48 protein-coding genes and 1 pseudogene (2 of these 49 running past the window's edge) are annotated in these 57,498 nt (G+C 59.7%); 23 read left to right on the top strand and 26 right to left on the bottom strand.

All coding sequences use genetic code 11. From position 1 onward, the window contains the following. Window positions 1–60, top strand: partial view of a sugar nucleotide-binding protein gene (locus NPS56_RS09535; RefSeq protein WP_046815894.1) — the final stretch only. Its footprint begins 825 nt before the window's first position; the window shows 60 of its 885 coding nt (coding positions 826–885); the start codon falls outside the window, past its left edge; it ends in the stop codon at window positions 58–60. Further along, the gene (locus NPS56_RS09540) at window positions 53–982 is read left to right on the top strand and encodes an NAD-dependent epimerase/dehydratase family protein (RefSeq protein WP_274074403.1); all 930 of its coding nucleotides are present in this window, start codon (window positions 53–55) and stop codon (window positions 980–982) included. Before NPS56_RS09535 ends, NPS56_RS09540 begins: the two co-directional genes overlap by 8 nt. A 90-nt stretch (window positions 983–1,072) precedes the next feature. Here NPS56_RS09540 and NPS56_RS09545 read toward each other — a convergent pair whose 3' ends face one another. The 5 genes from NPS56_RS09545 to NPS56_RS09565 form a co-directional block, all read right to left on the bottom strand. Then, window positions 1,073–1,771, bottom strand: coding sequence for an OmpW/AlkL family protein (locus NPS56_RS09545; RefSeq protein ID WP_274074404.1), 699 nt, complete (start codon window positions 1,769–1,771; stop codon window positions 1,073–1,075). A gap of 222 nt (window positions 1,772–1,993) precedes the next feature. Beyond that, the gene (locus NPS56_RS09550; RefSeq protein ID WP_274074405.1) at window positions 1,994–2,512 is read right to left on the bottom strand and encodes a DUF3299 domain-containing protein; all 519 of its coding nucleotides are present in this window, start codon (window positions 2,510–2,512) and stop codon (window positions 1,994–1,996) included. 10 nt (window positions 2,513–2,522) lie between these two features. Beyond that, window positions 2,523–3,788, bottom strand: a complete 1,266-nt coding sequence (locus tag NPS56_RS09555) for an ABC transporter permease (protein ID WP_274074406.1) — start codon at window positions 3,786–3,788, stop codon at window positions 2,523–2,525. Between the two features lies 1 nt (window position 3,789). Next, window positions 3,790–4,500: an ABC transporter ATP-binding protein gene (locus NPS56_RS09560; RefSeq protein ID WP_274074407.1), complete on the bottom strand. Its 711-nt coding sequence runs from the start codon at window positions 4,498–4,500 to the stop codon at window positions 3,790–3,792. Between the two features lie 135 nt (window positions 4,501–4,635). Then, window positions 4,636–5,196, bottom strand: coding sequence for a DUF2796 domain-containing protein (locus NPS56_RS09565; protein ID WP_274074408.1), 561 nt, complete (start codon window positions 5,194–5,196; stop codon window positions 4,636–4,638). 135 nt (window positions 5,197–5,331) lie between these two features. Here NPS56_RS09565 and NPS56_RS09570 point away from each other — a divergent pair, with 135 nt between their 5' ends. Beyond that, a complete protein-coding gene (locus NPS56_RS09570) occupies window positions 5,332–5,676 on the top strand; it encodes a hypothetical protein (protein ID WP_274074409.1) in 345 nt (114 codons plus the stop codon). Between the two features lie 95 nt (window positions 5,677–5,771). On the opposite strand, the gene trxA is transcribed toward NPS56_RS09570, so the two are convergent. From trxA to NPS56_RS09585, 3 genes are all read right to left on the bottom strand, one after another. Further along, entirely contained in the window at window positions 5,772–6,644 is an 873-nt protein-coding gene (gene trxA, locus NPS56_RS09575) for a thioredoxin (RefSeq protein WP_008065763.1), read from the bottom strand. Between the two features lie 132 nt (window positions 6,645–6,776). After that, window positions 6,777–7,433 (bottom strand): class I SAM-dependent methyltransferase, encoded by a 657-nt coding sequence (locus tag NPS56_RS09580; RefSeq protein WP_274074410.1) that lies wholly within the window; start codon window positions 7,431–7,433, stop codon window positions 6,777–6,779. Continuing rightward, on the bottom strand, window positions 7,430–7,894 hold the full coding sequence (locus NPS56_RS09585) for a YbaY family lipoprotein (RefSeq protein ID WP_274074411.1): 465 nt from the start codon (window positions 7,892–7,894) through the stop codon (window positions 7,430–7,432). Before NPS56_RS09585 ends, NPS56_RS09580 begins: the two co-directional genes overlap by 4 nt. Before the next feature lie 118 nt (window positions 7,895–8,012). On the opposite strand from NPS56_RS09585, the gene nrdR reads away from it, so the two are divergent. The 12 genes from nrdR to NPS56_RS09645 all read left to right on the top strand — a co-directional run bounded on the left by nrdR (window position 8,013) and on the right by NPS56_RS09645 (window position 16,767). Continuing rightward, a complete protein-coding gene (gene nrdR / locus NPS56_RS09590) occupies window positions 8,013–8,477 on the top strand; it encodes a transcriptional regulator NrdR (protein WP_003228656.1) in 465 nt (154 codons plus the stop codon). Further along, window positions 8,474–9,607, top strand: a complete 1,134-nt coding sequence (gene ribD / locus NPS56_RS09595) for a bifunctional diaminohydroxyphosphoribosylaminopyrimidine deaminase/5-amino-6-(5-phosphoribosylamino)uracil reductase RibD (RefSeq protein WP_274074412.1) — start codon at window positions 8,474–8,476, stop codon at window positions 9,605–9,607. Before nrdR ends, ribD begins: the two co-directional genes overlap by 4 nt. Window positions 9,608–9,654: 47 nt before the next feature. Beyond that, window positions 9,655–10,317, top strand: a complete 663-nt coding sequence (locus NPS56_RS09600) for a riboflavin synthase (RefSeq protein WP_007906836.1) — start codon at window positions 9,655–9,657, stop codon at window positions 10,315–10,317. A gap of 32 nt (window positions 10,318–10,349) precedes the next feature. Beyond that, window positions 10,350–11,441 carry a bifunctional 3,4-dihydroxy-2-butanone-4-phosphate synthase/GTP cyclohydrolase II gene (gene ribBA / locus NPS56_RS09605; RefSeq protein ID WP_274074413.1) on the top strand — a complete coding sequence of 364 codons (1,092 nt, stop codon included), beginning with the start codon at window positions 10,350–10,352 and terminating at the stop codon, window positions 11,439–11,441. Between the two features lie 91 nt (window positions 11,442–11,532). Next, a complete protein-coding gene (gene ribH / locus NPS56_RS09610) occupies window positions 11,533–12,009 on the top strand; it encodes a 6,7-dimethyl-8-ribityllumazine synthase (protein ID WP_003228649.1) in 477 nt (158 codons plus the stop codon). Next, complete coding sequence (gene nusB / locus NPS56_RS09615) at window positions 12,006–12,506, top strand: transcription antitermination factor NusB (RefSeq protein WP_008053839.1); 501 nt, start codon at window positions 12,006–12,008, stop codon at window positions 12,504–12,506. The genes ribH and nusB overlap by 4 nt, the downstream gene beginning before the upstream one ends. Before the next feature lie 18 nt (window positions 12,507–12,524). Next, on the top strand, window positions 12,525–13,490 hold the full coding sequence (thiL, locus tag NPS56_RS09620; protein WP_274074414.1) for a thiamine-phosphate kinase: 966 nt from the start codon (window positions 12,525–12,527) through the stop codon (window positions 13,488–13,490). Further along, the gene (locus NPS56_RS09625) at window positions 13,487–13,990 is read left to right on the top strand and encodes a phosphatidylglycerophosphatase A family protein (protein WP_046815881.1); all 504 of its coding nucleotides are present in this window, start codon (window positions 13,487–13,489) and stop codon (window positions 13,988–13,990) included. The genes thiL and NPS56_RS09625 overlap by 4 nt, the downstream gene beginning before the upstream one ends. Before the next feature lie 24 nt (window positions 13,991–14,014). Beyond that, window positions 14,015–14,752, top strand: coding sequence for a substrate-binding periplasmic protein (locus tag NPS56_RS09630; RefSeq protein WP_274074415.1), 738 nt, complete (start codon window positions 14,015–14,017; stop codon window positions 14,750–14,752). Between the two features lie 181 nt (window positions 14,753–14,933). Further along, on the top strand, window positions 14,934–15,551 hold the full coding sequence (gene ribA / locus NPS56_RS09635; protein ID WP_180204442.1) for a GTP cyclohydrolase II: 618 nt from the start codon (window positions 14,934–14,936) through the stop codon (window positions 15,549–15,551). After that, entirely contained in the window at window positions 15,548–15,967 is a 420-nt protein-coding gene (locus NPS56_RS09640) for an MFS transporter (protein ID WP_274074416.1), read from the top strand. The genes ribA and NPS56_RS09640 overlap by 4 nt, the downstream gene beginning before the upstream one ends. Further along, entirely contained in the window at window positions 15,967–16,767 is an 801-nt protein-coding gene (locus tag NPS56_RS09645) for a cobalamin-binding protein (protein ID WP_274074417.1), read from the top strand. The genes NPS56_RS09640 and NPS56_RS09645 overlap by 1 nt, the downstream gene beginning before the upstream one ends. Before the next feature lie 138 nt (window positions 16,768–16,905). Here the strand turns inward: NPS56_RS09645 and NPS56_RS09650 are convergent, their stop codons facing one another. From NPS56_RS09650 to NPS56_RS09665, 4 genes are all read right to left on the bottom strand, one after another. Next, entirely contained in the window at window positions 16,906–18,789 is a 1,884-nt protein-coding gene (locus tag NPS56_RS09650) for a TonB-dependent receptor domain-containing protein (protein ID WP_274074418.1), read from the bottom strand. Between the two features lie 138 nt (window positions 18,790–18,927). Then, on the bottom strand, window positions 18,928–20,826 hold the full coding sequence (gene dxs / locus NPS56_RS09655) for a 1-deoxy-D-xylulose-5-phosphate synthase (protein WP_274074419.1): 1,899 nt from the start codon (window positions 20,824–20,826) through the stop codon (window positions 18,928–18,930). Window positions 20,827–20,917: 91 nt separating this feature from the next. Beyond that, a complete protein-coding gene (ispA, locus tag NPS56_RS09660) occupies window positions 20,918–21,805 on the bottom strand; it encodes a (2E,6E)-farnesyl diphosphate synthase (protein WP_274074420.1) in 888 nt (295 codons plus the stop codon). Next, complete coding sequence (locus NPS56_RS09665) at window positions 21,802–22,044, bottom strand: exodeoxyribonuclease VII small subunit (protein ID WP_007894317.1); 243 nt, start codon at window positions 22,042–22,044, stop codon at window positions 21,802–21,804. The genes ispA and NPS56_RS09665 overlap by 4 nt, the downstream gene beginning before the upstream one ends. 457 nt (window positions 22,045–22,501) lie before the next feature. Here NPS56_RS09665 and NPS56_RS09670 point away from each other — a divergent pair, with 457 nt between their 5' ends. From NPS56_RS09670 to NPS56_RS09695, 6 genes are read left to right on the top strand one after another with little or no spacing between them, the layout of a single operon-like run. Next, window positions 22,502–23,290: a YfaP family protein gene (locus NPS56_RS09670; RefSeq protein WP_274074421.1), complete on the top strand. Its 789-nt coding sequence runs from the start codon at window positions 22,502–22,504 to the stop codon at window positions 23,288–23,290. Window positions 23,291–23,325: 35 nt separating this feature from the next. After that, complete coding sequence (locus tag NPS56_RS09675) at window positions 23,326–25,038, top strand: DUF2138 domain-containing protein (RefSeq protein WP_274074422.1); 1,713 nt, start codon at window positions 23,326–23,328, stop codon at window positions 25,036–25,038. Then, window positions 25,008–25,673 carry a DUF1175 domain-containing protein gene (locus NPS56_RS09680; protein ID WP_274074423.1) on the top strand — a complete coding sequence of 222 codons (666 nt, stop codon included), beginning with the start codon at window positions 25,008–25,010 and terminating at the stop codon, window positions 25,671–25,673. Before NPS56_RS09675 ends, NPS56_RS09680 begins: the two co-directional genes overlap by 31 nt. After that, window positions 25,670–30,226: an alpha-2-macroglobulin family protein gene (locus NPS56_RS09685; protein ID WP_274074424.1), complete on the top strand. Its 4,557-nt coding sequence runs from the start codon at window positions 25,670–25,672 to the stop codon at window positions 30,224–30,226. Before NPS56_RS09680 ends, NPS56_RS09685 begins: the two co-directional genes overlap by 4 nt. A 1-nt stretch (window position 30,227) precedes the next feature. Then, complete coding sequence (locus NPS56_RS09690) at window positions 30,228–31,847, top strand: DUF2300 domain-containing protein (RefSeq protein ID WP_274074425.1); 1,620 nt, start codon at window positions 30,228–30,230, stop codon at window positions 31,845–31,847. A gap of 3 nt (window positions 31,848–31,850) precedes the next feature. Beyond that, a complete protein-coding gene (locus NPS56_RS09695) occupies window positions 31,851–32,663 on the top strand; it encodes a YfaP family protein (RefSeq protein ID WP_274074426.1) in 813 nt (270 codons plus the stop codon). A 55-nt stretch (window positions 32,664–32,718) separates the two neighbouring features. Here the strand turns inward: NPS56_RS09695 and NPS56_RS09700 are convergent, their stop codons facing one another. Continuing rightward, the gene (locus tag NPS56_RS09700) at window positions 32,719–34,191 is read right to left on the bottom strand and encodes a DUF1254 domain-containing protein (protein WP_274074599.1); all 1,473 of its coding nucleotides are present in this window, start codon (window positions 34,189–34,191) and stop codon (window positions 32,719–32,721) included. 545 nt (window positions 34,192–34,736) lie between these two features. Beyond that, window positions 34,737–35,624, bottom strand: a complete 888-nt coding sequence (locus NPS56_RS09705; RefSeq protein WP_274074427.1) for a hypothetical protein — start codon at window positions 35,622–35,624, stop codon at window positions 34,737–34,739. Window positions 35,625–36,047: 423 nt separating this feature from the next. On the opposite strand from NPS56_RS09705, the gene hhe reads away from it, so the two are divergent. Next, the gene (hhe, locus tag NPS56_RS09710) at window positions 36,048–41,849 is read left to right on the top strand and encodes a DUF4011 domain-containing anti-phage protein Hhe (protein ID WP_274074428.1); all 5,802 of its coding nucleotides are present in this window, start codon (window positions 36,048–36,050) and stop codon (window positions 41,847–41,849) included. 242 nt (window positions 41,850–42,091) lie between these two features. On the opposite strand, the gene NPS56_RS09715 is transcribed toward hhe, so the two are convergent. The 5 genes from NPS56_RS09715 to NPS56_RS09735 form a co-directional block, all read right to left on the bottom strand. Then, window positions 42,092–42,364, bottom strand: a complete 273-nt coding sequence (locus tag NPS56_RS09715) for a hypothetical protein (RefSeq protein ID WP_274074429.1) — start codon at window positions 42,362–42,364, stop codon at window positions 42,092–42,094. After that, entirely contained in the window at window positions 42,361–43,341 is a 981-nt protein-coding gene (locus NPS56_RS09720; RefSeq protein ID WP_274074430.1) for an integrase domain-containing protein, read from the bottom strand. Before NPS56_RS09720 ends, NPS56_RS09715 begins: the two co-directional genes overlap by 4 nt. Beyond that, window positions 43,319–43,678 (bottom strand): hypothetical protein, encoded by a 360-nt coding sequence (locus NPS56_RS09725; protein ID WP_274074431.1) that lies wholly within the window; start codon window positions 43,676–43,678, stop codon window positions 43,319–43,321. The genes NPS56_RS09720 and NPS56_RS09725 overlap by 23 nt, the downstream gene beginning before the upstream one ends. Further along, entirely contained in the window at window positions 43,662–45,062 is a 1,401-nt protein-coding gene (locus tag NPS56_RS09730; RefSeq protein ID WP_274074432.1) for a YfjI family protein, read from the bottom strand. Before NPS56_RS09730 ends, NPS56_RS09725 begins: the two co-directional genes overlap by 17 nt. 1,210 nt (window positions 45,063–46,272) lie before the next feature. Continuing rightward, complete coding sequence (locus NPS56_RS09735) at window positions 46,273–50,898, bottom strand: hypothetical protein (RefSeq protein ID WP_274074433.1); 4,626 nt, start codon at window positions 50,896–50,898, stop codon at window positions 46,273–46,275. 154 nt (window positions 50,899–51,052) lie between these two features. Here NPS56_RS09735 and NPS56_RS09740 point away from each other — a divergent pair. Beyond that, window positions 51,053–51,265: pseudogene (locus NPS56_RS09740) on the top strand (addiction module antidote protein); the annotation flags it as partial. Here NPS56_RS09740 and NPS56_RS09745 read toward each other — a convergent pair. The 7 genes from NPS56_RS09745 to eutC all read right to left on the bottom strand — a co-directional run. Then, the gene (locus NPS56_RS09745) at window positions 51,246–52,451 is read right to left on the bottom strand and encodes a tyrosine-type recombinase/integrase (protein WP_274074434.1); all 1,206 of its coding nucleotides are present in this window, start codon (window positions 52,449–52,451) and stop codon (window positions 51,246–51,248) included. The pseudogene NPS56_RS09740 and the gene NPS56_RS09745 sit on opposite strands and share 20 nt — an antisense overlap. Window positions 52,452–52,845: 394 nt before the next feature. Beyond that, entirely contained in the window at window positions 52,846–53,592 is a 747-nt protein-coding gene (locus NPS56_RS09750; protein ID WP_274074435.1) for a S24 family peptidase, read from the bottom strand. A 229-nt stretch (window positions 53,593–53,821) separates the two neighbouring features. Next, complete coding sequence (gene ppa / locus NPS56_RS09755) at window positions 53,822–54,349, bottom strand: inorganic diphosphatase (RefSeq protein ID WP_003205933.1); 528 nt, start codon at window positions 54,347–54,349, stop codon at window positions 53,822–53,824. Window positions 54,350–54,462: 113 nt separating this feature from the next. Next, on the bottom strand, window positions 54,463–55,275 hold the full coding sequence (locus NPS56_RS09760; protein WP_274074436.1) for a zinc-dependent peptidase: 813 nt from the start codon (window positions 55,273–55,275) through the stop codon (window positions 54,463–54,465). A gap of 4 nt (window positions 55,276–55,279) precedes the next feature. Continuing rightward, window positions 55,280–55,936 carry a DedA family protein gene (locus NPS56_RS09765; RefSeq protein WP_274074437.1) on the bottom strand — a complete coding sequence of 219 codons (657 nt, stop codon included), beginning with the start codon at window positions 55,934–55,936 and terminating at the stop codon, window positions 55,280–55,282. Between the two features lie 212 nt (window positions 55,937–56,148). Then, window positions 56,149–56,610: a GNAT family N-acetyltransferase gene (locus NPS56_RS09770; protein ID WP_077186306.1), complete on the bottom strand. Its 462-nt coding sequence runs from the start codon at window positions 56,608–56,610 to the stop codon at window positions 56,149–56,151. Between the two features lie 116 nt (window positions 56,611–56,726). After that, window positions 56,727–57,498 carry the 3' portion of an ethanolamine ammonia-lyase subunit EutC gene (gene eutC, locus NPS56_RS09775; RefSeq protein ID WP_274074600.1) on the bottom strand. Its footprint extends 53 nt past the window's final position, so 772 of the gene's 825 nt are visible here — the last part of the coding sequence; its start codon lies off the right edge, out of view — the gene reads right to left on this strand; its stop codon occupies window positions 56,727–56,729.

Below are 57,498 nucleotides of genomic sequence, written 5' to 3' on the forward strand. Positions count from 1 at the left end.
CCGCGCGCCTGGCGTGCGGCCCTTCCGAGCCTTCTGGACAGGTTCTATCGTCATGGCTGATCGCCCCGTTCTCATTACCGGGGGTGCCGGATTCATCGGCTCCCATCTCACCGATGCCTTGCTCGCCAAGGGCTATTCGGTACGGATTCTGGATGACCTATCCACCGGTAAACGCAGCAACCTGCCTCTGGACAATCCCAAGGTCGAGCTGATCGTCGGCGACGTTGCCGATGCCGCCCTGGTCGCCCGTGCGATGACTGGTTGCAGCGCCGTGGCGCACCTGGCGGCCGTGGCGTCGGTACAGGCGTCAGTAGACAATCCCGTGAAGACCCACCAGAGCAACTTCATCGGCTCGCTGAATGTCTGCGAAGCCATGCGCCAGGCGGGCGTCAAGCGCGTGCTGTTCGCCTCCAGCGCCGCGGTGTATGGCAACAATGGCGAGGGCGAGTCAATCGATGAAGACACGCCCAAGGCGCCGTTGACACCCTACGCGGTGGACAAGCTGGCGAGCGAGCAATACTTCGATTTCTACCGGCGCGAGCATGGGCTGGAGCCGGTGGTTTTCCGCTTCTTCAACATCTTCGGCCCGCGCCAGGATCCGTCCTCGCCGTACTCCGGGGTCATCAGCATTTTCAGCGAGCGCGCACAGAAAGGCCTGCCGATCACGGTGTTTGGCGACGGCGAGCAGACGCGGGACTTTCTCTACGTCGAGGATCTGGTCGATCTGCTGGTGCAGGCCATCGAGAAACCCCAGGTGGAAGAGGGCGCGGTCAACGTCGGCTGGAACCAGGCGACCAGTCTCAAGCAGATGCTGGCGGCCCTTGAGGTCGTGGTTGGCAAGCTGCCACCGGTGAGCTACGGCCCGGCGCGCTCAGGTGACATTCGTCATTCGCGGGCCAACAACCAGCGTCTGCTGGAGCGCTTCCGGGCGCCCGAGCCGACGCCGTTGAGCGTCGGGCTGGCGCGGTTGCTGGGACAATAGAAAAAGGCGCCTGTAGAGGCGCCTTTTTTTGTTACTGATCGTTCCCGTCCATAGGACAAGGGAGCGACCAATCCACCACCACGTGAATACTTAGAACTTGTAACCCAGACCGACCATGTAGATGAACGGATCGACATCCACGTTCACCCGTGCCCGGGTGCCCGGTGCCACGGCGTCGTTTTCCACGGTCGCGCGGGTATCGATGTCAATGTAACGCACCTGGGCGTTGATCATCACGTTGTCGGTCAGCATGTAGTCGGCACCGACCTGGAACGCCATGCCCCAGGAGTTTTCTGCCTTGAAGTTGCTGAAGCCGTTGGCCTGGGCTTCGCTGCCGACATGCTCGTCGTAGATCCAGGTGTAATTGATACCGGCGCCGAGGTACGGCTGGAAGTCGGATTTGGCATCCAGCGGGTAGTACACGATGCTGAGGGTCGGTGGCAGGTGTTTCAGCGTACCGAGTTTGCCGTTGGCCGCACCCAGGGCGGTGCCCTTGAGCTTGACGTCGTGCTCGAACGGCGTGGCCGCGAGCAGTTCGATACCCCAGTTATTGGTGATCATGTAGGCAACGTTCAGACCCAGTTGCGTGTCGCTGCTCATGGTCGCCTTGCCACCCAGGTCGGCGCCGCTCAGCGGACCCTGATCGACCTTGACCGAGGAACTGTCGGCCTCCGGGTTGACGGTAATCGCACCGGCACGAAGGATGATGTCACCGGCTTCGTGGGCGTGGGCGAACGGGGCTGCAAGCGCCAGCGCTACCAGCGAGGCACCGAGCAAGGACTTGTTCATGGGGGGCTCCAGAGGACGTTAAAAATCTTCGATGTCCAATGGTAAGGCGGCTAACGATTCGGTCTTTTGATGCAGCTCAATGAAATCGTGATGGGTTTGGTTTTTGTGGTGTTCATGATGGCCTCATCGCCAGCAGGCTGGCTCCCACAGGGAGTCGCCGATCCTTGTGGGAGCCAGCCTGCTGGCGATGACTATCGACCAGACAACACACGACTACCGGGTTCACTCCGGCAATTCATACAGGTAGATCTTGTCCGCCTCCATCTGGTACCCGGCATCCGCCAGCTCACTGGTGGACGGCTTGACCTGCATCGGCCCCTCGATCCAGTAAGGCTGATACAGCTCGTCGAGCTTCACGCCGACTTCACTTTTGACGTGCACGATCTGGTTCGAAGGCGGTGGCGGTACGTGAATGCAGGCGCCGAAATACGGCACCAGCAGAAAGTCCGTGGTACGACCGTCTTCACTCACTTCCAGCGGCACGATGTAGCCCGGCAAACGAATGTTCTGACCGTCGAGGGCCTTGACCACCGGGGCGTTGGGCATGTCCTGTTTCGCTGCCGGCGCCGATTCGGCGGACAGTGCATCGCTGAGCTTCGACAGGTCGTGCAGCGGCGTCATGTTCGGCACTTCCGGTGCCGCATCCGGCGGGATCATTTCCGACCAGGTCAGCTCTTTCGGCTCGGCCGCCCACAACGGCAGGGCGACCAGCATCAACAGCGCAAAGACAGCGCGGGGCATTTCAACGTCCTCATAAACGGATCGACAGGCCATCGGCCAGGGATTGGCGATAGGCGCGCCAGGCTGGCACGCTGCCCATCAGCAACGCAGCGATCAGGATGCCACCGAGTAGCGTCCATTCATATTCGCTCGGCCACGCCAGCGGCAGAAACAGGCCGTAATTGGCTTGCACGTAACCCTGGGCTGCTGCGATACAGACGTAGAGCAATGCCACGCCGGCCACCACACCGGCCAGCGCCAGGGCAAACGCCTCCAGTACCAGCAGCGTCGCGACGTGCCAGGGCCGCGCGCCCACCGATCGCAGGATCGCCATCTCCCGCCGACGTTCGTTGAGACTGGTGAGAATCGCCGTGAGCATGCCGATCAAGCCGGTCAGCACGACGAACAGCGACACCACGAACAGGGCCTTTTCCGCTGTGCTCATCAAGCTCCACAACTCTTGCAACGCAACGCCCGGCAGGATCGCCAGCATCGGTTCGCCACGGAATTCGTTGATCTCGCGCTGCAGGGCGAAGGTCGAGATCTTGCTGTTGAGGCCGAGCATGAACGCGGTGATCGCCTGGGGTGTCAGGTCCATGTTGCGTGCCTGATCGGCGCTGACCCGCCCGTTGCCCCGGGCCGGCACGCCGTTGTGCCAATCGACGTGAATGGCTTCCATGCCACCGAGGCTGATGTGCAGCGTGCGGTCCACCGGGGTGCCGGTGCGCTTGAGAATGCCGACCACGGTAAATGGCTTGTCGTCATGCTTGACCAGGCTGATCACGGCCACGCCGTGGGCCAGCACCAGCTTGTCGCCGAGTTTGTAGTGCAGCGCGTCCGCGACTTCAGCACCGAGCACCACTTCGAACGGGTCGCTGGCGAAAGCACGACCATCGGCCAGTTCCAGGTGTTGCTGGCGGCCGTACTGGTAGTGTTCGAAGTACGCCCCGGTGGTGCCCATCACGCGATAGCCGCGATGGGAATCGCCAAGGGACATCGGAATGGCCCACTTCACTTTCGGGTTGCTGGCGAAGTGTTCGAAGCTGTCCCAGCGGATGTTGTTGGTGGCGTTGCCGATGCGGAATACCGAGTACAGCAGCAGGTTGACCGAGCCGGAGCGCGCGCCGACGATCAGGTCGGTGCCGCTGATGGTGCTGGCGAAACTGGCCTTGGCCTCGGTGCGCACCCGTTCCACGGCCAGCAGCAGGCACACCGACAGGGCGATGGCGAACGCGGTGAGGATCGCGGTGAAACGGCGGTTAGCCAGGCTGGCCATGGCTAGACGGAACAGATACATCTCAGACCTCGGACGGGGTGGCGGCGCGATTGAGTTCGGCCAGCGACAGGTTGCGATCGAACAGCGGCGCCAGGCTCTGGTCATGGCTGACGAACAACAGGCTCGAGCCGGCCTCGCGGCATTCGGCGAACAGCAGGCGAATGAAGTTCTCCCGGGCGTCGTAGTCGAGGGCCGAGGTCGGCTCGTCGGCGATCACCAGTTCCGGCTGACCGATCAGCGCGCGCGCGGCGGCCACGCGTTGTTGCTGGCCGATGGACAGGGAGTCGGCGCGGCGCGCGAGGATGTTGTCATCCTTCAAACCCAGATGGGCGAGCAGGGTGGCGGCGGCCTGGTCGATGCTGCCGTGGCGCTGCTTCGCCCGCTCGGCGCGCAGTTTCGAGAAGTGGCAGGGCAGTTCGACGTTCTCGCGCACCGACAGAAACGGCAGCAGATTGAACTGCTGGAAGATGTAGCCAGTGTGATCGACACGAAAGTGATCGCGGGCGCCGGCCGACAGTTCCGTTAGCTCCTGGCCAAGCAGGCGGATGCTGCCACGATCGGGCTTCTGCACGCCGCCGAGCAGGCCCAGCAGGGTGGTCTTGCCGCTACCGCTGGGGCCCTTGAGGAACAGGGTTTCCCCAGGCGAAAGGCGAAACGCCGGGATATCCAGCAGCGGCGGGTGACCGGGCCAGCTGAAGCCCAGGTCGGACAATTCGATGAGTGCTTGGGTCATGGCGCTGATTTCATGGGTGTTGATTATCCTGTGGGAGCGGGCTTGCTCGCGAAGGGGGAGTGTCAGTCGACATCTATGTTGCATGACACACTGCCTTCGCGAGCAAGCCCGCTCCCACATTGGTTGTGCGGTGGATCAGAACTTGAGGGAGGCAGCCTTGGCCGTCACTTCAACCCCTTGCTGCCCGCTCGGGCCGATCAGTTGTACCTGAATTTTCCGGGTCGCCGGGAAGCTGTTGAAGATATTCGCCAGATCCAGGGTCTTCAGCGCGCCCGGCGTGGCGCAGGTGAATTGGTAGCGGGCGTGGATTTCACTGTGGTCATGGTGGTGTTCATCGTCGGCCTCTGGCGTGTCGCCAAACAACGGGCTTTCCAGCTCCTGGTTTTCCACCACGCAACCGGCGGCTTTCGGCAGGCTGAACAGCGCCAGCGGTTGCTCAAGGCGAGCGCGGGTCGCAGCGACCTTGGCTTTGTCGGCATCGGTTGCGGCGACGTGCTCAAAGCCCACCAGGTTCATCGCCGGACTGTCCAGCTCCAGCTCCAGGGTCAGGCCATCCAGTGCCGCGTTCAGGCGCCCGACACCGTGCTCATGGGCGCCAAGGCTGCCGTGCTCATGGTCGTGATCATGTTCGTCAGCGGCGTGAACGCCAGCCAGCGGCAACAAGGCAAACGGCAGAGCGAGAAGCAGGTGACGCATGGCGAGTCTCCGAAAGACAAGATGAAAGAGATGTTATGTAATCTTATAACATGACGCGCAGAGTGTGACTGCCTGCTTGGCGTTGCACAAGCCCCGTGGGAGCATGGGTGCGAAGAAATGTTCGGGAGCTGACTCATGTTGCGAATTCGCGGAAGCATCGGCGACTGGCCGGTGGATTTGACGCTGGAGATGGATGACGCCGACTGGGCAAGGCTGGGTGCGCAGTTGAAAGTGGAAAAAACCGAGGTCAGTGCTGCGCCAGTGGCGAAACCGCTGAATCAGGACGATGCGCTGTGGCAGGTCGCCAAAGATCTGCTGCGCAAGGCCGGGCAATTGAGCGGGCCGCAATTACTCGATCAACTGGAAGGGCTGACCGGCAGTGCGGCGGCGGGCAAGCGCCTGTTGGTGCGCTTGCGGCATAGCCCGGACGTGAAGGTGCAAAGTGGCGCGGATACGCCGATTTTCCACTGGATCGAATAAACCGCAAAAGATCGCAGCCTGCGGCAGCTCCTACAAGGGCAACGCATATCCCCTGTAGGAACTGTCGAGCGAAGCGAGGCTGCGATCTTTTGATCTTAATAAAGCGCAGCAAACAACTTGCGACGGTACGTCGTTACCAGCGGATGATCGTTACCCAGCAGTTCGAACACCTGCAGCAAGGTCTTGTGCGGCAGACCCTCGCTGTAGCTGCGATTGCGAATGAACAGCTTGAGCAGTCCATCCAGCGCCGCGTCGTATTGCTGGCGGGCCAGTTGTTGAACGGCCAGCTGATAGACCGCTTCATCGTCCTGCGGGTTTTTCGCCAGGCGAGCCTTCAAGTCGGCGGCATCCGGCAAGTCCTTGGCCTGGCCGAGGAACTTGATCTGCGCCTTGGCGCCGGCCAGGGCGGCCTTGTGCTCATCGCTCTTGACCGCGTCGAGCACGGCTTGCGCTTCGCCCAGCTCACCGCGCTCGGTGAGGCAGCGGGCGTAGAGAATCAGCGCCTTGGCGTTGGTGTTGTCTTCGCCCAGCAGCACTTTGAGCAGGGCCTCTGCATCGGCGAAACGGCTGTCGTCGAACAAGGCCTGGGCCTGTTCGAACGGATCGGCGGCGGCCGGTGGCGGCATTTGCACATGGGGCTCGAGCAGCGCGCGCACGGCCGACTCCGGCTGGGCACCGGCAAAACCATCGACCGGCTGGCCATCCTTGAACAGCACCACGGTCGGCAGGCTGCGAATACCGAAACGGGCGACGATGTCCTGTTCGAGGTCACAGTTGACCTTGGCCAGCAGCAGTTCGCCCTGATAGCTCTCGGCGATGGTCTGCAGCATCGGCATCAGCACCTTGCAGGGCGCACACCATTCGGCCCAGAAATCCACCAGCACCGGTTTGTGGAAGGAGTTCTCGATCACCGACTGGTCGAAATCGGCAGTCGTGGCGTCGAAGATGTACGGCGTTTGCTGACTCATGGGCAATCTCGTAAAAGCGTGAATAGGTGAACTATAAGGCGTGGCGCAAAAGATCGCAGCCTTCGGCAGCTCCTACAGGTTAAACCGCATCCCCGCGTAGGAGCTGCCGAAGGCTGCGATCTTTTAGCGGCTTCAGCCGCGCCGCGCGTGGTAAAGGCTCACATGCCGAAACTCTTCCGGCTCGGCCAGGTCCGGCAAGGTCATCGCTTCAAGCATTTCAATGCGTTGATACAACGGATGACGAAAGTCCCGCACGCGCGAATCCGCCACCAGAGCCTCCTTGCCACGACTCAGGAACTCATCGAGCAGTGGCAGGTTCGCCCGGTCGTACAGCACATCCGCGACCAGAATCAGATCGAAACGATCAGCCTCGGCGAAAAAATCCGTCGAGTAAACGAGCTGTACGTCATTGAGCTCGGCATTCGCCCGACAGGCGGCAATCGCCAGCGGATCCAGGTCGCAAGCCACTACTTCCAGCGCCCCGGCCTTCACCGCGGCGATCCCGGCCACGCCGGAGCCTGCGCCGAAATCCAGCACGCGCTTGCCCTTGACCCACTCAGGGAAGTCGGCGAGGTAACGCGCCACCGCCAGGCCACTGGCCCAGCAGAAGCTCCAGTACGGCGGTTCGTGCAGAATCCGCCGGGTTTCTTCCGGGCTGAACGCGCGATCCATGTTGTCGCCATCGATCAGCCACAACTTCAGGTCGGTCCCCGGTAATTCACAGGCAACCAGTCGCGCATCACCCAGCAGTTCCCCCAAGGCCTGTTGCAGGTCGTGCGGTGCACTCATGGGGCTTTGACGAATTGCAGCTGGCCCAGGGCCTGGGTGGTCGGCTGGCTAATCCGCTGTGACGGCAGATGCAGGATCAACTGGCCGGACTGGCTGGCGCGGCCACGCAGTTCTACACGGGCACCGGCCGGGAACGAATCCGGGTTGAAGCGCAGGTGAAACGGCAGCACCTGGTTGTTGCCGATCAGGCTCGAACTGGCGAGCAATTGCTGTGGACGGTCTTTGTCGTCGATCACCAGCAGCGCCAGTTCCACTTCAGCACCTGTCGGCACACCTTGCAGCGTACCGCTCAGTTCGCGCTGATAGGCCGGCAGCGGGCCGAGGTTCGCCGATTCCCGGGCTTTCTTCTGCGCCTGTTCCGGTGCAGGGCCTGGCGTTGGCGGCTGCGGCTGGGGTGCATCGCTGCTGCAGGCGACCAACAGGCTGAAAAAACTGAGCAAAACGAGTGGTCTCAGGGACATTTGCGGCTCCGGCAACACGTAATCCATATATAGCCAATCTGTATACCGCAAACCCTATGGCTTGTCTTGCCACCCGGATGCGCTACCATGGCCCTCCCTTTTTTTGTTGCCTGCCACCATGCACTGTCCCTTCTGCGGTGCCAACGACACCAAGGTCATCGACTCGCGTCTGGTCGCCGAGGGCGAACAGGTGCGCCGCCGGCGTGAATGCCTGGCCTGCGGCGAACGTTTCACGACGTTCGAAACCGCTGAACTGGTGTTGCCGCGCCTGATCAAAACCGACGGCAGTCGCCAGCCGTTCGACGAAGAAAAACTCCGCGCCGGCATGCAGCGGGCGCTGGAAAAGCGCCCGGTGAGTGTCGAGCGCCTCGAGTCGTCGCTGGTGCACATCAAACACAAACTGCGCGCCACCGGCGAGCGCGAGGTCAAGTCCCTCGTGGTCGGTGAGCTGGTGATGGCCGAGCTGCAAAAGCTCGACGAAGTCGCCTACATCCGCTTCGCTTCGGTGTATCGCCGCTTCCAGGACCTCAATGAGTTCCGCGAAGAGATCGATCGCCTGGCCCGGGAACCGGTGAAAGAATGACCACGTCAGCAGAGCTTGCCGTCCTCGACGCCCATTACATGGCCCGTGCTTTGGAACTGGCGCGCAAAGGTCATTACACGACCCACCCCAACCCGCGAGTCGGCTGCGTGATCGTGCGCGGCGGGCAGATCGTCGGCGAAGGCTGGCACGAGCGCGCCGGGGAACCCCACGCCGAAGTCCACGCCCTGCGCGCCGCCGGTGAGCTGGCCCGGGGCGCGACCGCTTACGTGACCCTCGAACCCTGCAGTCACCACGGGCGCACGCCACCGTGCGCCGATGCGTTGGTTAACGCCGGTGTGGCGCGGGTCGTGGCGGCGATGCAGGACCCGAACCCGGAAGTGGCCGGTCGTGGTCTGCAGCGCCTGGAGCAGGCCGGCATCGCCACCGAAAGCGGCGTGCTGGAAGGCGAGGCGCGCAAGCTCAATCAAGGCTTCCTTAAGCGCATGGAGCATGGCTTGCCGTTCGTGCGGGTCAAGCTGGCCATGAGCCTGGACGGTCGCACGGCGATGGAAAGCGGCGAAAGCCAATGGATCACCGGCCCTGCGGCGCGTTCGGCGGTGCAACGCCTGCGTGCCCAGGCCAGCGTGGTGCTGACCGGAGCCGACACCGTGCTGGCGGACAACGCCCGCCTGACCGTGCGTGCAGATGAGTTAGGCCTGGACGCCGGGCAAACCGCGTTGGCCATGAGCCGTCCGCCGCTGCGTGTGTTGGTCGATGGCCGCCTGCGGGTGCCGCTGGATGCGCCATTCTTCAAGGCAGGTCCCGCGCTGGTCGCTACCTGCGTGGCAGTGGAAGAACAATACGCCAACGGCCCGGAGTGCCTGATCGTGCCGGGTTACGATGGGCAGGTCGATCTTCGTCAGTTGCTGGTCGAACTCGCCAACCGTCAGGTCAATGAAGTGTTGGTCGAGGCCGGACCACGGCTGGCGGGTGCCTTTGCCCAACTCGGTCTAGTGGACGAGTTCCAGATTTTCATCGCCGGCAAGTTCCTGGGTTCTTCGGCGCGGCCGTTGCTGGATTGGCCGCTCGCGCAAATGAAGGATGCGCCCGAGCTCAAAATCACCGAAATTCGCGCGGTTGGCGATGACTGGCGGGTCACTGCCATTCCTTTGCCAGTCGCCAGCGTATAATTCCCGGCCATCGTTATAGCGCTGGCCCTGTTCTCGAGGAGGACTCCATGTTTACCGGCATTATCGAATCCATCGGCAGTATTCGTGCATTGACCCCTAAAGGTGGAGATGTGCGGGTCCACGTCGAAACCGGCAAGCTCGACCTGAGCGACGTCAAGCTGGGCGACAGCATCGCGGTCAACGGCGTGTGCCTGACGGCGGTTGAACTGCCGGGCAACGGCTTCGCGGCTGACGTCAGCCGTGAAACCCTCGACTGCACCGCCATGAACGACCTGAAAAGCGGCAGCCCGGTCAATCTGGAAAAAGCCCTGACCCCGACCACTCGCCTCGGCGGGCACCTGGTCAGCGGTCACGTCGACGGCGTGGGCGAAGTGGTTGCCCGTACCGAGAACGCGCGGGCCGTGGAATTCCGCATCCGCGCGCCGAAGGACCTGGCCAAGTACATCGCCCATAAAGGCTCGATCACCGTCGACGGCACCAGCCTGACCGTGAACGCGGTCGATGGCGCCGAGTTCCTGCTGACCATCATTCCGCACACCCTGAGCGAAACCATCATGGCGTCGTACCAGCCAGGTCGCCGGGTGAACCTGGAAGTGGATTTGCTGGCGCGTTATCTGGAGCGCCTGCTGTTGGGCGACAAGGCCGCAGAGCCAACCTCCAGTAACATTACCGAAAGCTTTCTGGCCGCCAACGGCTACCTCAAATCCTGAAGCTCAAAATTTCGAAAGAAGGGGGGTGCCTTGTGGCGCTCAATAGCATCGAAGAACTGGTTGAAGACATCCGCCAAGGCAAGATGGTCATCCTCATGGATGACGAAGACCGCGAGAACGAAGGCGACCTGATCATGGCCGCCGAGTGCTGCCAGGCCGAGCACATCAACTTCATGGCCAAGCACGCCCGTGGCCTGATCTGCATGCCGATGAGCCGCGAGCGCTGCGAGCTGCTCAAGCTGCCGCTGATGGCGCCGCGCAACGGCTCCGGCTTCGGCACCAAGTTCACCGTCTCGATCGAAGCGGCCACCGGCGTCACCACCGGCATCTCCGCCGCCGACCGTGCGCGCACCGTGCAAGCGGCTGCCGCCCGTGATGCCAAGGCTGAAGACATCGTCAGCCCAGGCCACATCTTCCCGCTGATGGCCCAGGCCGGCGGCACCCTGGCCCGCGCCGGCCACACCGAAGCGGCGTGCGACCTGGCGCGCATGGCCGGTTTCGAGCCGAGCGGGGTGATCTGCGAAGTGATGAACGACGACGGCACCATGTCCCGTCGCGCCGAGCTGGAAGCCTTTGCCGCCGAGCACAACATCAAGATCGGCACCATCGCCGACCTGATTCACTACCGGATGATCCACGAACGTACCGTTCAGCGGATTGCCGAGCAGCCTCTGGACAGCGAACTGGGCCAATTCAACCTGGTGACCTATCGTGATTCCGTGGAAGGCGACGTGCACATGGCCCTGACCCTGGGCAACGTGTGCGCCGAAGAACCTACCCTGGTGCGCGTGCACAACATGGACCCGCTGCGCGACCTGCTGATGGTCAAGCAACCGGGCCGCTGGAGCCTGCGCGCCGCCATGTCCGCCGTTGCCGAGGCCGGCAGTGGCGTGGTGCTGTTGCTCGGCCACCCGCTCGATGGCGACGTGTTGCTGGCGCATATCCGCGAAACTGCCGACCACGCGGCGGTGAAAAAACCGACCACCTACAGCACCGTGGGTGCCGGTTCGCAGATCCTGCGCGACCTGGGCGTTCGTAAAATGCGCCTGATGTCGGCGCCGATGAAATTTAATGCGATATCCGGTTTCGATCTGGAAGTTGTAGAATACGTGCCCTCCGAATAATGACCGGTCGTATCCGGCCCTGTATTCGCGGTTCAAATATCACTGAGGGATGCGTACGAGACGCGTCCCGGCTCTTTAAGAGATCTAACGAATGACCCTGAAGACCATCGAAGGTACCTTCATCGCCCCTAAAGGCCGCTATGCTCTGGTAGTGGGCCGTTTCAACAGCTTCGTCGTTGAAAGCCTGGTCAGCGGTGCTGTTGATGCCCTGGTTCGCCATGGCGTAAGCGAAAGCGACATCACCATCATCCGCGCTCCTGGCGCCTTCGAAATCCCGCTGGTTGCGCAGAAAGTCGCTCAGAAGGGCGAGTTCGCGGCAATCATCGCACTGGGCGCGGTCATTCGTGGCGGTACTCCGCACTTCGAATACGTGGCTGGCGAGTGCACCAAGGGCCTGGCCCAGGTGTCCATGGAGTTCGGCGTTCCGGTCGCTTTCGGCGTGCTGACCGTTGATTCCATCGAGCAAGCCATTGAACGTTCCGGCACCAAGGCCGGTAACAAAGGTGCCGAAGCTGCCCTGTCCGCTCTGGAAATGGTCAGCCTGCTGGCGCAGTTGGAGGCCAAGTGATTAGCGACGAAAGCGATCGTTTCAACCCGCGCGATCCAAAACCTGCGGATGCTGGCAAGCCATCGAAAAGCGTCAAGCGTCGCGAAGCCCGTCAGCTCGCGACCCAGGCGCTGTACCAATGGCACATGGCCAAGCAGTCGCTGAACGAGATCGAAGCGCAGTTCCGGGTCGATAACGATTTCACCGATGTCGATGGTGCCTACTTCCGCGAGATCCTCCACGGGGTGCCGCAGTTCAAGACCGAAATCGACACGGCGCTCACGCCTTGCCTGGACTTGACCATCGAAGAGCTGGACCCGGTTGAACTGGCGGTTCTGCGCCTGTCCACCTGGGAGCTGCTCAAGCGTGTCGACGTGCCGTACCGCGTTGTGATCAACGAGGGTATCGAACTGGCCAAGGTCTTCGGTTCCACCGATGGGCACAAGTTCGTCAACGGTGTGCTCGACAAGCTGGCCCCACGTCTGCGGGAAGCTGAAGTGAAGGCGTTCAAGCGCTGATTGGCGCTTGATTCAGCAATGGGTGAGTTTGAGCTGATCCGCAATTTCTTCGCCGCCGCGCCTTGTGCGCAGGGCGGCGAAGGCGTTGCCCTGGGGATTGGCGACGACTGCGCCTTGCTGGCTGTGCCTCCCGGGGAGCAGTTGGCGATTTCTACCGATACGCTGGTGGCCGGTGTGCATTTCGCCGACCCCTGCGATCCGTTTCTGCTCGGTCAGCGCTCGCTGGCCGTAGCGGTCAGCGACCTGGCCGCCATGGGCGCCACCCCCATTGCCTTTACCCTTGCCCTGACCTTGCCGACGGTGACCGCCGATTGGCTGCAGGCCTACGCCCGTGGTTTGAACCTCATGGCGCAGAGCTGCGGCGTGGCGCTGGTGGGCGGCGACACCACCCGCGGGCCGTTGAGCCTGACCATGACCGTGTTCGGTCGGGTGCCGGGTGGCCTGGCCTTGACCCGCAGCGGTGCGCGGCCTGGCGACTTGCTGTGTGTCGGCGGCGAGCTGGGCAATGCCGCTGGCGCCTTGCCGCTGGTGCTCGGCGAGCGCGACGCTGAAGCCGCCATCGCCGCGCCGTTGCTGGCGCATTACTGGTCGCCGCAACCGCAGCTTGGCCTGGGGCAGGCGTTGCGCGGCAAGGCCACTTCAGCCATGGATATCTCCGACGGTTTGCTCGCCGATTGCGGACACATTGCCCTGGCTTCGAAAGTCGGGGTGCTGCTCGAACGGGATCGCTTGCCGCTGTCCAAAGCACTGGTGGCCTTCCTCGGCCAGCCGGGCGCGCAGGACGCAGCCCTGAGTGGTGGCGACGATTACGTATTGGTCTTCACCATACCGTCCGTCGAGTTGCCGCCACTGGTGGCCGACGGCTGGCCGATCCATGTGATCGGGCGGATCGTGGCGGGGCAGGGCGTGACGCTGATCGATACCGATGGGCATGACATCACCCCGCAAACCCGGGGCTATCAACATTTTCGGGAGACACCGTGACAGATCATCCCAAACAGGTCCCGGCGGAATTCGTACCGCCCTCGGTCTGGCGCAATCCCTGGCATTTCCTGGCGTTCGGTTTCGGCTCGGGCACCTTGCCAAAGGCTCCAGGCACCTGGGGATCGCTGGTTGCGCTACCCTTTATCCCGTTATGGCAGATGTTGCCCGACTGGGGTTACTGGCTGATGCTGGGCATCACCATGCTGTTCGGCTTCTGGCTGTGCGGCAAGGTGGCCGATGATTTGCGGGTACACGACCACGAAGGCATCGTCTGGGACGAGATGGTCGGAATGTGGATCACCCTGTGGCTGGTGCCGGAAGGCTGGCAGTGGCTGTTGGCGGGGTTCCTGGTGTTCCGCTTCTTCGATATCCTCAAGCCGTGGCCGATTCACTGGGTTGACCGGCATGTGCATGGAGGCGTCGGCATCATGCTCGACGATGTATTGGCCGGGGTGTTTGCCTGGTTGGCGATGCAGGGGCTGGTATGGATTTTCGCCTGAGGGATTAATTAGGGAGAACTAGGGATGGCTCGACGCTGGTTGGTAGCGATGGTGTTTATGGTGTTCGGTGCACTTGCCCAGGCGCAGGAGGCATCCACCCCGCCATCGGTGATTCATCTGGCCAGCGAAGACTGGGAAGACTACACCGCTGCCGACGGCCACGGCCTGGGCTGGGACGTGTTGCGCAAAGTCTTCGAGCCAGCGGGGGTCAAGCTGGACATCCGCAGCGAACCCTATGTGCGCTCGATGGGGCTGGCCGAGCGCGGTGAGGTCGACGCCTGTGTCGGCTCCTACCATGAAGAATCCAGCGACGTGCTTTATCCGCGCTGGAACTTCGATACCGACCATATCTATGCCCTGGGCTTGGCCAGCAGCCCGCAACCAACCCCGCAAACCCTGGGTAATTACCGCCTGGCGTGGGTGCGTGGCTACGATTTTCAGGATTATCTGCCCAATATCCGCCGCTACAACGAAGTGTTGCGGCGTACCGGCATCGTTTCGATGCTGACGCAGAACCGCGCCGACTTCTACATAGATGCTCTAACTGAAGTCGATTGGGTGCTCAGTCGGGCGAAGGATCCTTCCCAGTTCCGCCGCACGCATATTGCCGAATTGCCGTTGTACCTGTGCTTTGCCAAGACCCCGGCGGCCCGCAGCCTGATGGAACTGTTCGACCAGCGCATGGCGCAATTGGTGAAAAGCGGTGAGCTCAAACCGATCTTCGAGCGCTGGAAGCAACCCTATCCGTTCGATGAGAACTAACCTGTAGGAGCTGCCGCAGGCTGCGATCTTTTAAAATCAAAAGGTCGCAGCCTGCGGCAGCTCCTACAGAGATCAAACTTTTTGATTGTTATGGCCGATAATTCAGCCTAAGCGTCGGTTGGAACCTGCTGTTACAATGCCGGCCTGCGAATCTTCAGACTTTTAGATCAGGAGCACACCGGTGCCTGTCGTTTTTGTCGCCGCTTCCAAGCTGCCAACGCCTTTTGCGCAATTCATCATGCACGGCTTTCTCGATGAGGCCACCGGCCGCGAGCACGTCGTGCTGAGCCTGGGTGAGATCGCCGACGGTGCCCCGGTACTCGGCCGGCTGCACTCCGAATGCCTGACCGGCGATGCCCTGTTCAGCCAGCGTTGCGACTGCGGCTCGCAACTTGAGGCCGCGCTGCAGGCCATCGCCCGTGAAGGTCGGGGCGTGTTGCTGTACTTGCGTCAGGAAGGCCGTGGCATTGGCCTGCTGAACAAGATCCGCGCCTATGAGCTGCAGGACGGCGGTGCCGACACCGTTGAAGCCAACGAGCGCCTGGGCTTTGCCGCCGACCAGCGTGACTACGCCATGTGCCTGCCGATGCTTGAGCACTTGGGGGTGAAATCCCTGCGCCTGATGACCAACAACCCGCGCAAGGTCAAAGCCTTGACCGACATGGGCATCGCGGTCGCCGAGCGCGTGCCGCTGCACACCGGGCACAATCCGCACAACAAACTCTACCTGGCGACCAAGGCCAGCAAACTCGACCACATGATGGGCAACGAACATCAGGGCGAGGTAGGCCGGGCGTGACCCGCGGCCAGGTGCGGCGGCGACTGTCCGTCAACTGGTGGCAATACCTGGCGTTGGCCTTGTTGCCGCTGTTCGTGATCAACGCCGTGTTTGGCCAGGGTGAGGCCATCCTGCCGGTGCTGGCGATGCCCTTGTTCATCGCTGGTGTCGCCTCGATGTTTGTCAGCCTGAAGTTCTTTGGCGGCTACAAACATGCGCTGATCGCCACTCAGAAAGCCCTCGACACCCCTGAAGAGCCTGGCGCCTGGATCAGTCTGGCGGCCAAGCGGCGCACGGCGTTCCTGGCAGCAGGCCTGCCGGCGTGGATCGGTGCATTGGCGGTGTTTGTCGGCCTCGAAGCGGTGCCGCTGATGCTGCTGGCGCTGTCGACTGCCGTGCTGTTCTACCTCTACCGTATTCCGCGTCAGCTCGGTTGATGCGTCCTGTTTGGCTGGCGGTGTTGCTGCTGGCCGCCAGTGGCTCGGCAGTCGCGGTCGAACGGGTTGTCAGCCTTGCGCCGTCGCTCTCTGAAATTGTCGTTGAGCTGGCTTCGGCCGACTTGCTGGTTGGCGTGCTGGATGCCGGCGAGCGTCCCGCCGAACTCAAGGATCTGCCCTCCGTTGGCCGCTACGGCCAGCTGGACATGGAGCGGCTGCTCAGCCTCAAGCCCGACTTGCTGCTGCTCTGGCCCGGCAGTGTCGGCCCGGCACAGCGTGAGCAACTCAAGCGCTTGGGCATCCCCACCTACGTCGCCGAACCGCACGATTTCGAACAGCTCACCGCGCAGATCGAGGCGATTGCCTTGCAGCTTGGCCGGCCTGAGCATGGGGCTGCGCTGGCTGGCAATTTGCGTCAACGCTTGGCTGAGCTGCGTCAACGCTACAGGCGCGAAGAGCCGTTGCGGGTGTTCTATCAGGTCTGGGACCGGCCGCTCTATACCGTTGGCGGTGGCCAGATCATCAGCGCGGCGCTCGAAGTGTGCGGGGCGCGAAACGTGTTCGGCGATCAGACACTGCCGGCGCCGCAGGTCAGTGTCGAAGCGGTCCTGCAGCGCGATCCCGAGGTGATTCTGGCCGGTGATCAGGCGCAGCTGGATGCGTGGAAGGTGTGGCCGCAGGTGGCGGCGGTGCGGCAGGGGCAATTGCGGTGGGTGACGGATAAAGGCCTGGAGCGGCCGAGTGGGCAGATGATTGAGGCTACGGCCAAGTTGTGCCGGTTGATAGCGCCCGAACGCTGAGACCGAGTTGCGGCCCTTCGCGAGCAAGCCCGCTCCCACATTGGATTTCAGTGGACACAGATTTTGTGTACGACAGAGGTCAAGTGTGGGAGCGGGCTTGCTCGCGAAGAGGCCAGACTGGCCAACAAAAACTTCAAATCAGAGCCCAGGCGTCCAGGTCACCCCAAACATCCACGCCCGACCCTCCTCGCGATACCCGTACTGGCTGCCTTCATGGCTGTACATCGCCCGGCTGTATCCCTTGTCCAGAAGGTTATCGACCTTCAGCTCCAGGCTGACTTCACGATTGAGCGCCCAACTGCTGCGCAATCCCAACAATCCATAACCCCCCAATGGCTGTTGATTGTTCAAGTCGTCATAGCTGCTGCTCACAGCTTGCCAGCTGGCGCCCAGGCCCAGGCGGTCGAACTGGCGGTCCAGATCCCAGCTCAACGTACGCCGGGCACGACGGGCCAGGGTATGCCCGGTGTCGCGGTCCCGCGGGTCGATGATCGCCACGCCTAGGTTGCTCTGCCAGCCGAACAACTGCTGTTTCAACGCCGCTTCAAAGCCGTTGATCCGCGCCGAGGCGACGTTTTCCGGTCGTGAGTTGCTGCCGAAGATGATCGCGTCTTCGAGGTCCGTGCGGTACAGCGAGGCCTCCAGGCGACTGTTCTCGGTCAGTTGGCTGCGCCATTGCAGCTCGTAACTTTTCGAGGTCTCGGGTTTCAGGTCCGGGTTGCTGAAGTCCGGGTAGTACAGGTCGTTGAAGGTCGGAGCGCGGAAACCTTCGCTGTAGGTCAGCAGCACGTCGTTGTCCGGGTTCAGCGGCAGGGTGAAGGTACCGCTCCAGCTGTTATGGCCGCCGAACTGCTGGTTCTGGTCGCGGCGCAGGCCCAGCTCGGTGGAGAAGCTGTCGGCCTGGTAGCGATGCTGGATAAAGGCCGCGCGGTTCCAGCGGCTGTCCTCATCGAACGGCGTGCTGCTGTTGACCCGGTCCTGGTACCAGTCGCCGCCGAGGATCAGGCTGTTGTGCTCGTTGAGTGTCAGGTCGTTCTGCCAGTTCACCGAATCGCGGTAGGTGTTGAACACGCTACGTTCATCGCTGAGCTTGTCGAACGTCTTCTCGCGGTTTTCGCTATGGCCGAATTCGACGCGGGTTTTCCACAGGTCGTTGACCCGTGCGTCGACATAGCTGCTGACGCTGCTCACATCGAATTCGTTGTAGGGCTGCTGCTGGACTGACTCGAAAGTGTCCAGGTCGAAGCGGCCGAACGGATTGTCATATTCGCTCTTGCCACGGTTATCCAGCAGGTTGGCGCCGATCTCGACGTCGTCGCTGAGGGCGTGACTCAGGCTCAGGCTCAGGGATTTGTTGCGGTATGCGTCGTGATCGCCGTCGCTGGGATACGACTCATGGGTGCGATCGATCCCGGCGGTTTCATCGAGGCTGGCGCCGAGGTTGAAGCGGGTCTGCTCATCGCCACCGGACAAACCGAGGCTGCGCTCCCAGGTCTGGTTGCTGCCAAAACCGACATGCAGTCGTGGCTGCAGGCCGGGCTCGCTGCCACGCCGAGTGAAGATCTGGATCACCCCGCCAATCGCATCGCTGCCGTAGATCACCGAACGGGAGCCGCGCAGCACTTCCACGCGCTCGACCTGTTCGATGTTGATGTGTTGCAGGTTGCTGTCGCCGGAGGACGAGTTGCCGATCCGTTGGCCATCCACCAGCACCAGGCTCTGGGCTGACTGCGTGCCGCGGATGTAGATCCCTGGCAAGCTGCCGCGTCCGCCGGTTTGTGCCACTTGCACTCCCGGTACACGGCGCAGCAGATCAGTGACGCTGTTCGGTTGCAGTCGGTCAATGTCTTCGCGGGTGAATACCGTGTTGGCGGCGCTGCTGTCGTTGCGCGCCTGGACCTGGCGGTTGGCGCTGATCAGCACGTCGGGCAGTTTCAGGGCCTGGTCGCGTTCGAAGGAGTCGGCCAGCAGGTGTCCGGACGGCAGAAGCGTCAGCGTCAGGGCGAGGGGGGAGAGTTTCATCGGTGATCCGTTGGTGCTTGGGTGTACACAAACCAAATGTGGGAGCGGGCTTGCTCGCGAAGGCCATGTGTCAGTCAACATTTCTATCGACAGATTCACCGCTTTCGCGAGCAAGCCCGCTCCCACAGGGTCTTGCGTTTAAATATTCAGCAGTTGCAGGCGTTCGCGGATCGATGCTTCGATCCCGGCCTCATCCAGCCCGCACTCCGCCAGCATTTGCGCCGGCTTGGCATGCTCGACGTAAACATCCGGCAAGCCCAGGTGCAGCATCGACTTGAGGATGTTCTCGCGGGCGAGGAACTCACTGACCGCGCCGCCGGCGCCGCCCATGATGGCGTTTTCCTCGACGGTCACCAGCAGTTCATGGCTGCCGGCAATCTCGCGAACCAGTGCTTCATCCAGCGGTTTGACGAAACGCATGTCGACCACGGTCGCGTCCAGCGTCTCGGCGACTTTCAGCGCCTCGGCCAGCTGTACGCCGAACACCAGCAGGGCGACCTTGCTGCCCCGGCGGCGAACCACACCCTTGCCGATTTCGATCGGCTCGAGGTCTTTCTCGATGGTCGCATTCGGGCCATTGCCGCGCGGATAGCGCACGGCCGCCGGACCTTCGTACAGGTGGCCGGTGGTGAGCATCTTGCGCAGTTCGTTTTCGTCGCTCGGGGTCATCACCAGCATGCCGGGGATGCACCGCAGGAACGACAGGTCGAAGCTGCCCGCATGGGTCGGGCCGTCTTCGCCGACCAGGCCGGCACGATCGATGGCGAACAGGACGTCGAGGTTTTGCACTGCGACGTCGTGCACCAACTGGTCGTAACCGCGTTGCAGGAAGGTCGAATAGATCGCCACCACAGGCTTGGCGCCTTCGCAGGCCATGCCGGCCGCCAGGGTCACGGCGTGTTGCTCGGCAATCGCCACGTCGAAGTAGCGCAGCGGGAAACGCTCGCTGAAGGCCACCAGGTCCGAGCCTTCCTTCATCGCCGGGGTGATCCCGACCAGACGCGGGTCGGCAGCCGCCATGTCGCACAGCCATTCGCCGAACACGCCGGAGTACTTCGGCCCGCTGGCTTTTTTCGGCGGGTTGGCCGGCGCATCGACAGGCTCGAGCTTGGTGATGGCGTGGTAACCGATCGGGTCGACTTCAGCCGGGGCGAAGCCTTTGCCTTTCTTGGTGACGATGTGCAGGAACTGCGGGCCCTTGAGATCGCGCATGTTGCGCAGGGTGGCGATCAGGGTGGGCAGGTCGTGGCCGTCGATCGGGCCGATGTAGTTCCAGCCCAGCTCTTCGAACAGGGTGCCGGGCACCAGCATGCCTTTTGCGTATTCTTCGGTGCGGCGGGCGATTTCCCAGGCACCCGGCAGGCGCGACAGCACTTTCTTGCTGCCCTCGCGCATGCTCGCATAGGTGCGACTGGAAAGGATCTTCGCCAGGTAGTTCGACAAGCCGCCGACGTTGCGCGAGATCGACATGTCATTGTCGTTGAGGATCACCAGCATGTTGGCGTCCACTTCCGGCGCGTGGTTCAGCGCTTCGAACGCCATGCCGGCCGTCAGTGCGCCGTCGCCGATCACGGCAATCGCCTTGCGCTCGCTGTTCTGCAGGCGGGCGGCAATCGCCATGCCCAGGGCCGCGCTGATCGACGTACTGGAATGGCCGACGCCAAAGGTGTCGTACTCGCTTTCGGAACGGCGCGGGAAGGCGGCAATACCGTCCTTCTGGCGCAGGGTGCCCATGCGCTCGCGACGACCGGTGAGGATCTTGTGTGGATAAGCCTGATGACCTACGTCCCACACCAGCCGGTCGTCCGGGGTGTCGAAAACGTAATGCAGCGCGATGGTCAGCTCGATGACGCCCAGGCCTGCACCGAAATGCCCACCGGTCTGGCCGACCGTGTAGAGCAATTCCAGGCGCAACTCATCGGCCAGGGTTTCCAGCTCGGCTTCGCCTAACCGGCGCAGGCCGTCCGGCGTGTTCGCGCGGTCGAGCAGGGGCGTGGTCGGGCGCTTGCGGGGAATCTCATGGAACGTCGTGGGCATCAGGCGAATCGTTATAGGTATAAAAGATGCGGCAGTTTACCTGATGCATCGGCCCCTGCCCACGCGTTGGTCTTTTTTGGCGGATACGCCGTCAGCTGCGGCGCGAGACGATGTAGCGGGCGAGGTCGCGCAGGGGCTCGGCAGCCGCGTCAAACGGTCGCAGCGCGTGCAGCGCCTGATCGCGCAGTTCCAGGGCATAGGCCTTGGCGGCGTCGAGGCCGAGCAGGGCTGGGTAGGTTGGCTTGTCGCGGGCAATGTCGGCGCCCTGGCGTTTGCCAAGAGTTTCGGTATCGCTTTCGACGTCGAGAATGTCGTCCTGGACCTGGAAGGCCAGGCCGATGGCCTGTGCATAAGTCTGCAGGGACTTGAGTTCGTCCTTCTCGGCGCGACCGCTGGCCAAGGCGCCGAGCTTGACGCTGACTTCGATCAGCGCGCCGGTCTTGTGCCGGTGCATGTATTCGAGCGCCTGCTGATCGAGCTTCAGGCCGACCGAGCCAAGGTCGATGGCCTGGCCGCCGACCATGCCCGCCGGACCCGCCGCCAGGGCCAGCGCACTGACCATTTGCAGGCGGATCTCGGCGTCGGCATTGCTCAGGCGCGGGTCGAGCAGGGCGCTGAACGCCAGGCTCTGCAAGCCATCGCCGGCGAGGATCGCGCAGGCTTCATCGAATTTCTTGTGCGTAGTCGGCTGGCCGCGACGCAGATCGTCGTCGTCCATGGCCGGCAAATCGTCGTGTACCAGCGAATAGGCGTGGATCAGTTCCACTGCGCAGGCCGCGCCGTTGGCCTGCTCGGCCTTGCCGCCCAGGGCTTCGCAGGCGGCGTAGGCCAGCAGCGGGCGCACGCGCTTGCCGCCATTCATCACGCTGTAGCGCATGGCTTCGTACAGTCGCGCCAGCTCAGGGCTCGGCGCGGTGAACAGGGTTTCCATGGCGGCGTTGACGCGGGCCTGGCTGGTCGCCGAATACGCTTCAATCATTCTGGTTGATCCGCGTCGAAGGGTTCCTCGGCCAACTCGCCGTCACGCTCGAGCAGCACCTGAACTTTTTGCTCGGCCTGGGCCAGCGCCGCCTGGCAATCGCGGGTCAGGCCGATGCCTTGCTCGAAAGCGGTCAGCGAGTCTTCCAGCGATAATTCGCCATTCTCCAGGCGCTCTACCAGCGTTTGCAGGTCAGCGAGGGATTGTTCGAAATCCAGTGCAGCTTTTTTGCGGGCCATGGCGGCGATTTCCGGTTGACGTTAAACCGGCGCGACACTAGCAGATAGGGGGTTTATGGGCAAATACACCGGCACCGCAAGCCCCCTGTAGGAGCTGCCGCAGGCTGCGATCTTTTGATTTTGTTTTTTAGAAGCAAGATCAAAAGATCGCAGCCTTCGGCAGCTCCAGGGTTTCAGGATAATTGATCTGCAACCTGAGGACGTGAGCCGATTAGAAAGGCTATTCGGCTCATATAGTGAGCCGAATATGATCTTTATTCGGCTCAGCGTCCAGCCGTCGGCGTGATTCGCACCTCATTTTCAGCGTTCTCCGATTGTTAGGCGCGGACTGAGCGTCTAACCTTCGCGCCATCTACGACCCGCGAGCCTGGGTCTTTCAGACGAAACGCAGTATCCGCATCTGTAACGCGCCGAGGATCAGGCGCAAGGTTTCGTCATGCATGGCAGGAGGCGTTACATGCGCTCATTTCTTTTGCTGCTGATCGGCTGGTTCTGTGCGCCCGCCCTGGCCGCGCCGAGTGCCGAGTTGTCGGAGCCGGTGGGCGGCTGGCGCTTCAACGGTTTGCTCGACCGTACGGAAAACCCGCAAGTCGCCTATCCCACGCTCCCCATCGACCGCGGTGTGCAGCGCAATCGCACGATGATCCAGGGCCAGCTCAAGGCCATCGGCGCACAGCGCGGGCCCCATACCTTGGCGGTCAACGGCAATCCGCTGAACCTGTACACCGACGATCAGGGGCGTTTTGCCCGGCCCTATGCATTCGGGGCCGGTTCCAACAGCGTCGAAGTGCGCAGTGTCGAAGGCCAGTCGCTCAAACGCGTGCAGTTCTATGAAGCCAACAACCTGCGCACCCCGGCGCGGATTCGCGTGGTGCTGGGCTGGGACGATCCGAAAGCCGAGCTCGACCTGCACATCGTCACCCCGGACGGCCAGCACGCGTTCTGGGCGCGCCCGGCCATGAGCAATGGCGGCGGCCTGGACCCGGACGGCGTCGACGGCCCTGGCCCGGAAATGTTCACCATGACCGCGCCGCTGCATGGCACCTATCTGGTTTACGTCAACTATTGGGGCAACTTCGGTAGCGGCGGCTATAACTTCGATGAGACCAGCAACCAGAACGAGGTCATCACCTCGCAGATCAACCTGGTGCTCAACGAAAACACCGTCGACGAAAAACGCGAAACCTTCATCGTGCCCCTGCGCGCGATCGGGGATCTGCTGCTGGTCAAGACTTTCAACTATTAAGCATCCCGCTCCACGGATGAACTGGGTTTTGTGAAATGAGCGATAGCACTATTTTACCGGCGGCTGAAACACCGAGCGCCAAACCGTCCCGCCGTTGGCCGGTCATTGTGGCCGGGCTGTGTCTGGTCGCGGGCGTGGCCGCTGGCATGGGCTGGCTGATGCATAAAAACAAAGCCCCGGCACCGCAACTGGCGGCTGAAAAGCTCGGCATGAGCCGCCCCGATGGCCTGCTCGAAACCCATTCCCTGAGCCAGTTGCCCAAAGACCTGCTGGCGGTGCCGTTCCTCAAGGAAACCCTGACCGAAGATTTCGTCTTCTATTACCAGACCCATGCCGATCGCCTCGGGCTGATTGGCAGCCTGCGGCGGATCATTTACGAACATGACCTGAAGTTGCAGGACACGCTGATCGAGCAGCTGTTCGATCAACCGGCGGACGTTGCGTTGTGGCGCGGGGCGGACGGCCGGCTCAAGGATTTTCTGCTGGTGATGGATCGTGGCGGGCTGGCCAAGGTCTTGGAGCCGCTGGCGAAAGTGGCGCTGGATGATTCGCAGTTGAGCAAACTCGCGGACGTGAAAGTCGGCAACGACGACGTGGCGCTCTATCAACTCACGTACAACGCCAGCAAGGCGCTGCTGTTTGCTTCCCACGGCGACAAGCTGGTGGTGCTGTCGAATCCGACCAGGCTCTACGATCCGCAAAGTGGGGCGACGCAGGAAGCGGGCGGCGTCTCGACCCAAGCCATCGCCGCGCTGCTCAACGGCGACAAACTGTTTCCCGAAGCCTTCGGCCTGCAACCCCGCGCGCCAGAGGTGAAACAGCGGCTGTCGGTGAATGCCAGTGTGCTGGCCATGGGGTATCAGCGTTTCATTCCGAACTTCGCCGGATTGCGCTTCGACATGGACGACAAGGGCTGGCACAGTTTCCTCGCCATGGATGAACTGGACAACCAGCCGGACTTCGATTTCAAACCGATCTGGCAAGCCATGCCCATGGGCGCCAGCGCTTGTGTGACCCTGCCGCTGGCGGCCGAACAACAGCAGCCGCTGCTGCTCAAGCTCGGTGCCGACGAGGCCGCCGCCCAGGCGCTGACCGAGCACATGGGCGGTGCGGCGGGCCTGTGCTGGTACGCCGATTCGCGGCTGTATACACCGCTGCTGGTAGCCAGCCTCAAGGATGAAGACAGTGCCAGCCTCGATGGTGAACTGGGCAAACTGTTCGGCTCGATGGTCGGCGCTTATGAAGGCAAGGTCGATGAACATGCGTTCCCGGTGGTCGAGAAGCAGGAAGGCCTGAGTCATCAATGGCAGCGCCAGGTCAGCTCCAGTTTCGGTCCCTATGCGGCAAAGGATGCATCCGATCCCGATCAGATCACCGGCAAGGCCTTCATGAAAGTCAGCCTGGCGCGTCACGGTTCGACGCTACTGTTTTCCCTCGACGACAAGCTGGTGGATAAAGCCCTCGGCACCCTCGACAAACGCTTCCCGCCGATGGCCGACGTGGTGCCCAAGGACCTGCTGATGCCGGTGTATTTCGGTCCGGACGCCATGGCCCAACTGATGCAGCGCGAAACCCTCGACAGCCTGCCGCAAGACATGGAACCGGTGTTCTACAACGCAGCGCAAACCTACCTGATCCCGAAATTGCGCAAGCTCGGCGGTTACGGCAAGTACGCCCTGACCCTGCCCGAGGGCAGTGAACCTGATGGCCACTGGCAATGGCTGCCCCTGGAGTGGAAAGCGCTGTGAACGCACTGATCCGCAGCCTCGGCGTGCTCGCATTACTGTTGAGCGCGGGCGCCCGGGCCATCGACGCACCGGCGCTCGACCCACAGCAATCCCAAATATTCCGCGCCTGGTTCGTGCGCATCGCCCAGGAGCAACTGAGCCAGGGCCCGAGCCCGCGCTGGTATCAGCAGGACTGCGCAGGGCTGGTGCGTTTTGCCGCCAACGAAGCGCTGAAAGTCCATGATGACAAATGGCTGCGCAGCAATGGCCTGTCCAACCGCTACCTGCCGCCGGAGTTGCAACTGAGCGATGCCCAGCGCGGCCTCGCCCAGCAGTGGCAGCAGGGCGGCGGAAAGGTCGGGCCCTACGTCAACGCGATCAAGCTGATTCAGTTCAACAGCCAACTGGTTGGCCGCGATGTCGCACAGGCACGCCCCGGCGACCTGATGTTTTTCGATCAGGGCGACGACCAGCACCTGATGATCTGGATGGGCCGCTACATCGCCTATCACACCGGCACCACCACCCCCACCGACAACGGCATGCGCTCGGCAAGCCTGCAACAACTCATGACATGGAAGGACACCCGATGGATACCCGATGCAGCCAACCCCAACTTCATCGGCGTCTATCGACTGAATTTTCTCTCCCAATGACCGGTGCCCGCATGCTGCGTTTTCTGTCCCTGTTGTTGGTATTGGTGCTGCCTCTGTCGACGGCAAACGCCGCAGACACCGTCGAGCCCAGTGGCTACACGCCGGTGGCCGGTGAGAGTTTTTTCCTGTTGGCCGACAGCAGTTTTGCCAGCGACGAACAGGCAATGGTCCGCCTCGAAGCGCCGGGTCGCGACTACCGTCGCTTGCGCATGGAACCCTACGGCGGCGCCGACATTCGGGTGTATCGCATCGACAAGCCGCTGGATTTCCTCAAGCGCCAGAAGAACCTGCACCGGGTGGTCAGTGACGGCCAGTTCAAAGGCGAAGGCTTGTCGAATACGCTCGCCTACCTGTGGGACAACTGGTACCGCAAATCCCGCCGGGTGATGCAGCGGGCGTTTTCCTACGAGTCGCGTAAACAAGTCACCGAGCAGGTGCCGGAACTGAAAATGGGCAACGCCATGGCCGCGCCAACGCCCTACGACGCGCAGCCGCAATTCGCGCTGATTCCGGGACTGCCGGTGGTCAGCCAGTTTCGTTATCCGCTGTGGCAAGCCAAACCAATCCAGCCGCCTGAAGGCGTCAACCTCGCCGGGTCTTCCAGTGAATTCGTCAGTGTCGCGCCGGGCAACGTCTACATCCCGTTGGGCCACTTGAAACCGGGGCTGTATCTGGTGGAAGCGTTGATCGGCAAGTACCGTGCGACCACCATGGTCTTCGTCTCCAACACCGTGGCGGTGAGCAAGATTGCCGGGGACGAACTGCTGGTGTGGGCCGCGCGTAAACACGAGGGCAGCTCGGTGCCCAAGGTCAATGTGCTGTGGACCGATGGCCTGGGGGTGATGAGCAGCGGGGCGACTGACGCCGATGGTTTGCTGCGCCTGAAACACGTCAGCCCCGAACGTTCGTTCGTGATCGGTGAGGATGAAGAGGGTGGGGTTTTCGTTTCGGAAAACTTCTACTACGACAGCGAAATCTACGACACCAAACTCTTTGCCTTCACCGATCGCCCGCTGTACCGGCCAGGGGATTGGGTATCGCTGAAAATCGTCGGGCGCGAGTTCAAGAATGCCCGGGATTCGGTGCAGCCAACCGCTGCCGACGTCAATGTGACGGTGCTCGATGCGACTGGTACGGCGCTGCAAAGCCTGGACCTGAAACTCGACTCCAAGGCCGGCACTCAAGGCCGTTTCCAGTTGCCGGACAACGCCGTGGCCGGTGGATATGAGCTGCGTTTCAACTACAAGGACCAGGCCTACAGCAGCGCCTTCCGCGTGGCTGAATACATCAAGCCGCACTTCGAAATCTCCCTGAACCTGGCCAAGCAGGACTACCGCACCGGTGAACCGGTCAAGGGCAACCTGGTGCTGCTGTATCCGGATGGCAAGCCGGTGGCCAACGCCAAACTGAGCCTGAGCCTGCGCGCCCAGCAACTGTCGATGGTCGACAACGAGCTGCAATACCTCGGGCAATTCCCGGTGGAACTGACCAGCACCGAACTGACCACCGACGCCAAGGGCAACGCCGTCCTCGATTTGCCGGCTGCGGAAAAACCGAGTCGCTACATGCTCACGGTGTTCGCCAGCGATGGCGCGGCGTATCGGGTCAAGACCACCAAGGAAATCCTCATCGATCGCGGCGCGGCGAATTTTCGCTTGAGTGCACCCCGGCGCTTCAGTGCGGTGGGCGACAAGGTAACGTTCAGCTACGTCAACGAAAGCGAACAAAGTGCAGTGGTCACCCCGAGCAGCTATGGCTGGGTTCGCCTGGAAGACCAGAGCACTGGCGAAGGTAAACTCGCGGCAACCGACAAAGGTTTCTCCCTGGCCTTCGAGCGTCCCGGCACCTACAACCTGACACTCAGGGACGACCACGGCCGCACCCTCGGCGCCACCGGTCATTCGGTCACCGGCGAGGGCGTCAAAGCCGTACCGGGCACCGTGGAAATCGTCCTCGACAAACCCGAGTACAAAGCCGGCGACGAAGCGCTGGCGTTGATCACCTTCCCCGAGCCTATCAACGATGCGCTGCTGTCGCTGGAGCGCGACAAGGTCGAGGCCACGGCGTTGCTGTCCAAGGGCAGCGACTGGCTGAAGCTGGAAAAACTCAGCGACACTCAATACCGCGCGCGCATCGTGGTAAAGGACAGCTTCGCGCCGAACCTGACCTTCTCGGTGCTGTACACCAAGGGCGGCCAGTACAGCTTCCAGAACGCCGGGATCAAGGTGATCACGCCGCAGATCGACGTGGCCATCGCCACGGACAAAGAGACCTACCGACCCGGCGACACCGTTTCGGTAGACCTGACCACGCAGTTCGCCGGCAAGCCGATCCCGGCGCATCTGACGGTCAGTGTGGTCGACGAAATGGTCTATGCCTTGCAACCGGAAATCGCCCCCAGCATCGACCAGTTCTTCTACCATCCGCGCCGCAACAACGTGCGCACCAGCGCCAGTCTGTCGTTCATCAGCTACGACGTCGCATTGCCCGGCAGCCCCGGCGCGCCGGGCAAGGCCAACCGCAGCGAGCGCGGGGTGAAAGTGCTGGAGCGGCCGCGTCGCGAAGACGTCGACACCGCCGCCTGGCAACCGGAGCTTGTGACCGATGCCAACGGCAAGACCCGGTTCACCTTCAAGATGCCGGACTCGCTGACCCGCTGGCGCATCACCGCCCGGGCCATCGCCGATGACGGCCAGGTCGGGCAGAAGAAGCAGTTCGTACGCTCGGAGAAACCGCTGTACCTGAAGTGGAGCGGGCCGAGCAAATTCCGCGCGGGCGACAAACCGGATCTCGGTGTGTTTGCTTTCAGCCAGGCGCAAAACCCGCTCAAGGCTGAGCTGGTGATTCATTACGCGGGCAGCGATCAACGGGTTCCTGTCACGCTCAACAGCGGCATCAACTACCTGCCGTTGCCAGCGTTCGAGTTGGTCAATGGCGAGTGGAGCGCCGAACTGGTACAGGACGGCAAAACCGCCGATGCCCTGGCCGTGCGCCTGAGCGCAACCGGCGAAGGTTGGCAAGTCACGCAAAGCCAGCGCCTGGACGTGGCTGGCGCGGAGACGCCGCTGAGCCTGCCGGCGGATGCCACGGATATTCGCCTGCGCCTGGATGACAGCCCGCAAGCGCTGTTCCGTGCTGCCCTCGATGACCTGCTGGGCTACCCGTATGGCAGCGTCGAGCAAACCGCCAGCGGTTTGCTGCCGCTGAGCATCGCCTATCCCGCCTTGTCGTCTAACCCGCAGGTGCGCGATCGCTTGCGTCTGATCATGCAGAACAGCCGCCTGCGCCTGGTGCAGATGGCTGGTCCTTCGGCGAGCTTCACCTGGTGGGGCATGGACGGCGAGCCAGACGCGTTTCTCACTGCCTACGCCTATTACGCCGACTGGCACGCGAGCCGGGTGCTGGAACTGAGCCTGCCGCCGGAACACTGGCAGCGGGTGCTGGAGGTGTACGCGAAACAGGCGAAGAGCACTCCGCTGCTGCAACGGGCATTGATCCTGTCGTTCGCCAGGCAGATGCAGTTGCCGGTCAACACCTTGCTCAGCGGTTTGATGGAAGATCTGATGCAGGCAGGTGAGGGGCGTGCCGATAACGTCATGGACGTGGCGGGCGATAGCCTGGTCATGGGGGATCCGGATTCGGCATTGGGCCTGGCCGCTGCCCGCGTCTTGACTGCCTCGTTAGCCGCGCAATCGAAGGTCGCTTTGCCGGACGCGTTCAAGCGGCAACTGGCCGACGCGCAGCAGCGCCTGGCCAACAGCTCCGAGCCGTTTGCCGAGGCGTTGAATGCGTCACTGCAGCCTTTCGATCAGGCCCACGCGCAAGCGTTGTTGCAACGTCTGCTGCCACAGCAATCCACCCTGGAACGCGCGCTGGCACTGACGTGGTTGCAACGCAGCATCGAACAGGCCGCGCCGGCCGTGGCCCTGAAACCGGGCGACGGCTGGAAGCAGGAGCAGGGCGCCACGGGTGAAGTCTATTGGACCTGGCAAGGCGCACAGGTACCCGGCGTATTGTCGTTGAGCGGTGCGCAGGAGCGGCCACTGAGCGCCGCATTGAGCTTCCAGAGCCAGCAGCCAGCGGTCGATCCGCTGCCCGTGACCATCACCCGTCGCCTGTCGCAACTGGTGCCGGGCGATGAAGCCTTCACCTTCAAGCTGCAGCCGGTCGGCCATGCGCCGTTGTCCAGCGACAATCTGTATCTCGACGAAGTGATCCTGACCAGCAAAGCCGCCAGACCCTTGCGCTATGGCCTGCTGGAAGTACCGCTGCCACCGGGCGCGGATGTCGAGCGCACGACTTGGGGCATCAAGCTCATGGGCAAGGCCGGGACCGAACCGTCGGCGCTGGAGAAGGCCCGTTTCGAGCCGGGACAAATGGCCTACGCCGTTCCGGTGGATGCCTTGAGCGGCGAACTGCGCCTGCGTCACCTGGTGCGTTTCTCGCAGAAAGGCCAGTTCAACCTGCCGCCGGCGCGCTTCACGCAGGTCTACGCGCCGCAGCATCAGGCCCAGGAGCAGAAACCGGCGCTCGGTCAGGTGACGGTTCACTGACATGCATCGGCCTTGGGTCTGGTTGCTGCTGAGTCTGATTCCCGCGCTGGTCACAGCGCAGGAGGAACCGTTACGGCTGGCCTACAAGGATCAACTGCTGACGTTGAGCCACACGCAACTGCTGTCGCGCGAGCCCTTGGCCGACAGTCTGCAGGCGCCCCTGGGCAGTGTCTGGAAGCTGTTTGTGTACGCCTGGCTGGTGGATACCGGCGCGCGGGAGCCGGCGTATGAGTGTCGCGGGCAGTCGAAAGAGGAAGTCTATTGCTGCGCTGCGGGTGGCAAAGTCGAGCGGGATCAGGCGTTGGTGAAGTCCTGTGGGTTGTATTTCGAGCCGGCGCGCCTGGCGCTTGACCCTGGCGCCTGGCGTGAATACTGGCAGGCACGACAGGCACCGCAGTGGCTGCTGGACTTGCCGTCATTGCAGCCCGCCACCCGGGTGTCGGTGGTTGAATTGTTGCGCGCGCTGGCGCTGATGCCGGCGCAGGACCAGGCGCGTCGCGTGTTGCTGGATGTGCTGTTGAACGCGGCGGATGGCAACGTCGTGGGCGAGCTCGGTAGCCGCTTGCGGGTAAAGACCTGGAGCTGGCTGGGGGATCGGGATGCGGCATCGCGCCAAGGTGGATTCGCCGGTTGGACAGCGGATGGCACGCCGATCTGGGCGGGAGGGCGCGGAACCAGCCAGCGGGTCCTGCGCGACTACGCCCAGGCCTTGTCTGCGGTGGTGCCGACGTCCTGGCCGGCGGAGGCGGGGCAGTGTGTCGAGGTCGATCTGTTCTCGCGTTATCCACTTCAGCGGGTCATGTCAGGTGACCGCGTGGTGTCCTCCGGCCAATTGCAGGGCAATTACCGCGTCGAGTTCGTCAACGGCAACCAACTGGATATCCACAGTGACGGCGAACTGTTTTTATTCAAGGACAAGCTGGTCGCCCGACTGGATCGCGAAGAGTATGTTGCCCGAGTTCTGCAGCGTGAGGCCAGCGCCGAACCCGCCGAAGCCGCCAAGGCACTGGCCGTGGCCATCCGCACCTACCTGCTGCAAAACGCCACGCGCCACGGTGATTGCCTGAGCATCGACGACAGCAGCCAGCGCCAGCGAGTCGCCCCACGCCCGGCCACTGCGGATACCCGCGCCATCGCCGCCTGGACCAGCGACCTGGTGCTCGCCGGCAGCACGGTGACCTACCACTCCAACCAGCCAGGCCTCGACAAATTGTCCTGGCAACAAGCCGTGGAACAAGCCAACACCGGCCAGCGTTACGACGCCATCCTGCTCCACGCCTACCCACGCGCGAGCCTCAGCCGCTGGGACAATCCTGTGGCTTCCTGCGAAGCACTGCCCGCCGCACAAGACTGGCTGCAAAAGCAGCGCCGCAGCTGGCGCCCGCGCCTGGAAGGCGAAGCCGGCTACAACGAAGTCAGCACCTTCGCCGTCTGCCGCCTGGCCTTCGGCCGCCCCTTCGTCGACCGCGAACGCCAGCGCCTCTACGTGCGCGGCGTGCTCTCCCTGCAGGACCGCCTCGACCTGACCCACGAATACCTGCACCTGGCCTTCGAAGCGCACCCCAACGGCCAGGATGAAACCTACATCGAAGGGCTCGCCCGCCACCTTTTGCTGGAATAGACCATGACCCATCGTTATCCACAGGTCTTGCTGCTGCTCTGCGCGATCGCCGTGCTATCGCCGGCAACCGCCGCCGACAGCGTCAAACTCGACACCCCCTCCGGCGGCTGGCGAACCGGCGCAGCCGAAGGTGAAGGCGAGAGTTTTCGCCAGGTCGTCAACTACCCGGCATCGTCGGTGAACACCCCGACAGGCCAGGCAAACACCGCGCGCATCGCTGGTCAGATCAAAGCTGCGCCGAAGAACGGCGACCCCGGCCGGCTGATCGTCAACGGCGTCAGCATGCCCCTGAAAATCGATCCATCAGGCGGCTTCGATCGACCATTCTCCTTCCCCAACGGCAGCAACAGCGTCGAAGTCCGCAGCCCCGACGGCCAACAACGCCACCGAACCCAGTTCCTCAACGCCAGTGGTGGCGCGACTCCTGCCAAGCTGCGCGTACTGCTGGCCTGGGACAGCGACGGCACCGACCTCGACCTGCACCTGATCACCCCGGACGGCGCCCACATCTGGTACGGCGACCGCGCCGTGGCCAACGGCGCCGCCCTCGACGTCGACGTCACCACCGGCTACGGCCCGGAAATCTTCGCCATGCCTGCGCCGATCAAGGGGCAGTATCTGGTGTATGTGAATTACTTTGGCGGTGGGTATCGCAGTGATGAAGAAGGGCAGGAGGATGCGGTTCAGCCGCTGACCACGGCCCAGGTGACCGTGATTACCGAGGAAGGGACGCCGAGCGAGAAGATGGAGACGTTTCTGGTGCCGATGCGGGCGGTGGGGGAGTTGACGTTGGTGAAGGCGTTCAGTTATCCGTAAATCGCCAGTCGCGCGAACGGCTGCTTGCCAGGCGCAAGCAGCCGCAACATTCACCCTACTTCGCGACCACCAGCGCCGGTGGCTGCCAGCTGCCGTTGCCAGCGGGAAGAATCGAAGGCGGTGCGGTCTTCGGCCAGTAGAGACGCATCACCAGATACACCGTGTCGTCAGGTGCGGGCAGCCAGTTGGGCTCCTTCGCCTTGCCCGGCGAATCCTTCTGTATGTACAGGGTCAGCGAGCCATCCGCGTTCTTCGTCATGGCTGACAGCATCGGCGAATTGATCAGGTAGCGGTTGAGCGGATTCTTGATCAGCAGCTGGCTTTTGCCGTCGTACATCGTCACCGACCAGAAGGCATTGACGGGCGGCAGCTTGCCGGCCGGGAAGGTGAGCGTGTAATTGTGCTTGCTGGTATCGAGCGTCTGGCCGCTGCCGTCGGTGCGCGTGAAGGGGTACATCGCCTCGGCGGCGTCGTTGCCGTACAGGCCGCCCTTCGCGGCACCGGCACGCATGAGCCAGTTGGACTGGTAGAACGCCTGATCACCGAAAAACGCACCGACGTTCCAGCCATTGATATTCTTCAAGCCGCTCGAGAGAAACTTGTCGACCTTCTCGTCACCGGCCTTCATCCCAAGAAGGACCGCGGCCTTGTGCTCGAGCGAGAGGTCCTTGAATTCAAATTTCCGGCCGGGACCGACCCCGATGCTTGCCAGCCTGGCCCGGATCGCCTTGTCGTCAGACGATGCTGGCACATACTCCATCGCGGCAGACAGGTACTCGAAGAAGTTGGCCTTGATACCTGCCGTGGTCGCCGGTACGAAATCGATCTTCGGCGCAGCGGGCGGCGCGGGTTGATGAAGGAAGGCGGACAGCGGCTGGATCTTGTAGCCCGCCTGCACCTTCTCGACATTTGGCATGTCGGCCGGATTGAACAACTGGGTGCGGATCAAGGTGAGCGCGAAGGGGGTCGAGGACGTAAACACCTTGTCGATGCCCGGAGGTGTCGCACCCTTCCAGTCAGGCCCTGCAACCAGATAGCTGCCGGCTGCGCTGGCAGTCGCCCGACTGCCGATGTAGCCATAGTTATAGGTGTTGCCGTCGATCAGTTGTATTGAGTAGTAACGCTTTTTGGAGACCGCGGGTACCGTGATCACCAGCGGCTCCGCGCGCAGGTCGGCCCAGAGTATCGAGTACGGCGTGTCGCTGTTTGGCGTAATGACCGCGGTATCGGCGGGCGTCGCGACCCGATGCTCGTTGTGCAGTTGATTGAAGGGGGCCTTGAACTGGCTGGACTTGGGGTCCACCGCGAACTCATTCATCACCGCATAGTTCATGACCAGCGGCAAACCGTAGATAAACCCTTCCTCGGCGATCGCCTTGGTCTGCTCAAGACTCGGCGCGGCCACGCCCTTGGCTACATCCGCCTTGTCTGCCTGCGCAATCGGATCGTTCTTGCCCGCGCACCCCGCGAAAAGCGTTGATCCCGCTACGACAACTGCCGCAGCGATCGTCCAGCCCCTGTATGACATCCTGTTCATTTTCACCTCGTTAGTTATGAGCAACTGCAGGTTATGGGCAGTTGCAAAGAAAACTGGGGATCAGGTCCGCGGACACTATGCAGACATCAGAAATGCATCTTGCATTTTCGGACAGCCAGCGAGAGGTATAGCTCGGATTTTTGGGCAGTGCATACGAGAGGGGGGATTTCACTCGAGGCGACTCGGGACGGCTTCCATTCAAAAGCCCGGAGGGCGTTATCCCGAGTTTTTTCAGGCGAGTCGGCTTTCTGGCGGGCATTAAAAAGCCGGCTTGTGGTTAGCTTTTTATTGATGTAACTGTTTGAAACTAAATAAGTTGTCCTGTTTTTTTAGCCTTCAGTTCCCCCATCTGTTCCCCCACTTTTTGGTGATTTTGCTAAATTTTTTTCCGGCAAAGACCGGCTTTTTTTGAACCGATTTACCTGAGTTTTTTGTTGTTCAAAATTGAGTGGTCGCCACCAATGCCCATAAATCTTGCTTCCCGGAGATATTAGGTGCGGGATAGCTCGGCTATCGTGGCTGTGCGTAAAGTACAGCTATTTCCCAGGAACGCTGATTCTCACCATGCGGTCACCCTCCCAGCAAAAATCAATACCGTCAAAAACGACTCGTCGCAAATGCCCAATGATATGATCTGCTTTTGGTTCTCCGTAAGCGGTGATAACCATGTTGACTGAAGAGCTCCAATCTATACCTTTCTCAGTAACAACGTTTGCGGTGGAGAATTTTTTGTAGCCGGACGCTTTGTTGTAAAAATGAATGGCAACAGCTTTTTTGTCTTTGTGTGTATAAGGTATTTGTATTCCGTCATATGTGTAGTTTTTGAAATAAACATCATCAAGGTTCGGCCCGTTCTGGCCTATTATAAGTTCTAAATCTATATCTTTTTGGTATGCTCCGATTTGAACTCTCCCTATGCCTTTGTTCGCAACAATAAAAGGATCTGAAGGAACTCCAATGCTTACCAGTCGATCGCTTTCCCAGCGAAAGTCAATGCCGTCGAAAACAATTCTTCGCCGGTTTTCGTCAATATAATCTCTTATTGGCTTGCCATAAGCTCTAATTATAATGTCTGCTGTTGAGTTCCAGTCAATATGTTTGTCGGTTATGAAAGGGGCTGTGGAAAATTTTTCATAGCCGTGCGGTTTGTTGAGAAAAAATATGGCTTGTACTTTTTTCTCTTTGTTTGAGTAACTTATTTGAATTCCACTTCCTATGTAATTCTTGAAATAGACGCTTTTGTATGTATCGCAAAGCTCGCCCTCTCCGAGAATGTTCTCAACTGTTTTTTCTTTTGCTCCAACCTGGATTACCCCTAAGCCCTTTTTTGCAGTGATTGAATTTTTTGAGTTGAGTTGTTGTTTTTTTTGGAAGAAGAGAAATAAATATTTTCTAGTTTTTTCTAAAAGTTCGCTTGGTTTCATGGGGCGTACTCTCGATTCTTATGAACCATGTTGATGTACTGAATCAAATCTATCAGTCCCGACAGTAGGCTAAGAGTAGTTGCTCAATACAGACTCATCCACCCTATATAGGCTTTCGGTCCAGAGCGTATGAAAGCGCACCCGTGGGGGTGTTTCAGATGAGGGTTTTGGAAATGAGAATCAACCTGAGGCCGAGTTTTTCAATAAGGGTCGGGGGATTTACTGACCAATCGTCGAGGAGACGGGTATTTGTGCGACGTCAAGGCACTTTGCCTTTACCTTGCAACGAGTGCTGGATATTGTGACATCCATCAAACTCCAAGCAGACCGCTGTTTCCCAAGGATGGCATCTCGAGTGCTCCGAGAAATCGGCAGCGCCCCTACAAAGCCTCTCTTGTTATCGCGGCCAGCTGAAGCTGAGCATTGGCTTTGTCGTGCCCAGAAAAACTCATCAGGCAGTTGCCCCAAAAATTAGCGGTGATCGACGTGAACTCAGGCCCTGAAGCATTGGCTATCCAGCGGTATGAACTTGTTCTGCAATGGATACTGGAACTGGTCCCCGCAGACGGGACGGCCGTTGGCAACAAGTCACTCAGAGACCGGATCGATCGGCGAGCTGAGCTTCAGAATTTTACCGTCTCTGAGGAAGAGTACTGGAGCCTTCGCGACGAGCTCATTACCCAGGGGCTACTCAATAAAGGCGGCGGCCGGGGTGGGTCGGTTTATCGGTTCGATACCGAGTCCAATGGGCGTTCAAAGTCCATTGATCCAGCGCCTCTTACCGATTGGGATGACCTTGATACACCCCCAAGCGAGATACCGGAAAGCCTGGAGAAGCTGAGAAGCAGGCTTCTCGACCTCAGCGCCCGCAATCGGCTGCTGAACTTTTCACATGCACGCTCCAAACGTTTCGTACGGATTATTGATGAGTTGCCGGATCACCTGTTCGATACCTTGGCAGATGAAAAATCCATGCGATTTGCTGCTGTGCCTGAACCAACGGAAAGGCAGCTTCTTACCCATGGCTTTTTAAAGCTGGACGAAAAGACAGGCGCAGTTGTTGAGTTAAAGAAACAGCCTACGGCAGACGTCTGGGCGCAGATCCTGGGTATGGCGACCAGCTATGAGCTACCACTGCCTCCTGAAAGCGGGCAAACCGGTAAGCATTCTGACGACGCGATTCAGACGCTCTATTACCCCGCGGAGATGGAGTCGCGGCTACAGATTCTGTATACCCAGTCACGATCAGCTCTCGAGGAAACGGGGGCGAACATTCTTTATCTTGCGCTCGGGTTCCTGGAGTGGGATGACTCGGTCGCAGGTAAAGACAGCAGCCGACTGGCGCCGCTGATGTTGGTACCAGTAAACCTGGAGAAAGGTAAGCTCAATCCTCAAACCGCGACATTCGAATACCGCGTACATCCTACTGGCGAAGACATTCTTACCAACCTGTCATTGCGGGAAAAGCTTCGCGTTGATTTTGGGATCGCACTTCCGCGGATCACCGACGACAGCACGCCTGAGGAATACTTCGAACGCATTGTTGAAACGGTGCTGAAGGTCAAGCCTGACTGGAAAGTTCATCGTTATGCCTCGCTTGGCTTGTTCGAGTTTGGCAAGTTGATGATGTATCTCGACCTTGATCCAGGCCGTTGGAAAGACCAATCATTGCTGGATCATGGTCTGGTTAAACGGCTTACGGGAATGGACGGTTTGCCGGCCGATTCGTCAGGAAAACAAGGCGCATTTTGTGTCGAGCATTCAATCGACGACATTGATCAGGTTCACCTACAGTTTCCTCTAATAGATGACGCTGACAGTTCTCAGCACAGCGCATTGATAGACGTGATTCGCGGGGATGACCTTGTGATCGAGGGGCCGCCCGGTACCGGTAAGTCTCAGACCATCACCAACATGATTGCTGCGGCGCTGGCCCAAGGCAAAAAAGTGTTGTTCGTTGCGGAGAAGCGCGCAGCGCTTGAGGTGGTCAAGACTCGACTGACAAGAGCAGGCTTGGGCGATTTTTGTCTGGAGTTGCATAGCCATAAGAGTCAAAAGAGCGCTGTTATCGACAGCATCCGGCAGCGGATTCAGAACAGCGGTGGCTTTCGCTCGCCCAAGCAGCTGACGGATCTCATTGCCAACTATGAGCGATTGAAGCAGCAACTCAACAAGCACGTGCATCACTTGCATGCCCAATTCGAAGAGTCGGGGATGAGTGTTCACGAAGTGCTAATGCAGGCAACTCGTTTGCGTGAGGCATTGTCGATTAAACCTGCCGATATGCACCCACAGTCGGAGGCGCGAATCGATAGAACGCATTTGCAGGAGCAGGCCGGCTTTTATGCACACATCTATCGCAAGACGGCTGAGGAAGCTGGTCACACTGGCAAACTTGAAACGCACCCATGGTTTGGTAGCACAAAAACTCGCGTGACTGGCGCTGAGCGCTCCGCACTTCTAGAAAACCTCTCCCAGGCTCAGCAGGCGCTCAATCGTCTAGCCGCGTTCCGCCCTCAATTAGCAGAACAGCTGCAGGTATCTGTTCTGGAAACCTACAGCCCAGATCAGCTGCGAGGCTTAGCAGCTTCAATTCCGGTACTGGCATTACCTAAAGGTGATGAGGACTGGGATCTGTTGGGACGACTGGATATCGAGTCCTGTGAGGCATTGAAACTGTGGCTGCAAGGTATGGACTCCTTGTTGGACGAACAAGGCGTACTAGCTCGATCGTTGCGCGCGGATGTCATTGGCTCTGGGCAAGCGATAGCCTCTATCAAAAAAGCCTGTGCGGCCATACGTCTGCATAACGGCGATGAGGCCCTATCCCTCAATGCCTTGCTGGAAGTGATCGAAGAGGCTGAGGAGTTATTGGAACTGGCCCCACGCGTTCAAATGCTAATTCGGCTGTTAGCGGAGGGGGCTGCGGTTCAAGGCTTACGAAGCGATTTTATCGGTATTGAGCAAGTAGTGCTCTTTCTGCAAATGCTTGCGGCGATGCCTGAGGATTTGGCATCTCTTCGCCATAAACGCTTCGAAGACGAGGCCTTGGACAGTTTGCTCGTAGAGTTGGACAATGACATCCCTGTCATCAGGCAGTTGCAGGAGCTGGCTGCGAACCATTTCACTCTGGATCGATTGCCTGGTCATACGCGACTGGAAGACTTGAGTCGGGTTCTGGCAGATAAATCACTTTTTCGTTGGTTCAAGGGGCAATGGCGCTCTGCTAAAGCCGAAATCTTGGCTATGGCGCGACCAGGGCTCAAGTTGAACTCGCTTCTGGCGGTCTTGCCAGATGTCATCGCTTATCTGAAAAAACACAGTCAACTGAATGAAAGCAAAGTGCTCACCGAAAAGCTGGGTGAACACTTCCAAGGGCTTGATACTCCGATCGACGCACTCAAGCGTTTGCGGGGTTGGTACAAGTTCCTGCGTGCAGAATGCGGACGAGGGTTCGGTGCAAAAGTATGGGTTGCGGAGTACCTGCTTAAGGCAGATGGGGCACTACTGGCCGGCATTTCAAGCGATAGCGCAGAGCTCGAGCCCTATTTGTTGGATGTTCTGGAGCATCGACTGGACCTGGAAGAACTGTTGCCCTTTGACAGTCATGATTTGCGTTCGGAAGATTTGCTCGCTCCAGAGGGCCTGTATGCTCGCCTTATCAACGACATCGGAACCGCGCTACGTTCTTTGTTACCCGTAATCAGCGAAGAGAAGCCCACGATGGGGCAATTGCTGCAGCTGATTCAGACGGTGGAAAGTTGGCAGGCCCGCTCGGCAGCACTGCAAAGCGACTCGGTGCTACAAACCTGTTTGCTGGGCGAAGAGCTTCCTCGGATAGACAATCTTTCAGCTGCCCGACCTCGCTTGACGACTTGGCGGCATACCGTTGCCTTCGTTCAGCCCATTTTGGCGTTGCCGATTCGAGATCTTCTTATTCCGCAGTTGACCGCGTGTACGCCAAAAGAAGCCGAGGCGCTGATTCTCCATTGGCATCAAGAAGGTGCGGCACTCGCGCCAGCTGTAGAGGCCTGGGAGCAGTCTTTGGAAGCTTTTTTCCACGGTGCTGCGGTTATTGCCGGTCAGTGGTGGCAGTCTATTGAGAAAGCAGATTTCGAGCCCATGGTCAGCCGTCTGGCCTGGGCGGCTCAGAACCCCGATTTGCTCGACCATTGGTTCGAGTACCGCCGTTTACGTTCGCACTTGGTTGAGCTGGGGTTCGAGACTGTCGTAGAAGCAATCGAAACGCAGAACCTGGTTTCTGAGCGCTGCATCGATGCCTGTCTGCTGGGGCTTCTTGATAGTTGGGCCTTGCAAATCCTTGAGCTTAATCCCGCACTGGGGCAGTTTTCGGGCAAAGAACAGGAGGCCATTCGCTCTCGGTTCGCTGATATCGATGAGCAGCTCAAGCATCTTCAACGTGAGCAGGTTTCGTCACGTATCAGTCAGAACAAAATTCCTGTCGGAAATAGTCATGGTGCGGTCAGAGACTTTACACAATTGGCCTTGCTGCAGCGCGAAGCTGAGAAAAAGACACGGCATGTCCCGATCCGTAGCCTGATGAACCGTGCAGCTGAAGCGCTGCAAGGCCTCAAACCCTGCTTCATGATGTCGCCAATGGCTGTCGCTCAATACTTGCCGGCAGGGCACGTCGAGTTCGATTTGGTCGTAATGGATGAAGCATCCCAAATGCGCCCGGAAGAAGCATTGGGTAGCATCGCACGGGGTAAACAGCTAGTGGTCGTGGGTGACCCGAAACAGCTGCCGCCGACGAACTTTTTTTCCCGCAATGGTGGCGATTCGGATACCGATGAAGTTGATGTTTCATTGGCCGAGGACTCGGAAAGCATTTTGGAAGCCGCCATGCCGCTGTTCAAACTGCGACGTCTGCGTTGGCACTACCGTTCCCGTCACGAGAGCCTGATTGCCTTCTCCAACAAAGCCTTCTATGAAAGCAATCTGGTGGTGTACCCATCACCACACCGTGAGTCGGCAGAGTTCGGCGTCAAGTTTGTCAGAGTGCCCCGCGGGCGTTTTGTCGAACAACGCAACATTGAAGAGGCCGAGGTTGTTGCCAAGGCCATCGAGCATCACGTTATTCACCGCCCCGATGAGTCGTTGGGCGTGGTGGCCATGAACGTCAAACAGGCTGATCAAATCGAGCGGATGCTTGAGCAGCTGGCCAAACAAAGCCCACAGCTACAAGTCGCATTGGACCGTAATCAAAGTCAGGATGAGCCGCTGTTCATCAAGAACCTGGAAAACGTCCAGGGTGACGAGCGAGATGTTATTTACATCTCCGGCACCTACGGCCCTATGGAAGTGGGCGGTACCGTTCCTCAGCGCTTCGGCCCCATTAACGGTGCCAGCGGATGGCGACGTTTAAACGTGCTGTATACCCGCTCCAAGAAGCGTATGCAGGTGTTCTCCTCGTTTAGCTCGACCGATGTAGTGGTGACTGGTACTTCCAGCAGAGGAGTGCAGGCACTGCGTGATTTTCTGCATTTCGCTGAGTCTGGGCGCATGCCGCATGTCAAGGAATCCGAGCGTGCTCCCGACAGTGATTTTGAAGTGGCAGTCATTGAGATGCTGTCTCGCCATGGCTATCAATGTGAACCGCAGGTCGGTGTCGCAGGTTTCTTCATCGATCTGGCCGTGCGTGATCCAGGACAGCCCGGCCGCTACCTCATGGGGATTGAATGCGACGGAGCGGCCTATCATTCGGCTAAGTCAGCGCGTGACCGTGATCGTCTCCGTCAAAGCGTGTTGGAGCAATTGGGCTGGAATATTCGGCGCATCTGGTCCGTGGATTGGTTCCGTAATGCCCGTGTGCAAATCGAACCCATCCTTCAAGAGCTTGCGCGGTTACGAACTGAGCCGGTCGAAGAGGCCGAAGAGCTGATTGAGAAGCCTGAAGAGCTGGCAATCCAGCAGGTAGCCGACGAGCAAAACGAGCATGCCGAGCGCATCACCGTAGACGGTAGCCATAGCCTGCGTGAAAAGCTTATCTGGTTGGACCAGAAGGTGATTCGCCCTGAGCTGCCTCACATACCGGATAATCAGCGTTTGCTTCGCTCCGCCATGGTGGAAGCCTTGCTGGAGTTCATGCCAGAGGATCGGGCCGAGTTTCAACAGCTGATCCCTGGTTATCTGCGTACGGGAACCAATCCGGTGGAAGGCAAATACATTGATGACGTGCTCACCTTGATTAGTGAGCACGAATAATTTGAAGTCCCAGCAACGCGGGGGGCGCTGGAGTAGTAAATGACGGATATCCCCACCCTTCGCGAGGCACTCCTCGCGGTGGTGCCTGCCGATGGCAATACCATTGGCAACCAATCACTTCTAGAGCGTCTGCATGGACAGTTTCCGCTGCCGACCGAGGAGAAGTTTTGGATTGTTCGCGATGGGTTGATCGAAGAAGGTGGACCACGATCGCAATGCGGGACGTTCAATCTCTTATGTCCTTACGGCAGCGTCCATGATCTTCCAAGTCGAGACATGATCAACTGGACTGTAAGGCGGTAGTAATAACGTGTTGCTTCACTGTGGTTTTCCACGTAGTGGCTCAGAAACCATGCCAGATGTTTTTGCTGCCACGTCCACGGATTGTCTCGTTGCCAGCGATCGCTAATGGCTGCCTGGATGATCTTCGCTTGTCGAAGATGCCGAAGGCGGGTGGTGTGCGAGCCGACCAAAATTCCATTAAGGAACAGCTTCATGTCGAATGGTTTGCTCATCTCCTGCCCCCTATGTAGGCAGAGACCACATCGATCCTGCCATGCCCCAATTCGTGGCTGATTTGTTGACGAGCTTTTTTATCGAGGGCTCGGTCTTGTTGGTAGCCATCGCCACCATTGATTGGGGCTAGATAACCGGTGATTCGTTCATAGCGTTCACAGGCATAGACCGCGCGCAGTTCGTGAAAACCCTTAAGGTTAAGGTTATGCAGGATGTCCCTCGCTGGACGTACCGTTTGCCATGTGAACTGTGCGTAGCTTTCATTACGTGCCAGCAGGTTACGGCTGCCGATGGGGGAGGCGTCGTGAGCAATCTGCAGCGCCGTTCTGACTTGTTCAGTCACCGCAATCCAGCGTGGTGCGGAAGCACCGGATCGACCGCCTTTGGTGCCGTCCTGAATGTTGATCCGACCAAACCTTTCCGCCTCACGTTGCAGTCTCGGCAGGTTGGCTAGTATCGCTTCACGAAGGCGCATGCCGGTTTCACGAGCCAAGTGCACGATGGCGCAGGCACGGTGTAGCTGTTTATCGCTGAGCGCCTGAGTAATGCGCTCAATGTGCTGCCGATCCTGCCCTTGTGGCGCGACGGTGCGGATCGTCGAGCGCTGCCGCCCTAATGCCTGGCTCGGGCTCGGGACTTTCACATGCTGATCACCGCGCAGCGCCGCCAGTGTTCGGTTGACGCTGGACAACCGGTTTTGCGCGGTGGCGATGCGGAGGTCGCCGTGGTCGATTTGCTGGCGAAGGTACTGGACATAGTTGAGTAGCGTCTGCCGATCGATTTGCCGCGCATCGTTGTAGCCAGGGCCTTGCTCGGAACGGCACCACTTAACGAACGCCAGCCAACGATCACTGTGGGCTTTGACCGTGGCGAAATGGCCGCCGCCGAACAGATCCTTGAGCGCCTGCGGACCGGCGTAGCTCAGTTGGCGTCCATAACCAAAGTTGCGACCGTCACGCCTGCCGATCAGGGCCATCTTGGAACTCCTTCTCATGTTGGAGCAGGTAAGCCAGCAGCTCGCGCCAGTGGCAGCTCACGAGGTGTAGTTGGCCCCAGTCACTGGGACGAAAACACAGTCGGTTGTCCAAGCAGAACAACTTGGCACCTTCCTGGTGTAGGCGCTCAACCAGATCGCTGATGTGTGAGTTGTTCCCTTGGTTTTTGGCGACAGCGGCGACAGTGGCGACAAGCCCCGTGGTACCTGGCGTGGAGCGTGGCGACAAAGTGGCGACAGTGGTGGCGACAAGTTGTAAATGATGAGCGTTTTTCGCCTGGTCGCGCCGGTTGCGTAGGGCTTCATTGAGTCGAAACATGGCGCACCTCGAAGTGGTGTCCGTCGGTGCCCAGCCATTGATGAGTGATCAACTCGACCAGCAGGGCCAACGTGTGATGGCTGCTTTTGCGGGCGAAGCGCGGGCCGTTGCGCAACAGATCTCGAACCGTGAAACGGCACCACTGTTTTTCCTGCAGCCAACGCAGCAGCCGATCGGCTTCTTCCCGCTGGGTGTTGATCGGTTCCTGCTCGGTCAGCCGTTGGATCTCGGTCAGGTAGTAATCCATCAGCGAGGAAGCGCGCTGGATGTGGGTGACCTCGATCAAGTCGCTGTCTTCCAGTACCGCAAAGACGCCGGCGATCCGTAGCAGATTGTCCGCGGCCTTGGAGGCACTGGGGCGCACGTTGGCCAGTTCGTCGAACTCGCCCAGTTGGGTTTCGATAGTGTCGTGCAGGTTGATCCAGGTTTGCCGGGCCAAGCTTCTCAGGGGCAGGGCTTTGGGGTGTAACGCGCCATCGCTGCCAATTGCCCAAGGACGTTGTAGCAGGTCGGTGATTCGTTGGGAGTAGCGTTTGAGGTTGATGTCTTGGGTGAGATCCACCGGCTGGTAAAAGCGCTGTCCGGCCAAGCTCTGTGGCCAGGTGATCAGGCAGCGGGCGAAGATGCCTTGGCCGTTGAGCAGCGGATCCTTGAGCAGTTGTCCCGCTAAATATGGTTGCAGCATTAGATGCAGGCTCAAGCGTCGGTCGTAGGCGCGTAGGCTTTCTCCGGCCATGGAGCGAGAGCGATCGATGGGGTTGCCGTCCCACAGCGAGGACAGAGTGGTCACGGCCTTGAGGCGGTTGTCCCGGCTCATAGTGCTGCTGCCGAGGAATTGGCCGCCCTCATCGCTGAACAGCCCCATGCTGGGCAGACCCAAGCACAGGCTTTTGGTCAGGGCTTCGATGGTCGGTTCGCTGCTGATCAGCCTTGGTGCTACGGGCTCTGGCTCTATCTGGATTGGCGTGTCGGTGTGGCCATCGATCGTTGCCATCTGCTTCTGAGATTGCGCAAGTGTGGCGCGATAGCGACTGAGTTTTTCGCGGTAGGCCTGCCATTGCAGGCGTTCCCATTCGCGGGCTGGCTGCAAGGCCAGCTTATCTACCGCCGTCTTGCGATCACCGGAAGCCGCAATAGTGAGCAGGTACAATGACAGCGGATAGACCCGGCCATCCAAATGCACATTGGCATGCCCCTGAGTGGCCAAGGCCGAGGTGGCCAGCACCGATTGCGCCGCCATGGCCTGCGGCACACCCATCACTTCGGCCATGCGCTCGACGGCCGGTCCCAGCAGATCACCGAGGGCAGCCACCGGATAATCTAATGGCGTCGGGTTGGCCTCCAGCAAGGGTTGCGGCGGCAAGCTCCAAGTTGATTGCAGCATCATCTGTCTCCTGTTCAGCAGTTGTTTCCCTCACGCTCCCGCCATGGATGTTGAGTGTTATCAGGGATAAAGGCCCCTGCGACCTGTGAGGGTGTTCACTGACGCGGAACGAACGGCTCTGTACGACCAAGAGCGCGGGCATTTCCCATGAATCTGGCCTCCTGAACGCATCCGAGGATGCGGGCGGGTGGAGGCTGCACCGGCTGACGGGTCCGGTGCCACGAGATCATGGGCGGGAGGAGGGCATCATCGTTGCAAACGCGGCATGCCTGACTGTCAGTCAGGTGCAGCCTGTCCTGTGCTGCGGCACCGTCGCCAGCGTAAATGCGAGACGTGTCGAATCGGTTTTGTCACGCCGATTGTCACGCGGTGAAGTGCCGCAAAGCCCGATCAGACGTGGGCTGCAGCAGTGTGATGAGCGCCCGTCTCTTTCCAGAAGAAAGAGACGGGCGCAGTCTGGCGCAGCGAGGTGGGCCAAGGGAGGAGGTTGCTGCAGAGCAGAAGTGACGAAGCAGGCAGTCTGCGGCACAGACACACAGGAGGGGTAGGCATCCATCACAAGGGGATTGTGACCGTGCGAGCCACCGGACGCTGATCGCACTTAGGATTGAACCACCACTGTGTGGCGTAGCCTCGAAGGTTCGGGCTACCTGGGCTGGTGCTGTCAACGACAGCGATCCATGCGCCAGTATCTACGCCTGTGAATAAAGTCGGTCAAGCCTTTAACCGACGCCGGCGACAAAAGTGGCGACTGTCGCCACATGTGTCGCCAACCTCAAAGCCACGGCTGACGGGACTTGTCGCCAGTGTCGCCGCTGTCGCCAGTATCCTTACCAATTAGCTGTTCGGCGGTAGGAGGAGTCGCATGTCAACCCACCGTCGTCGTTCCTATGAATCCCACGGAGATGCGACGCATGCATAGCGCTTGAATGTCGTGGTGATCTTCATATCGCGAGGCTAAATCTCCGGCAGGCGGCGTGAGCAAGCTCACTTGGCCGGAGCTTTTTGAGTAAAACGCGAAGGACCAGACGTGTGTCTGGTCCTTCGCCCCTCATGCTTCAAAACGGGTGGGTGTGGGAGGCGGCGAAGATGATTTCAGATTGGCCGTGCGATGCGTGAACAAATGCCTGCGACTAGCCCATACCGATTCAGTTCCCTATACGCGATGCCCTGAAGGTAGCCTTCTGAATTAGCGAACGGTTTAGGCTGATTAACTTAGTAACTGAGACAGCAAGCTGTTCGGCTTCTTCAAACCGAACAGCGTATCTTTCCTCTTCTTTGTCCGTTCCTCCGCAGACTTTCGGATGCGTTTGAAGAGCTCGCTCCCAAATCGCTGAATCATTGGTGTATTAAGGTTAGGGTCAAACCAATGGAATGCGCGAATGTCGGCGATATCAGTAGTCAGCTCACCCCACCGCCAGAAATCTAAGGGGTCTGACGAGCTGACTGCTTGAATCGACCAAGTTTTCGCCCAAGTGTTGCGGTTGTAAGCAAAGCGGGCGTGTTCGGCGACTTGGCCTAAGAATCCAGGGCCCCAGTTACGAGCAAGGAGGGGGGATGATCCAGTCTCGTCGTTCCGCAATCCTTCGACCATCAACGCCCGCGCGACGCGACCAGGAATGCCGGACTCTACTTCGCGTTGGATCCAGTTGAAAAGCCAGCGTGCGTGCCCTGCCGCTTCCGCAGCAAAAACCAAGGCCTCAAGGTCAGCATCTGTCGCTGCGCTATCAAAAGCCCTTTCCTTCAGCGCTGATAGGGCCTCGGCATCGCGTCCGGCAAACAAGGCTGTTATTTGTTGTGGAATGCGGGCATCCCCCACCACAATTGTGACGGGGCTTTGTGCGTCCTTGACATGGATTAGCAAAGCCGCAGCGGAATCAGGGTTAGTATCGGCCAACGCTTCCGAAAGACCCAAAGCGAAATTGCGGATAGTTGACAGCCGCTTCTGATCGGTCTCCGCGAGAATGCGACCGACCCAAGCAGCAGTATTTTCGGGAGCTAGCGACGCCAACCTCTTCAGAGCAACTAAGTCTGGTTCGCGAGCGAGTGCTTGCGCCCTCTCAATCTCTAGCCGTCGGAGATATGCGTCAGATTCTTCACGAAGCGCTTTTTGTCGGTTGGTGTACTCGTCAATACCCTGCCTAGGTCCCTCAGATTCGGTCGCAAGGTTTCGTAGCGCGTCGAGCCCCTGTTCGCGATCCTCATCCGCACGATCTTCCACATACCGACAGGTCTCTTGACCGCTTCGACCAACCTCAAGGAACAATCGACCGAGTTCTGGTTCCGGGGTTTGAATAGGGAGGAGAAGGCGCTCGATTGTCAGATCCATCTCAGTTACCAACCGGTCATCGAGGGCTCCACCAAGCTGTTCAGCCGCGAAGCCAACAAAGCCTGGGGCGATCAAGGCTGTGTCGCCATGACGTTCGAGTGAAACGATCGCGGCGGCCACGGCTCGTGCGCGCCAGAAGGCCTCTTCGCCTGCTTCCATGCAGAAGTCGCCTTGTTGTGCAGCAGCAATGATCCGTTCGTCGAGCACTGTGTCTCGGGCAACATAAGCAACTTCGGATGCGTAGGTAACGACGAGAGGATCGTCGTGCGTTAGAGCTCCACCCAATATGTCACGGCTCTGATTGGTCAGTGCTGAGCAATGAGCCGAGGCGAAAAACAATACCCTCCTGAGACGAATCGGATCAGATTCTGTCTCGGATAAGGCTGTTTCGAGTTCGGCGGCATCGAGAGCCTTGAATACATCGCGGAACGTGTACCAGTCGCCGACCTCTGTTGGAAGATCAAGATACAGTTGGAGTTGTTCATTTGCCGGAAAATGCGGGAGAAGGCTTAGGAGAATAGAACCCGTTACATGGTTTTTATCAGCCTCGTCTATCAGTTCAGGTTGCAGCACCAGTCGCTTGTAGCCATTGAGGACAGAGGTAAGAGTCTGAGTGTCAAACAGTGGACTAACCCGTTGTAGCCGCCAGCTTAGCTGACGCAAAGAGAGCTGACTTCGTGTTTCCATCGTGCGCGCTGTGGTGCGCAGTAGTGGGATGATCGCATCAGCTTCGAATCTGGCCAGCCCGGCAGTGATCCAGTCCAATTCAAGGTCTTCTTGATTCTTGGAGAACTGACTCCATACATTCGCTGGAGCTATCGCGTTGGCTGCTTGGATTGCATTGCCGAGGTTCGACGGGCGGGCTGACGAAGGGTCGAATGGATCTGTGGCGCAGTAGTTCTCGACGCGACGCCGTCGCTCGCCTAGCAGACGAGGGCTCAATCGATCTGCTTCCTCAGAAGAGGCAACTGTGCCAAGGACGCGCAGCGCAATCGCAGCAGCCTTCCGACTTACGTCAGAGTGTGGTGCGTTAAGCAGGGTCTCGATAGCGGCGCGTAAATTGCGTTCGAAAGCAGGGAAGTCATTTCTGTTCAGTCGAACAGCCCAGCTTAGTTCAGCCTCGGCGCGCTGAAAATCTCCGGTGAGCGACCAGGCGAAGGCCCAACCCAAGACACCTTCGGCAAAAGCCACTTGAGGCCGGCCCGCCATCAGAAGTGCCGCTGGAAAGTCCAACTGCATGGCCTCGGGTGCATCCACCTCCTCGCAAGACCTTGCAAGAAAGTCTTTTTCGACAGGCGTTAGGTGATTGAGCTTGTCTGAGATCCGCGCCGCATGTTCATGGAGGCGAGAGTCCTCTCCTTCGTTCCGAGCGCCCATTCGTCGTGGAGTTCGTGACCAGCGCGCGAGCCACCTCCCAATACGAGGCTCCACTTTCAATTCGACTCGTGGACGGTCTCTAGAGTTAAGAATCGCCCCGATTAACCACTGGCGTCGCCGAGCGTTTGTGTGCTCGTCAAAGCTGGCTTCGGTGGCGTCCAGCACCCCTTCAGGGCTGGCGATGGCATAGGCGGTAAGCGAGTCATATGCAGAGTCCGGAATATTTTGAAGATCTAGCCAGGCTGAGATCAGCGCCGCACGAGCCTTGGGCGGATAGTTCTCCTCGAAGCATGCGATTCCTGCGGCAGAGCGTAATGCCTCGCCTACGAGATCAAATCCTTGAACTTCCTCGACGATGCTATCAATCACCTCGGCTGGATTACGGCCCGATTTGCGAAGTTCGTCCTGCAACTCGCGAGCGACCAATAGGCCCAAGGCGAAAGGGACCGTGTCGGGCTTGAACTCGTAGAATCCTTCCTGATCTTCAACGACCCTAAGAAACGCGCCCTCTTCGATATCCGTTAGGTCGTGCTCGACTGAACGCCCATCGCCACGCTTAGCTGCTCCAGAATGTTCGCGCCAATCGTCGCGGTCGAATTGAATCCCTGGGTCTTCGAGAAGAGCTTTGGCATGAGATCTGAGCAACTTGTCGAAATCGCGAATGTTGTGAGCTATCAGATCCCCGCGTTCTTCGAGGCGTCGCCTCCAGTATTCCAGTAGCAGCCGTTCGATGGTGAGTTCATCGACCTGCGCTGAAAGGCGGTCCAGCAGATCGAGAGCAACCGAGCAAATGCGTGGATTGCGTATGAAAGTGCGTACACGCTCCGGGATGGTCTCGATGCAGATACCTCTCTGTAGCAGAAGTTCGTCTAGCTCCTCCGGCTTGTAGTCTCCGACCTTGACCGGCGTGACTGCGACGCCTGCCAGGCGTGGTGCAACTTCGCGATCCCAGAACCGCTCACGGCAGGTCAGGAGTAGGCGACCACCAAGCTTGTTTACCTCAGGGGTAAGCTTCACGATGGTATCGGCCCATGGCATGCCGCTTCTCTCGTTTAGTCCGTCGAGGACCACCAGGAAACGGAATTTTCCGGCTACTTGAATAGGTGGGTGATCTTGCCAGCGGTGTAACCGTCGTAGCCAACGCTTAGACTCCTCGCCCAGATCGCCCCCACTCTGTACGGCAATTAGCTTAGCTAAGGTCTTCAGCGGCTCCTTCGGTTCGATCAAATCAGCGACCTGCGTGCCGCCGATGACTAGGATGGGCTGGTCTGACGTTGTCACCCACCAGCGTGCGGCTAGCCAAGATTTTCCAGCGCCCTCCGGCCCAAGAATGGCGACGCACCCCGGTGCCTGCTGTATGGTTGAAAGAGCTGTATCTAGCGCCGATTCAATGGAGGGGCGAACAATGGCGGGGCGGCTGCGATCTAAAACTGTCAGGTATTGACCGAACGCCTGCTGCGAGGCAATGCGCTCCGAAAAGACCTGCTCACACCAAACTCGGTTCGCCTCTGCAAGTGCTGCGAGGCCAGAATATCCGGCGCTTGCATCTTTTTTTAGCTGATCACGAGCAAAAGCGAAGGCTGCGTCGGCCGCAACGTTCGCAAGTGCCGCATCAATCTTTGACGCAGTCGCAGACAACGTATGCTGTTCACACCATTGTGCGACCTTCGTTCGACTGGCTGCTAGAAGAACTGCCAATCGTGGGAGCGGCGTCTCCGTCCAGTCCAGCATTAGAAGACTGATGCCGCGATCTTCCAGCATTTGTTCGAGCTTTATAAGGACCCCGTCGCCCATTTCCGAAGTTGCACAAAGAGCCCAAAGGTCGACGTCGGAGGCGAGTTCATGCGCCGCAATCCAAATCTTTCCTGCAATGTCCTCAAGTCTGAGCGAATCTCGGTAGCGTTTTGCTTCCATCGCTATTGCGAAGTGAGCGCGAGGGGTCGTGGCGTCACGTCCAAACTGCGAGCCGCTCTTTGCGAGCCGGAATGTCAGCTTGGTCAAATCAGCGAGAGCGGTGGCGATAAGTCCTTCGAACCCACCAGGGCCGGCTGGCTGCAGCTCCAAGAGTTGATTACGTAAATCAACCAAAGATGCGTGAAGGTCTTTGCCGTTGATAGGTGATTGAGTCACGAGTCGTCTCGTCGTTGGTTGGGGAAACCCCATGGCTACTGAAGGGGGGCACACCGTTGTCAAACGGCCTTGGCGGGCCACAGCTATTGAGATGTTATCAACGTCACCGCAAATGATTCAAAGGAGACTTGCCATCCTGTACCGCAAATCGGTTATCGCCAAGGCGATAGGCGTTGTTGCCCGCGTCAAAGGCATGACTGAGCCGGCCCGTAAGTCGGGACTTTCTCGAGAATTGCTTTATCGCTCATTTAGCGAAAAGGGAAACCCGACTTTGAAGACCATGCTGGCCGTGATGCACGCCATGAGCGTGGATATGACCGATCGAGCGCATGTAGGGTCGCGATGGCCTAGGCAGGTATGGACGTAGCGTACTGCGCCCACAGCTCCATCAGCTCTCGACGTTTATCGAAGAAATCAGAGCGGGAATACGCACTTTCTGTTTCATCTCGCTCATCATGAGCCAGCGCCAGCTCACAGATTTCTCGAGAAATATTGGTCTGCTCGCCCGCCCAGTCGCGGAAGGTTGAGCGAAAACCGTGGCGAGTGATGCTTTCATAGCCGAGACCGTGCAACAGATTACGGATACCGTTGGCGTGCATGACACCGCTTCGGCCGCGACCTGGAAACAAGTATGGGCTCTCGCGGCCGAGCCTCGGGAGATTCTTTAGCAGTGAGACGACCTCGGGGGCGAGTGGGATCGCGAAGGCCTGACGGGTCTTCATTCGTTCGTCGGGTAAAGACCAGCGGCCAGCCTCAAGGTCAAACTCATCCCAGCGTGCAAATCGGACCATGTGTGAGCGGGCGCCGGATAGGATCAGCAACTGAGTCGCGATAGAAACGTGGCTGGGATCCTTGTGCAGGATTTCCATGAGTTTTGGTAGGTCCTGCCATTTCAGTGCCGGGTGATGTTGGCGTTTGCGAGCTTTTTTCTTTTCGTGCCGACTGAGGAGATTTTCCAGATGACCGCGCCAGCGAGCAGGATTCTCTCCGGTCCTGAGGCCTCGTGCTCTTGCGGCGTCGAGTATTTGTTCGATTTGCCCTCGAACCTCATCAGCCGTCCGCGTCTTGCTTGACCAGAGTGGCTGTAAGGCCTTGATCAGATGTTTGGTCTCGATTTGGTCAGCTGATAGCGTCCCTATGGTAGGGAAAGCATAGAGCTCGAGTTTCCTCAGCCAACCCTTGCGCCATTTCTCCGACCAGCTTGATCCATGGGCGTCTCGGTAGTCAGTGGCCAGCTTCTCGAAGGTAATCAGCAGCGCCAGTTCCCGGCGTGCGGCTTCCCGCTGAGCGGCTTGTTCAGCCTGTCGTTTCGCGAGTGGATCAGTGCCATTAAGGATAAGCACTTTATTTTCATAGGCGGTTGCGCGGGCTTTTTTCAGGTTGAGCTGAGGGTAACTCCCCAGACCCATCTCCCTGCGTTTGCCATTCAATTGAAAACGAAGTACCCAGGTTTTTCGTCCTGAAGGTTTCACCAAAAGACGAAGCCCGTCACCGTCTTCGTACGTCCCAGCCTCAACCAAATTTTTGACTTGATTGGCGGTCAGTTTGCCCATTTTTTCGCCCTCTGTTCCCCCACTTGTTCCCCCACTTACGCGTGGAACGCCTCGGATCAAAACGGAAGTCACAGGAACGAAAATAGGCTGAAACCCTTGATCTAGCAAGGCTCTTGCGGTTTTCAGTAGATGAGAGTGGCTTTCAAAAAAGCATTAAAAAGCCGGCTTGTGGCCGGCTTCTCGGGGACTGGCTTGGTTCATTTTTGGTAAACCGCGCCAGCCTTCAAAACGTACACCCGGATCTTGCGTCCGGCTGTGGGACTTGGCGAGAAAGTCATCTGCCTTGTCGGTGCGATCAGGGCCGCTTGGCGGGGTGATGCGCAAATGTGGGGCGCAGCATACTGATTTTTTTGCAGAATTCCCAGTCTGGTGTGTGAGTTGGCGTTTCCTGGGGCTACAGGAACGGTAGCGGTGGTCGTCGTTTGTTCAGTGTCGACCACCAGAACACCCAGCCCAGTACGCGGATGTTCTGTTCTTCGATTTGCGCGGGGCGGAAGATTTCGTCGGGGTAATCGGCGCGGTTATGGCTGCGCATGCGCAAGGCATTGCCGGGCATTCGGTGCAGGTATTTGATGCGCAGCATGCCGTCGTGTTCGATGGCGTAGATTTCGCCGTCGACTATCTGGGTCAGGCCGCGGTCGATTGCCAGGGTGGAGCCGTCGTCGATTTTCTCGGCCATGCTGTTGCCGATCATGGCGGCGCCGATGGCATCGGCGTGGTTGATTTCCAGGGAGTCGAGGTGGCTGCGGGGCAGGCGCAGGCTTTGTCCGCGGTCTTCGATGACGTGGGTCTTTTTGGAGCCGGGGGCCGTGATCACTTCCTTGTAGAAGGGCAGTTCGATGTCGGTGGGCTCGACCACGGTGTAGACACCGCGGATGGCCTGGGCGTCGAAGGTGTGGCCGGTGTCGTCGACCAGGCGCAGGTGCCTGGCGTCTTTCGAGCCTTCGCCGGTTTTTAGCCAGTCGCTGTTGACCGAGAGTTTCCGGGCGACTTCTTCCATGCAATGGGCGGGGACGCCGCGGGTGTACCAGTTGTGTACATTTTGCGGAGCCGTATCCAGGAATTCGGCGAATCCTGTCGTCGTGATGTTCGCTGCTTCAAGGAGCGCTTTAAACCGTGGGCCGCTAGTGTTCTTTTTCATGAACGGGAGTCTACTGGCGCCCGCCGGGGCTTTGAATAAACGGCTCGTTCAAATTTCGAGGGAAATTTACGACTGGATGTGAGGCGCGTTGGGTAAAAAATAAACAGGAAAACCCGGCATTGCAGCGCGTTAAACGAATTGTTTAATACGCTTTACAGACGCGCAAAAAAAAACCCCGGATCAACCGGGGTTCTTCTTGAAGCGTGCGGCTTGAAGCCTGCAGCTGCTCTTAGCCTTTATAGGCAGCAACCGACTTGGTGATCGCTTCGCGGGCGGCGTCTGCGCCGGCCCAGCCTTCGATCTTGACCCATTTGCCTTTTTCGAGATCTTTGTAGTTCGCGAAGAAGTGCTCGATCTGCTGGATCAGCAGCGGCGGCAGGTCGGTGTATTCCTTCACGTCGACGTACAGCTGGGACAGCTTGTCGTGTGGAACCGCGATCACTTTGGCATCGCCGCCGCCATCGTCGGTCATGTTCAAGATGCCGACTGGACGCGCGCGGATCACCGAGCCTGGGGCAACCGGGTAAGGGGTTACGACCAGCACGTCGAGTGGGTCACCGTCGTCAGCCAGGGTGTTCGGGATGTAACCGTAGTTGGCCGGGTAGAACATTGGGGTGGCCATGAAACGGTCAACGAACAGGCAATCGCTGTCTTTGTCGATTTCGTATTTGATCGGCGCGTGGTTGGCCGGAATCTCGATCGCGACGTAGATGTCGTTCGGCAGGTCTTTGCCAGCCGGAATCTTGCTGTAGCTCATTGGGCGTTGCCCCCGTTAGTTGACCAGAAACACTTGGCCGGATTGACCAAAAAGTGGCGGCGATTATAGGCATATTCCTACGTCGACGCCACGTACCAGAGGTCGTGTAGACCTTAGTCGTGTGCCTGATAGACCGGGTTCTCGGCCAGAAGTTGCCGCAGCCTTGCCAGTGGGTCCTGGCGATAGAACAGCTTCAGTTGCTCATAGACCTGCGGATAAGCCTCATGCAGCAAATCCGGGGCACTGAAGAAGTATTCGCTGGTGACGGCGAAGAACTCGGCAGGGTTTTCCGCGGCATACGGATCAATGGCGGTCTCGGCGTCCGGATTGCGCTCCAGTTGACGGTCCAGATCGTCGTAGGCTTGCTGCATGACCCTGGCCCAGTCGCTCACCCGCATGTCCGAGTGCAGCGGTGGCAGGCCGTTGGCGTCGCCGTTGAGCATGTCGAGCTTGTGCGCGAGTTCGTGGATCACCAGGTTGTAGCCTTCCCAGCCGCCGCTGGCCATGACGCCCGGCCAGGCGAGGATGATCGGCCCTTGTTGCCAGGCTTCGCCGCTGTGCTCGCCGTCCCATTCGTGCTCGACGCCACTGGCGTCACGATGGCGCTGGGGGCTGAGGAAATCGTCGGGGTAGAGCACGATTTCGTGAAAACCCTGGTACCAGTTCAGGTCACCCAGGTGTAGCAACGGCAGTTGCGCCTGGGCGGCGAGCAGCAGGCGTTGTTCCTGATGCAGCTCGACACCGGGCAGGGCGGTCAGGTGTTTGTCTTGCAGGAACAGGACGCAGGCTTCGCGCAGCCACTGGTCTTCGGCGGCACTGATGCCATCGAGAAAACTCAGGTGATGGCGCACCCGTTGCCACATCTCGTCGGCGATCGGGTGCTTGGCCAGGGTACGCCGGCGTCGCCAGGCGCCAAGGGACCACATGCTGTCAGCGTGATGCGGTCTTGGAGTTCGAACCGCCAAGGCGGCTGCGCACAAGGCCAATGATCATCGGCACCAGCGACAGCAGGATGATGCCCACCACCAGCAGCGACAGGTTGGATTTGATGAACGGCACGTTGCCGAAGAAGTAACCCAGGGTGACCAGGCCACCGACCCAGAGAATCGTGCCCAGCACGCTGAAGGCAAAGAAGCGTGGGTAGGGCATTTTCGCGACGCCGGCGACGAAGGGGGCAAAGGTGCGGATGATCGGCAGGAAGCGCGCCAGGGTCACGGTTTTGCCGCCGTGCTTGTCGTAGAAGTCGTGGGTTTGCTGCAGGTAGTCGCGCCGGAAGATCTTCGAGTTCGGGTTGCTGAACAATCGCTCGCCGGCCGTTCGTCCGATGATGTAGTTGGTGCTGTCACCGAGGATGGCCGCGAGCATCAGCAGGCCGCCCAGCAACACCGGGTCCATGCCGCCACCGGCCGCAACGGCGCCGGCGATGAACAGCAGTGAATCGCCCGGCAGGAAGGGCATGACCACCAGCCCGGTTTCGCAGAAAATGACCAGAAACAGAATGGCGTAGATCCATGGCCCGTAGTTGGTGACCAGCAAATCGAGGTAGACATCGAGATGCAGGACGAGATCGAGCGGGTTAAAATCCATGGACGGCACCTGTGGTAACGGCCCGACTTGGCAGGCCTGCGGATGACTTCGCGTAAGACTACAGACAGGAGGTAGTATTTCTTACAAGCCGGAAAGTACGGGATTATACGGGCTGGGAAGTGAAAAGCGCGTAGGGTTTGTAGCAGGGGATTTCAGGGTGAATTGAGGACAAGACCGCAGCCTTCGGTCGAAAGCTGCGATCTCTTTTGACCTTACAACTCGTCGCTGATCGGCAATACGTAGTTCTTGAACTCGGTGTCTTCCTTGAATCCGATGGATTCGTAGGTTTTCTGCGCCACTTCGTTGTTGCTGCTGGTGGACACGCGCATGCGCACGGCGTTGGTTTCCTTGGCCATTTTCTTCGCGGTGCGGATCAAGTTGTCTGCAACCAGCTGGCGGCGGGCGTCTTCGGCGACGTAGATGTCGTTGAGGATCCACACGCGTTTGAGCGACAGTGAAGAAAAGCTCGGGTACAGCTGACAGAAGCCCAGCAGTCTGTTGCTGTCGTCATCGGACAGGGCCAGGTAGATCACCGACTCCTTGCGACGCAGGCGTTTCTCGAGGAACGCCCGGGACGAGTCCGGATAGGCCAGGGAGCCGTAAAACTCGCGATATTTGACGAACAACGGGGTCAGCTGGTCCAGGTGTTCGAGGGTCGCTTGAATAATCCGCATGGTAGGTCTCGTCTTCAAGTGGCTGTCTTCACGTGCTTTGGCGGCAAAGGGTACTCACTGGCAGCCGTGCGTCGATCCTGCCTGAAAAAGGTGAGAAAGCGCAATGCGGAAGCGGTTCAGGTTTGGGGCGCATCAAGCAGGAAATTTCCTTTGAGGTCCGCTCCTGCGTCCGATTCCAGCGTTTGCACCTGCGCTTCGTCCTTCAGATTGACCCCGGATAACTGTCGCCGGCACGCCTCGCGCATCAAATACAGCAAACGGTGTGCCGCCATGCCGTAAGTCAGGCCTTCGAGACGCACATTCGAGATGCAGTTGCGATAGGCGTCGGTCAGGCCGACCTTTGGATTGTAGGTGAAATATAATCCCAGACTGTCTGGAGAGCTCAGGCCAGGGCGTTCGCCGATCAGGATCACGGTCATTTTTGCACCCAACAGTTCGCCGATCTCGTCGGCTACCGCGACTCGCCCCTGTTCCACCAGTATGACGGGCGCGATTGACCATCCGTCGGCTGAACTCTGCTCTGCAAAGCGCGCCAGGAACGGCAGCGTATGGCGATGCACCGCCAATGCCGACAAACCATCGGCTACCACGATGGCCAGATCGACTCCGCCAGGATTGGCCGTGGCGTATTCGCGCAGGTTTTTTGCCGATTCCACGCTCAATTTGCGCCCCAGATCGGGGCGCTGCAGGTAGCTGTTGCGATCAGGCGCTGCGCTATGCAGCAACAGGCTTTGACGACCCCGTTCGGCCAGTTGCTCGCTGAGGGCGGCATGATCAAACGGCAAGTGCACCGCGTCTCGCGCCTGGGCGTGGGCATACTGAAAGTCCAGTTGGGCACGGGTGGGCATACTGGTGCCAGTGCGGCCCAGGGCAATGCGCGCGGGGGTC

Source organism: Pseudomonas putida, from assembly GCF_028682635.1.
GTDB lineage: Bacteria > Pseudomonadota > Gammaproteobacteria > Pseudomonadales > Pseudomonadaceae > Aquipseudomonas > Aquipseudomonas putida_AE.

Excerpts from the sequence above, each read along its gene's own strand:
- NPS56_RS09645 (WP_274074417.1), top strand. The coding sequence starts at position 15,967 with ATGCGTCCTGTTTGGCTGGCGGTGTTGCTGCTGGCCGCCAGTGGCTCG.
- NPS56_RS09725 (WP_274074431.1), bottom strand. The coding sequence starts at position 43,678 with ATGTTTCGACTCAATGAAGCCCTACGCAACCGGCGCGACCAGGCGAAA.
- NPS56_RS09580 (WP_274074410.1), bottom strand. The coding sequence starts at position 7,433 with ATGAGTGCACCGCACGACCTGCAACAGGCCTTGGGGGAACTGCTGGGT.
- NPS56_RS09760 (WP_274074436.1), bottom strand. The coding sequence starts at position 55,275 with ATGTGGTCCCTTGGCGCCTGGCGACGCCGGCGTACCCTGGCCAAGCAC.
- NPS56_RS09685 (WP_274074424.1), top strand. The coding sequence starts at position 25,670 with ATGACCGGTGCCCGCATGCTGCGTTTTCTGTCCCTGTTGTTGGTATTG.
- NPS56_RS09650 (WP_274074418.1), bottom strand. The coding sequence starts at position 18,789 with ATGAAACTCTCCCCCCTCGCCCTGACGCTGACGCTTCTGCCGTCCGGA.
- NPS56_RS09630 (WP_274074415.1), top strand. The coding sequence starts at position 14,015 with ATGGCTCGACGCTGGTTGGTAGCGATGGTGTTTATGGTGTTCGGTGCA.
- NPS56_RS09690 (WP_274074425.1), top strand. The coding sequence starts at position 30,228 with ATGCATCGGCCTTGGGTCTGGTTGCTGCTGAGTCTGATTCCCGCGCTG.
- NPS56_RS09680 (WP_274074423.1), top strand. The coding sequence starts at position 25,008 with ATGGCTGCCCCTGGAGTGGAAAGCGCTGTGAACGCACTGATCCGCAGC.
- NPS56_RS09560 (WP_274074407.1), bottom strand. The coding sequence starts at position 4,500 with ATGACCCAAGCACTCATCGAATTGTCCGACCTGGGCTTCAGCTGGCCC.
- NPS56_RS09570 (WP_274074409.1), top strand. The coding sequence starts at position 5,332 with ATGTTGCGAATTCGCGGAAGCATCGGCGACTGGCCGGTGGATTTGACG.
- ppa (WP_003205933.1), bottom strand. The coding sequence starts at position 54,349 with ATGAGCTACAGCAAGATTCCGGCTGGCAAAGACCTGCCGAACGACATC.
- ribH (WP_003228649.1), top strand. The coding sequence starts at position 11,533 with ATGACCCTGAAGACCATCGAAGGTACCTTCATCGCCCCTAAAGGCCGC.
- NPS56_RS09675 (WP_274074422.1), top strand. The coding sequence starts at position 23,326 with ATGAGCGATAGCACTATTTTACCGGCGGCTGAAACACCGAGCGCCAAA.
- NPS56_RS09670 (WP_274074421.1), top strand. The coding sequence starts at position 22,502 with ATGCGCTCATTTCTTTTGCTGCTGATCGGCTGGTTCTGTGCGCCCGCC.
- NPS56_RS09665 (WP_007894317.1), bottom strand. The coding sequence starts at position 22,044 with ATGGCCCGCAAAAAAGCTGCACTGGATTTCGAACAATCCCTCGCTGAC.
- NPS56_RS09700 (WP_274074599.1), bottom strand. The coding sequence starts at position 34,191 with ATGTCATACAGGGGCTGGACGATCGCTGCGGCAGTTGTCGTAGCGGGA.
- NPS56_RS09750 (WP_274074435.1), bottom strand. The coding sequence starts at position 53,592 with ATGAAAAAGAACACTAGCGGCCCACGGTTTAAAGCGCTCCTTGAAGCA.
- NPS56_RS09540 (WP_274074403.1), top strand. The coding sequence starts at position 53 with ATGGCTGATCGCCCCGTTCTCATTACCGGGGGTGCCGGATTCATCGGC.
- NPS56_RS09565 (WP_274074408.1), bottom strand. The coding sequence starts at position 5,196 with ATGCGTCACCTGCTTCTCGCTCTGCCGTTTGCCTTGTTGCCGCTGGCT.
- NPS56_RS09550 (WP_274074405.1), bottom strand. The coding sequence starts at position 2,512 with ATGCCCCGCGCTGTCTTTGCGCTGTTGATGCTGGTCGCCCTGCCGTTG.
- NPS56_RS09600 (WP_007906836.1), top strand. The coding sequence starts at position 9,655 with ATGTTTACCGGCATTATCGAATCCATCGGCAGTATTCGTGCATTGACC.
- NPS56_RS09770 (WP_077186306.1), bottom strand. The coding sequence starts at position 56,610 with ATGCGGATTATTCAAGCGACCCTCGAACACCTGGACCAGCTGACCCCG.
- ribD (WP_274074412.1), top strand. The coding sequence starts at position 8,474 with ATGACCACGTCAGCAGAGCTTGCCGTCCTCGACGCCCATTACATGGCC.
- NPS56_RS09765 (WP_274074437.1), bottom strand. The coding sequence starts at position 55,936 with ATGGATTTTAACCCGCTCGATCTCGTCCTGCATCTCGATGTCTACCTC.
- NPS56_RS09705 (WP_274074427.1), bottom strand. The coding sequence starts at position 35,624 with ATGAAACCAAGCGAACTTTTAGAAAAAACTAGAAAATATTTATTTCTC.
- ispA (WP_274074420.1), bottom strand. The coding sequence starts at position 21,805 with ATGATTGAAGCGTATTCGGCGACCAGCCAGGCCCGCGTCAACGCCGCC.
- NPS56_RS09585 (WP_274074411.1), bottom strand. The coding sequence starts at position 7,894 with ATGTCCCTGAGACCACTCGTTTTGCTCAGTTTTTTCAGCCTGTTGGTC.
- NPS56_RS09715 (WP_274074429.1), bottom strand. The coding sequence starts at position 42,364 with ATGAGCAAACCATTCGACATGAAGCTGTTCCTTAATGGAATTTTGGTC.
- thiL (WP_274074414.1), top strand. The coding sequence starts at position 12,525 with ATGGGTGAGTTTGAGCTGATCCGCAATTTCTTCGCCGCCGCGCCTTGT.
- NPS56_RS09720 (WP_274074430.1), bottom strand. The coding sequence starts at position 43,341 with ATGGCCCTGATCGGCAGGCGTGACGGTCGCAACTTTGGTTATGGACGC.
- nrdR (WP_003228656.1), top strand. The coding sequence starts at position 8,013 with ATGCACTGTCCCTTCTGCGGTGCCAACGACACCAAGGTCATCGACTCG.
- NPS56_RS09745 (WP_274074434.1), bottom strand. The coding sequence starts at position 52,451 with ATGGGCAAACTGACCGCCAATCAAGTCAAAAATTTGGTTGAGGCTGGG.
- trxA (WP_008065763.1), bottom strand. The coding sequence starts at position 6,644 with ATGAGTCAGCAAACGCCGTACATCTTCGACGCCACGACTGCCGATTTC.
- NPS56_RS09545 (WP_274074404.1), bottom strand. The coding sequence starts at position 1,771 with ATGAACAAGTCCTTGCTCGGTGCCTCGCTGGTAGCGCTGGCGCTTGCA.
- NPS56_RS09695 (WP_274074426.1), top strand. The coding sequence starts at position 31,851 with ATGACCCATCGTTATCCACAGGTCTTGCTGCTGCTCTGCGCGATCGCC.
- dxs (WP_274074419.1), bottom strand. The coding sequence starts at position 20,826 with ATGCCCACGACGTTCCATGAGATTCCCCGCAAGCGCCCGACCACGCCC.
- NPS56_RS09555 (WP_274074406.1), bottom strand. The coding sequence starts at position 3,788 with ATGTATCTGTTCCGTCTAGCCATGGCCAGCCTGGCTAACCGCCGTTTC.
- NPS56_RS09730 (WP_274074432.1), bottom strand. The coding sequence starts at position 45,062 with ATGCTGCAATCAACTTGGAGCTTGCCGCCGCAACCCTTGCTGGAGGCC.